This window comes from Vreelandella aquamarina (assembly GCF_020075495.1).
Taxonomy (GTDB): domain Bacteria; phylum Pseudomonadota; class Gammaproteobacteria; order Pseudomonadales; family Halomonadaceae; genus Vreelandella; species Vreelandella aquamarina_A.
The window spans coordinates 171,030-227,889 of record NZ_JABYQT010000004.1 but is presented as its reverse complement, the minus strand read 5'-3'; the positions used below and the strand labels follow the sequence as shown (position 1 = coordinate 227,889).

Sequence of the window (56,860 nt, the reverse complement as noted above, 5' to 3'; positions counted from 1 at the left end):
GCCGGTTTCGCACACCGGCCCGACCACATCGTATACCGCGCTTTCGCGCGCGGGGCGGGTATCCACCGGCACGATGGCCTGCCATGCCTGGTACAGCGCCGGGCGGATCAGGTCGTTCATGGCCGCATCGACGATCGCGAAGTTCTTGGTTTCACCGGGCTTGAGGAACTCGACCCGAGTGAGCATCACGCCCGCATTGGCGGCAATCGAGCGGCCGGGCTCGAACAGCAGCGTCAACTTCTCGCCCCCCTCCCAGCGCGACAGGCGCGTCAACAGCTTGCTGGCGTAATCGAAGGGCTGCGGGGGTGTTTCATCGCGATACGTAACCCCCAGGCCGCCGCCCAGATCCAGATGGTCGATCTCGATACCGCGTTCGCGCAAACGCTCCATCAGCACCAGCAAGCGCTCCAGGGCGTCGAGGAAGGGGGCGGTCTCGGTCAGCTGCGAACCGATATGGCAATCCAGCCCCTTGACCTCGAGATTGGGCAGGCTGGCGGCCAGCTCATACACCTCGAATGCTTCATCCACCGCGATGCCGAACTTGTTGTCCTTGAGCCCGGTGGAGATGTACGGGTGGGTGCCCGCGTCCACGTCGGGGTTCACGCGCAGCGACACCGGGGCCACCTTGCCAAGCTCGCCGGCTACCGCGTTCAGGCGTTCGAGCTCCGGGCGTGACTCCACGTTGAAGCACTTGATGCCCACCTCGAGCGCGCGGGCCATCTCATGGGCCTGTTTGGCGACCCCCGAGAACACGACCTTGGCGGGGTCGCCGCCGGCGGCCAGCACGCGCTCGAGCTCCCCTGCCGAAACGATATCGAACCCGGCGCCGAGCCGGGCCAGCAACCCCAGCACCGCCAGGTTCGAGTTGGCCTTGACCGCGTAGCAGATCAGGTGCGGGTGGCTGCCCAGGGCTTCGGTATAGGCGCGGAAATGGCGCTCGAAGGTTGCCTTCGAGTAGACGTAGCAGGGCGTGCCGTGCTCGGCGGCAATCTGCGAGAGCGGCACGTCTTCGGCGTAGAGCACGCCGTCGCGATAGTTGAAGTGATCCATGAACCTGTCTCCTGCAGCCGCTTAGCCAGCCTGTTCGGTCGTGCCGTGTTGAGGCGCGCTATCCTCGGGCATATACAGCGGACCCTTCTGGCCACAGCCTGTGATGAATAGCGCGATGATGGCGATAACTGCCAGCGTCTTCATGCACCCACCTCGAGGACGGCCAGCGCCTCACGCGCCCGCTGGGCGGCAGCGCGCACCTGATCCGGCGCGGTACCGCCGATATGATTGCGCGCGGCGACCGAGCCTTCGAGGGTCAGGACGTCGAACACATCCTGCTCGATGGTGGTGGAGAACTGCTGGAGCTCTTCCAGGCTCATTTCCGACAGGTCCTTTCTGGACGAGAGGCCGTAGGCTACCGACTGGCCGACAATCTCGTGGGCATCGCGGAAGGCCACGCCTTTACGGACCAGGTAGTCGGCCAGGTCGGTGGCGGTCGAGAACCCGCGTCGCGCCGCTTCATACATGCTGTCCTTCTTCGGCTCGATGGCGGGCACCATGTCGGCGAAGGCCTTCAGGCAGTCGCGCACCGTATCCACAGCATCGAACAGCGGCTCCTTGTCTTCCTGGTTATCCTTGTTGTAGGCCAGCGGCTGGGATTTCATCAGCGTCAGCAGGCCCATCAGATGACCATAGACCCGGCCGGTCTTGCCGCGAACGAGCTCGGGTACATCGGGGTTTTTCTTCTGCGGCATGATCGAGGAGCCGGTGCAGAAGCGATCGGGCAGATCAATGAAATCGAACTGGGCGCTGGTCCACAGCACGAGTTCTTCGCTCATGCGCGACAGGTGCATCATCAGGATGCTGGCGAAGCTGGTGAATTCGATCGCGAAGTCACGATCCGACACCGCATCCAGCGAGTTTTCCGCCGGACGATCAAAGCCCAGAAGCTCAGCGGTGACGTGGCGGTCGATCGGGTACGTGGTGCCGGCAAGGGCCGCGGCGCCCAGCGGCAGCACGTTGACACGCTTGCGGCAGTCAAGCAGACGCTCGTGGTCACGGGCGAGCATTTCCTGCCAGGCCAATAGGTGATGACCGAAGGTAACCGGCTGGGCGGTCTGCAGGTGGGTAAAGCCCGGCATGATGGTGTCGGCTTCGCGGTCGGCAAGCTCGATCATGCCTTTACGCAGACGCTTGAGTTCCGCTTCGATGACGTCGATCTCGTCGCGCATGAACAGGCGGATGTCGGTGGCTACCTGGTCGTTGCGTGAGCGCCCGGTATGGAGCTTCTTGCCGGTAATGCCGATCTTGTCGGTCAGGCGTGCCTCGATGTTCATGTGCACGTCTTCAAGGGGCACCGACCAGTTGAATTCACCGCGCTCGATCTCGCCCTGAATCTCGGTCAGGCCATTGATGATGGCGTCACGTTCGTCATCGGTAAGCACACCTACGCGGGCAAGCATGGTGGCGTGGGCAATCGAGCCCTGAATATCCTGACGCGCGAAGCGCTGGTCGAAGGTGACAGACGCGGTAAAACGCGCCACAAAGGCATCGGTGGGCTCGCTGAAGCGGCCGCCCCAGGACTGATTCGTAGCTTGGCTCATCGGAGGCATATCCTGCTGACAAAAACAAAAGAGTCGTTGGCGGAAAGTGTACCAGAGTCCTTGCCTGGATTGCTTGAGTTGAAAAGGCTCGCCGTTTTCTCCCGATGGCACATAAATCGCTTGGCGCTTATCTTAAATAAAGCCGCTGATTTTTACTGTGTGGCCGGGTGCTTTATGATGAGACCCATCACAGCTTGACGCGCCGCGTCAGCGGCAAAGGGAGAATAACGTGTCACCCATCACCAAACTGCGTATCGCCACGCGCAAAAGCCAGCTGGCCATGTGGCAGGCCGAACACGTTCGCGACCGCCTGATGGCAGCGCACGAAGGCCTTGAGGTCGAGCTGGTGGCGCTGTCCACCAAAGGCGACAAGATCCTCGATACCCCGCTTTCCAAGATTGGCGGCAAGGGCCTGTTCGTCAAGGAGCTGGAAGACGCCATGCTGGACGGCCGGGCGGACATCGCCGTGCACTCCATGAAGGATGTGCCGATGCTGTTTCCCGAGGGGCTGGGACTTTCGGTGATTCTGGAAGGCGCCGACCCCACCGATGCGTTCGTCTCCAACCACTACAAAAGCGTCGATGAGTTGCCTGAAGGCGCCAGGATCGGCACCGCCAGCCTGCGCCGCGGACTGCAGCTGCGTGAAATCCGTCCCGATCTCGAGATTCTCAACCTGCGCGGCAACGTGCAGACCCGCCTGGGCAAGCTGGACGACGGCGAATTCGACGCCATCATTCTGGCGACCTCTGGGCTCAAGCGCCTGGGACTCGATGCGCGTATCGCTCAGGCGCTGCCCCCGGAAGTGTGCCTGCCCGCCTGCGGCCAGGGGGCGCTCGGGATCGAGTGCCGCCTGCATGATCCGGAGTTGATCGGCCTGCTGGCCCCGCTGGATGATCCGGACACCGCCACCCGCGTGCGCGCCGAACGCGCCATGAACACGCGCCTGGAAGGCGGCTGCCAGGTGCCGATCGCCGGCTTTGCCGTGCTCGACAAGGCCAACGAGACAATCTGGCTGCGCGGGCTGGTAGGCAACCCCGAAGGCACGGAAGTGCTGCGCGCCGAAGGCCGCGGCTCGATCCACGAGCCCGAAGCGCTGGGCATTCGTATTGCCGAAGAGCTGCTTGACCAGGGCGCGGGCGATATCCTGGCTGAGGTTTACGGCAACAACGTATGACGCAGCCGGTTCTGATCTGCCGGCCCGGCGCACGCGGCCAGGCACTGGCCGAGCTTCTGCGCACCGGCGGCGCCGCGGTCGAGGCGCTTGACGTGCTGGCCCTGGAAGCCTTGCCGGAAGATTCGGCTGCACGCAGTGTGTGGTTGAATATCGATCAGTATGACAAGGTCGTGGTCATCAGCCCTTTCGCCGCCGAGTGCCTGAGCGAGGCGCTGGATCGCTATTGGCCGCAATTGCCGGTAGGCATCGATTATTACAGCGTGGGGAGCGCCACCGCGGGCATACTGTTTGACCAGCTGGGCGTGCGGGTGCGCATTCCGCCCTCCGCTTCTTCAAAGGCCGGCGTCCAAGGCGAGCACGGCGAGAATACCAGCGAGGCACTGCTGACGCTTGCTTCGCTCAAGGACGTTGCCCACCAGCGAATACTGCTGGTGGCCGGCGAAGGCGGCCGCACGCTGCTGGCCGACACGCTGGCCGAGCGCGGCGCCATGGTGACGCGCCTTGCCGTCTATCGGCGCGTTTTCAGCCCGCCCTCTGCCGCCATGCAGGCGCGGCTGAGAAGCGGCGATTACCGGGCGCTAATCGTCACCAGCGGCGAACTGCTTGAACATCTGGCAAAATGGTGTGATCAGGCAGCGTTGAACCAACCGCTAATCGTTTCCAGTCACCGTTTAGCTACACTGGCCGGTACACTGGGTTTTAGTGACCTCAAGGTGGCGTCGGGAGCAACGCCGGCTGCGCTGGCAGCCACGTTGGAAAGGTCCTGCAACCCCAAGGGTGCCGATGTCGATCAAGGAACTTCATTAAGGGCTAGCGACAGATGAGCAAACAACCAAACGACCAGGAAGGCGTACAAAAGTCGTCCGCCGATGCGCCTCAGACCAGCAGCAAGCCAAACGACGCTGCCGCGCCCGCCTCCTCTACGCCACCCGCCAGCACGGCAGACGGCCGCCAGACACAAAGCAGCACGTCAGGCGGCGCGGACACCCAGCCGGCAGGCGGTACGCCCCGAAATGGCCGCTCGCGACGGCGCGGCAAGGGCGGTGGCCCGCAGCAGAACCAGGCGGCGTCAGGCGCTTCCAGCACGGCCTCCTCGCCTGCCGCGCCGGCGCAGGGTTCGGCCACCGCGGCCACGCCCGGCACCGACAAGCCCTCCGCCGCGAGTACGGCGTCAAGCACCACAGCAAGGCCTGAAGCGACGCCCTCCGGCAGTGGTACTCCGCCTCCCCCGCCCTCGCGCCATCAAGGCAAGAACGGCGGCGGCAAAGGTGGCCTGCTGGCGCTGGTTCTGGTCGTGCTGCTGGCCGTTGCACTGGTCATCGTTGCCTGGCAGGGCTGGCAGCGCCTGGACAGCCAGCAGCAGCGTATCAATGAGCTGAGCCAACAGGCGGAAAACAGCGTCACCCAGCAAACCGTCAGCGACCTCGAGTCACGCATTGAAAGCAGCGAAAGCGAGCGCGACCAGACACTGGAAAGTACGCTGGATGAACTGCGTGGCGAACTGGACAGTTATCGCAGCGACATCGACAGCACCCTGGACGATGTGCTTGCCCAGCTCTCCCAGGCCCAGGACACCGACGACCGTGACTGGCTCCACGCCGAAGCGGCCTATCTGCTGCGTCTGGCCAACCAGCGCCTGCAGCTTGAAGGCGACGTGGAGGGTGCTGCGGCCCTGCTGCGTACCGCCGATGCCCGCCTGGCGGATGCCGACAATCCGGCTCTGACGCCCGTGCGCCGTGAAATCGCCAACGAGCTTGCCGCTCTTGACGATGTGCCGCGCGTCGACCGTACCGGTCTTTACCTGGCGCTCAATGCCCAGCAGGAACGCGTGGCGGGGCTGCGGCTTTCCCAGGAGATCGAGGAGCGCGCGGTGACGTCAGGCATCGAGCAGCCGCCTACCGGCACTTTCCAGCGCCAGCTGGCCCGCTTTGGCGAAGAGCTGAAAGACCTGGTGGTGATCCGGCATCACGATGAAGCCATGGAGACCCTGGTGACGCCGGAGCAGGAGTCCTACCTGCGCCAGAGCCTGCGCCTGATTCTCGAGCAGGCACAGCTTGCCCTGCTCAAGGAGGAACAGCCGCTGTATGAAGCCAGCATCGACAAGGCGCTTGAGCTGCTCAACGGCTACTACGATGTCGAACGCGACGCGACCCAGAGCGTGATCGAGCGTCTCCAGGAACTCAAGCAGGCCGAGATCGAGCCCGAGCTTCCGGATATCAGCGCGTCCCAGCAGGCCATGACCCGCTTTATCGAAAACCGCTTCCGGTCGCGTCAGCAAGATGGCGAAGAGGGAGGTGATGCATGAGAAAGCTCATTCTCCTGCTGGTAGCAGGCCTGGCGGTAGGCGCCCTGTTCGGCCACCTGATGATGTCGGTGCCCGGCTACTGGCTGATCCGGGTAGGTGATACCTCGATCCAGACCTCCTTCTGGTTCGGCCTGATTCTGCTGCTGGCGGCGTTTATCGTGGTGCATTTTGCCCTGCGCCTGCTCAGCGGCATCCTTCGCCCCGTGGGCCGTTTTCGTACCTGGAACGGCCGCGCCCGCAATCGGCGTGCCATGAAGCGTACCGTGCGCGGTCTGGTCGCCCTGACCGAAGGACGCTGGAAAAAGGCCGAGAAGACTCTGGTGCATGCCGCCGATGACTCCAGCACGCCGCTGGTCAACTATCTCTCGGCTGCGCTGGCCGCTCACTATCAGGGTAACCATGAGAAATCCCAGGAGCACCTGAACCAGGCCAAGCTCAGCACCGAAGGCGCCGATACCGCCATTGGCCTGATGCAGGCGCAGTTGATGATCGACCGCCAGCAGCCCGAAGAGGCGCTGGCGATCCTCAACCGCCTGGACAAGAAGCTCAGCGATCACCCGCAGGTACTGAAACTGCTCAAGCAGGTGCATCTGAGCGTCAACGACTGGGAAGGCCTGCGCTGGCTGTTGCCACGCCTGGCGGCCCAGAAGCTGATTGCCCCGCAGGAGCGCGAGCAGCTCGAGTTCAAGGCGTACCGCGAGCTGATCCTGTTCGAAGCCAGGAACCCGAGCAATATCGAGCGCGTGCGCGGTCTCTGGGCGGACATGCCGGAATACCTGCGTGGCAACACCGAGCTGATCGTGCTGTATACCGATGCGCTGCTGCAGGCCAACGAGGAAACCATTGCCGAGCGCCTGCTCAACCACTCGCTGGACCACCACTGGGATGCCCGTCTGGTGAAACGCTATGGCGTGTTGAACGTGAATGCTGGCCGCCAGTTGGCGAAGGCCGAGAAGTGGCTGCAGGAGCGTCCCAACGACCCCGAGCTACTGCTGGCCTGCGGGCGCCTTTCGCTACGCACCGGCAAGTGGGAAAAGGCCCTTGAGTACTTCGAGGCCAGCCAGCGCCAGCGTCCCAGCGGTGAAGTGTGTGCCGAGCTTGCGCGCCTTTATGCAAGCCTTGGCGAGCATAACAAGAGCCAGCTCTACTACCGCCAGAGTGTAGACATGCTGGCCAAGTCACTGCCTTCGCTGCCCCAGCCAAGCGATGCCAGCGACAGCCAGACGCCGGACCCGAAAGCGGCTAAAAAACGCGCTTGAGGCAAGCCAGACAAGAACGGGTGCCCCTTGGGGCACCCGTTTTCGTTTCTGCACTGCGCACGGTCAGCGCCACTGCCCCTATCGTCAGTCGATATAGGTGGGGGCGCTGGTAGGCCGGTCTTCCGGCAGCTCGTCGCGAACGTCGGCGACCTGGCCCGCGCTTATCTCGCTACCTTCATTGCCCCAGGCCGAGCGTACGAAGTTGGCCACCTCGGCCACCTCATCATTGGACAGCCGCCAGGCAAAGTCAGGCATGGCCAACGCTTCCGGGCGCTGCTCCGTGGAAGGCATACGGGCACCGGCCAGAATCACGCGAATGATCCCGGTGGGGTCCTCGGCATTGACTAGCGAACTGCCGACCAGCGACGGAAAGACCTGCGGTGCGCCCTTGCCATCGGCGAAATGGCAGGCGTTGCAGTTATCCAGGTAGAGCCGCGCACCGAGGTCGTCTTCCACATCACCGCGGGTCAGCATCGCCTGGGTCGCTTCACCTGCCTGCTCACGGGCGGGACCCTCACCCTCAGGGCCGGAAAGCGACTTGAGATAGCGCGCAATCGCCTGCAGGTCCTCCTCGTTCAGCCGCGAGGTGCTGTGTGCAACGACGGACGTCATCTCACCCACCACCGCGCTGTGGTCATTACGCCCGGTGGCCAGGTAGTCGACGATATCCTGCTCGCTCCAGCGCGCGACGGGGTGGTCGCCCCCGCCACCGCGCAGGCTGGGCGCATACCAGCCTTCCAGCGTTTCTCCGCCAAGGTAGTCGCTGTCCCCGCCGGTAAGCGACTTCTCCTGGAAGAACAGCCCGCGGTTGGTATGGCAACTGCCGCAGTGGCCCAGCCCCTGCACCAGGTAAGCCCCGCGGTTGAGTTCGTCGCTTTGCGTCTCGTCCGGCGTGAAGGGCTCAGCCGAGGCGAACAGCCAGTTCCAGGCGCCGATTCCCCAGCGCTGGTTGAAGGGGAAACTCAGGTCCGTGCGCTCGGGCTCGTTCTTGACCGGCTCGACCCCTTCCATGAAGTAGGCATACAGCGCGTCGATATCCTCGTCGGTGATGCGCGCATAGGCAGGATACGGCATGGCGGGATAAAGCTTCTTGCCATCCGCTCGCACGCCATCACGCAGCGCAGCAGCAAACTCGTCTCGCGTATAGTGGCCGATCCCGGTCTCCGGGTCCGGCGTGATATTGGTCGAGAAGATCGCCCCGAAGGGGCTGTCGACCGCCAGGCCGCCGGCGAACGGTACCCCGTCCGGCGCGGTGTGGCAGGCCACGCAATCGCCCGCCCGGGAAAGATACTCACCGCGCTCGATCTCGGCCTGATCGAATGCCGCGCTGTGCGTGGCCGCACTTAAAAGGCCAACGCCAACCAGCCCCAGACGCCACTGTTGATGGATCATCATGGTCGCTCTCCTCAGGCTTGAACCAGCGGTCCGGGGTTGGGTAGATACTGCTCGCGAATTGCTTTTGCAGACCAGTAGGCAAGCGCGCCGACGAGCCCCGTCGGGTTGTATTGCAGGTTCTGGGGAAAGGCACTTGCGCCCATCACGAACACGTTATGCACATCCCAGCTCTGCAGGTAGCGGTTCAGAGCACTGGTGGAGGGGTCCGTGCCCATGATCGCCCCGCCCACGTTATGGGTGGTCTGGTAGGGGCGAACATCGTAGCGCGAATCGAAATCCTTGAACGACAGCCGGTAATCATCCGGGCCCAGGGCCTTTGAAAGCGTATCGATCTTCTGCTTCATGAACTGGGTCATGCGCACGTCGTTGGGTTTCCAGTCGAACGTCATGCGCATCAGCGGCCGGCCATGGTCGTCGGTATAGTTGGGGTCAAGATCCAGGTAGCAGTCGCGGTAGGCCATGTTGCTGCCATGCGAACCGATGGTCATGGTATGGCCGTAGGACGCCTGAACGGCCTGCTTCCAGCCACGCCCCCAGGCCGGTGCGCCTGCCGGCAGGGGCATGTTGCGAATCGGCTGACCGTTGGTCATGGCAGCGTTGATATAGGAGCCGCCAATGAAACCCTCCTGGCCAAAATCGATCTGCTCGACGCCGAAGTCGTTGACGATCTCGCCGTTGGCCCCCGCGCCGATAAAGGGGTTGAACTCCTTGTCCTTGAAAAAGAGCGTCGAGCCGCCGTTCATCTGGTAGGCGTAATTCTTGCCCACCACCCCTTCGCCGCTTTCCGGGTCATAGGGCGTACCGATACCCGACAGCAGCATCAGGTGCACGTTGTGCAACGAGTAGGCGCCCAGAATCACCAGATCCGCCGGCTGGAAGACCTCGTTGCCATCGGCATCGATATAGGTCACGCCGGTGGCGCGCTTCCCGTCGCTATCCAGTTCCACCCGCAGCACTTCGCTATTGGCACGGTAGGCGAAATTATTGCGCCGCTTGAGCGCCCCCAGAATGCAGGTCTGCGGCGAGGACTTGGAGTAGTTCAGACAACCGTAGCGTTCGCAGAAGCCGCAGAAGTTACATGGCCCCAGCTGCATGCCGTAGGGGTTGGTGTAGGCTTCTGAAGCGTTGGCGGCCGGTAGCGGGAAAGGGTGCAGGCCCTGGTCGCGTGCCATATCGGCAAACAGCGCGTCGTTATAGGTGCGTGCCAAGGGAGGCATCGGATACTCGCTTGAGCGCCACCCTTCAAACGGATTGCCACCTTCCTGAATTTCACCGTTGAGGTTGCCCGCCTTGCCGGAAATGCCTGCTACCTTCTCGAAGTAGTCGAAAAACGGTTCGAGCTCATCGTAGCTGACCCCATAATCCTGAATGGTCATGTCATCCGGGATGATATCGGCGCCCCAGTTCTCCTCGATATAACTTCTGAGTCTCAGCTCCTGGGGCTGCGGCCGCCAGGTGTGGCCATTCCAGTGCACCCCGGCTCCGCCCACCCCGTCACCGGGCAGAAACGACCCCAGGCTGCGGTAGGGCACGGCCATGTCGCCCACCCCGTGGCGAATGGTCAGCGTGCTCTTGGCCGGGCGCTGCATCAGCTTGTAGCGTACGCCGTAGGTCAGCTCGTCGGCCATCTTCGGGTAGGCGAAGTCGGGCACGGTATCGCGGTCATCGCCGCGCTCAAGCGCCAGCACGTTCAAGCCTGCGTCGGTGAGTTCCATGCCCATGATCGAGTTGGTCCAGCCAAGACCGACCAGAACGACATCCACCGGTGGATTTGTTTTTGCCATACCTATCCCCTTTCACCTGTCAGACTGACCGGCCCTAGCGGATACTTGGTATTATGCTGATCGACCCACTCCAGATACGCGCCCCGGGCGCCCGGGAAGCCGATGAACTGCCACGCGGCCATGTGCTTGTTGCCGCCATGAATGGGGTCGGCAAAATAGCCTTCCTTGGTGTTCTGCAATAAAAAGGCGAAAAAATGCAGCGCGCTGACGTTCTCGAACGTGATCTCCTGCTGTTCGAGCTTCTCGAGTACTTCATCCTGCACGGTGCTCTCCAGCGCGGTAAACTCCTCGCCATACTCGCGTACGCAGTAATCCCGCGTTGCCGCAATGCCTGCCCGGTAAACCTCGCGGGGCAGCATGGGGGATTGATAGCCCATCAAGGGCGATACGTCGTCAGGGAAAGGGCCTTTCATGTACCAGTCGGCGGCATGGCCGAAGCTTCCTTCCATCTGGCGGTCGATAAAGATGGGCACGTTGGTTTCCAGCGCCCCTGGGCCATCGCCATCGCTTGGGATGAGCCGGTCACAGGCGGCCAGCAGGAAAGCCCACTCGTCTGCATCGAAAAAGGCAGGCTGATAATCGCTTAACTGCTCAGGGGGTTCATCGGCGGGGGCGGTCAGCGACACACCGCTGCCCAGGGTCACGGCAGGAATGCTGGTCAGCGCTCCCTTCATAAATCGTCGGCGCGATTCATTCTCAAGACTCAACGGTCTGCTCCTGTAAACGTGCGTTGTGCAGGCACTTTAATTTTTATGGACGAACGACTAGCCCCCCAAGCCTAGTACACAAAAAACTGTTTAGCCTGGTAACAAGATGCTCGATTCGAACTTTTTGCCGTCCAGGAGATTGACCTGCCGGGAGCCAACCATCGCCCCGTCGCCATGAAAAACGCCTGGTGCAAAGCACCAGGCGCGAGTCAGGCCGTACAGGTTTGTGTTTATACGCAAGCGGTCAGGACGTGGCAGTGCTTCCCGGCGACGTTTGCTCGTCAGCGGTCGCCAGCTCGGACGTACAGTGCCCGCAGCGGGTGGCCTTGATCGGCACGGTCATGAAGCAGTACGGGCAGGATTTCTCGACCGGGCTCTTGGGTGCCTCCACCTCTTCACGTTTCAAGCGGTTGATGGTTCTTACCAGCATGAAGACCACAAACGCCACGATGGTAAAGCTCACCACCGCGTTCAAGAACAGCCCAAGGTTCAGGGTAACCGCACCGGCCGCCTGGGCAGCGGCAAGCGTTGGGTAAGGACCAGCGGCAGCCCCTTCACGCAGCACGATAAACAGGTTGGAGAAATCGATACCGCCCACCAGCAGGCCGATTACCGGATTCATGACATCCTTGACAAGGCTTTGCACGATAAGTGTAAAAGCCCCGCCGATGATGATCCCCACCGCCATGTCGATGACATTACCTTTGACGGCAAACTCGCGAAACTCCTTGAAAAACTTGGCCATTGGCTTCTTCTCTCCTCTTTCTGGCTTATTAGCATATAACGTTTTTAAACATTAAGTGTTTTGGTTCAATGACTTAAACAAGTGCCACGGCGGAGTGAAACAAGTGTTTCAAACACTGCTGCTATTGGCCTTAACACGTTCTTAATGATACTCCAGACGACCTTTATTGTTCTGTTAGCGACATGGATTGCATTGCCTTTCAGATTACTTTGTCAGTATAAGTGTCATTCGTGCCAATATGCAGACAGGTAGGGGGCATTTGACGCAGGGCCCGAAATAGACGCCAGCGACATGAAACGACAATAAAAAGAAAACCAATGACGTTTAGGTGATAGAGGTAAAGACCATGACACCAGAGCACGTAACAAACACAACCCCAACAGGCCACTCCAACGTACCGCAGACCCTGGGTTTCTTGCTGTTGGATAACTTCACGCTCATTTCCCTGGCCTCTGCCATTGAACCACTGCGCATGGCCAATCAGCTGGCCGGTCGCGAGCTTTACCGCTGGTACACGCTGACCCAGGATGGTGCCCCGGTGCGTGCCAGCGACGGTCTGCACGTAACCCCCGACTCCTCGATGCACGCACCGCTATCACTGGACTGGGTCATCGTATGCGGTGGTGTGGCTCCCCAGCATAGCGTCAGCCGCGAACATATCCACTGGCTGCAGGCACAGTCGCGCCAGCTGCGCCGCCTGGGTGCCATCTGTACCGGCAGCTGGGCGCTTGGGCAGGCTGGCCTGCTGGATCATTATGAAACCAGCATTCACTGGGAGTGTCTGGCATCCATTCAGGAGGCGTTTCCCAAGATCGTGCTGACCACGCGGCTTTTTTCCATCGACCGCGACCGGTTTACCGCCTCCGGCGGCACCGCGCCCCTGGACATGATGCTCAACCTGATTGCCCACGATCACGGCAAGGAACTCTCGGCAGGTATTTCCGAGATGTTCATCTACGAGCGCATGCGCAACGAGCAGGACCAGCAGCGCGTACCGCTCAAGCACGTGCTGGGTACCACGCAGCCCAAGCTTCTGGAAATCGTGGCGCTGATGGAGTCCAACCTCGAGGAACCTCTGGAGCTCGACGAGCTGGCAAGTTATGTCGATGTCTCGCGGCGCCAGCTGGAGCGGCTGTTTCAGCGCTACCTGCACTGTTCGCCCTCACGCTACTACCTCAAGCTCAGATTGGTACGCGCGCGCCAGCTGCTGAAGCAGACCTCGCTCTCCATCATCGAGATCGCCTCGGTGTGCGGGTTCGTCTCCACACCGCACTTCTCCAAATGCTACCGCGAATGCTTTGGCATTCCCCCGCGAGACGAGCGCCTGGGTATCCATACGCGCCAGAAGCATGCCGAAAAAACGCCCACGCTGCTGAAACGCTGGGGCGCCGAGCCTGTCAGCAGCGAGCCGGCCTCCAGTGCGCTGCTGGCGCTGGCCTACGCCCAGGGCGAACCCACGTTTGCCAGTGTGCCGCTCGCCTGACGCTGTTCGAGCGTCACGCCACTTCGGTGCCGACACACGGGCTGCCCAAAAGGCAGCCCTGTTTCATTGAGCCATCTGCCTGCTGACACTCCCTGCATGCATACCTCACGCCGCTGCTTCTTGCCGTGACTTTTGATGCCCTTTTTCTTTTGTACCGCTTAACTCTTCGCGCCGCCACAGTGGCAGCGAGCGCTTTTCACACGATGACGCTTTTGGAATTTCCGTCGTCGTTTCCAAGCGCAGACCGACCTCACCTCAGCGCTATGCTCCCCACATAAACAATACCGGAGCCTCGTTATGACCCCTGCTGAATTACACCAAGACGCCATCGTCATCGACGGTCTGATCATCGCCAAATGGAACCGCGAGCTCCTGGAAGACATGCGCCGGGGCGGGCTGACCGCGGCCAACTGCACCGTCTCGGTATGGGAGGGTTTCAAGGCGACCGTCGACAACATCGTGGCCTCCAACAAGCTGATGGAGGAGTGCAGCGACCTGGTCCGCCCGGTGCGCACGACTCGCGACATCACCCGCGCCAAGGAAGAGGGCAAGACCGGCATCATTTACGGGTTCCAGAACGCCCACGCCTTCGAGGACCAGATCGGCTACGTGGAAGTGTTCAAGCAGCTCGGCGTGGGCATCGTGCAGATGTGCTACAACACCCAGAACCTGGTCGGCACCGGCTGCTACGAGCGCGACGGCGGTCTTTCCGGCTTCGGGCGCGAGATCGTCGCCGAGATGAACCGCGTGGGCATGCTGTGCGATCTCTCCCACGTCGGCGCCAAGACCTCCGAGGAAGTCATTCTCGAGTCCAAGAAGCCGGTGTGCTACTCCCACTGCCTGCCCTCGGGTCTCAAGGAGCACCCGCGCAACAAGTCCGATGAAGAGCTCAAGTTCATCGCCGACCACGGCGGCTTCGTCGGCGTGACCATGTTCACCCCGTTCCTCAAGAAGGGCGTCGACTCCACCATCGACGACTACTGCGAGGCGATCGAGTACATCATGAACATCGTCGGTGAAGACGCCATCGGTATCGGCACCGACTTCACCCAGGGCCATGACCAGAACTTCTTCGAGTGGCTGACCCACGACAAGGGCTACGCACGGCGCTTGACCAACTTCGGCAAGATCATCAACCCGGAAGGCATCCGTACCATCGGCGAGTTTCCCAACCTGACCGAGGCGCTCTTGAAGCGCGGCCTGAGCGAGTCCCAGGTGCGAAAGATCATGGGCGAGAACTGGGTGAGAACCCTCAAGGACGTATGGGGCGAATAAGCGCCTGACGCCACCTTTTTGAACATCTGTTTTTTTAACAAGTACAAGTGCAAGGAATACGACCGTGACCAAGACCGCCCCTGAACTCCCGATTGAAGTCGATAGCGAAACCGGTATCTGGACATCCGACGCGCTGCCGATGCTGTACGTCCCGCGCCACTTTTTCGTCAACAACCACATGGCCATCGAAGAGGCGCTGGGCGCGGAAAAATACGCCGAGATTCTCTATCACGCCGGCTACAAGAGTGCCTGGCACTGGTGCGAGAAAGAGGCTGAACTCCACGGGCTTGAAGGCGTGGACGTGTTCGAGCACTACATGAAGCGCCTCTCCCAGCGCGGCTGGGGGATTTTCACCACCGAAGAAATCGACCTCGACGCCGGTACCGCCAAGGTGCGCCTGGAGCACAGCGCCTTCGTTTATCAGATGGGCAAGGTGAACCGCAAGATCGAGTACATGTTCACCGGCTGGTTCGCCGGCGCCATGGACCAGATCCTGGCGGCGCGGGGAAGCGAGCTGCGCACGGTCGCCGAGCAGACCCAAAGCGGCGCCGAAGAGGGCTGTGATCACGGCCTGTTTGTTGTCACGCCCAAGCACTGAGGTCATCGCCATGGCATTCGAGGCACTGTTCAAGCCGATCCAGATCGGCAGTCAGACGATTCGTAACCGCGTGGTAAGTACCGCCCACGCCGAGGTGTACGCCACCGATGGCGGCATGACCACTGATCGTTACGTCAAGTATTACGAAGAGAAGGCCAAGGGCGGCTGCGGGCTTTGCATCTGCGGCGGCTCATCGATCGTCTCCATCGACAGCCCCCAGGGCTGGTGGAGCTCGGTGAATCTATCCACCGACCGGATCATTCCGCACTTCCAGAACCTGGCGGATGCCGTGCACAAGCATGGCGGCAAGATCATGATCCAGATCACCCACATGGGCCGCCGTTCGCGCTGGGATGGATATGACTGGTCGACGCTGTTATCGCCGTCCGGTATTCGTGAGCCGGTACACCGCTCGACCTGCAAGACCATCGAGGTCGAAGAGATTCACCGTATCATCCACGACTTCACCCAGGCTGCGCGCCGGGCGAAGGAGGGCGGGCTTGACGGCGTGGAGCTTTCCGCCGTGCACCAGCACCTGATCGACCAGTTCTGGAGCCCGCGGGTCAACAAGCGTACCGACGAATGGGGCGGCACGTTCGAGAACCGCATGCGCTTCGGCCTGGAAGTGCTCAAGGCCGTGCGCGCCGAGGTGGGCGACGATTTCGTGGTCGGCATGCGCATCACCGGCGACGAGTTCCACCCGGACGGCCTGACCCATGAGGACATGAAGCAGATCGCCGCCTACTACGACGCCACCGGCATGGTCGACTACTTCGGTGTGGTGGGCTCTGGCTGCGATACCCACAACACGCTTGCCAACGTCATTCCCAACATGTCGTTTCCGCCGGAACCCTTCCTGCACCTGGCGTCGGGTATCAAGGAAGTGGTCAACGTGCCGGTCATTCATGCCCAGAACATCAAGGACCCCAACCAGGCCCAGCGTATTCTGGAAGGTGGCTATGTGGACCTGGTCGGCATGACCCGCGCGCACATCGCCGACCCGCACATCATTGCCAAGATCAAGAATAACCAGATCGACCAGATCAAGCAGTGCGTGGGCGCCAACTACTGCATCGACCGCCAGTATCAGGGCCTCGACGTGCTGTGTATCCAGAACGCCGCGACCTCCCGCGAGTACATGGGTCTGCCGCACATCATCGAAAAAACCGAAGGCCCCAAGCGCAAGGTAGTCGTCGTGGGTGGCGGCCCGGCGGGGATGGAAGCTGCCCGGGTGTGCGCCGAGCGCGGTCACGACGTGACGCTGTTCGAAGCAGGCGAGCAGATCGGCGGCCAGATCACCATCGCCTCGAAAGCGCCCCAGCGCGACCAGATCGCCGGTATCACCCGCTGGTACCAGCTGGAACTCAACCGTCTCGAGGTGGACCAGCGCCTGGGGACCCGGGCGGACGAAGCGACCATCCAGGATCTGCGCCCGGACGTGGTGATCCTTGCCACCGGCGGGCGGCCGTTTCTCACCCAGGTGCCGGAGTGGGGCTATGACGCCGATACCGACAAGAGCCTCGTGGTCAGCACCTGGGATATTCTCGAAGGCCGCGTGGAACCCGGCAAGAACGTGCTGATCTTCGACACCATCTGCGAGTTCTCCGGCGTCTCGGCGGCGGACTACCTGGCCGACAAGGGCGCTAAAGTCGAGATCGTCACCGACGATATCAAGCCCGGGGCGGCGGTGGGCGGCACCACCTTCCCCACCTACTACCGAAGCCTGTACGAGAAAGAGGTGATCATGACCTCGGATCTCGCCCTGCACAAGGTGTACCGCGAAGGCGACTCCCTGGTGGCGGTGCTCGAGAACGAGTACACCGGCGCACTCGAGGAGCGGGTGGTGGATCAAGTGGTAGTCGAAAACGGCGTGCGCCCGGACGAGACGCTCTACTACGCCCTGAAAGAGCGTTCGCGCAACAAGGGCCAGACCGATATCGAAGCGCTCTATGCGATCAAGCCGCAGCCCTGTCTGCAAGAACCCGGCGAGGGCTTTGCCCTGTTCCGCCTGGGCGACTGCACCGCGCCACGCAACACGCACGCCGCCATCTATGACGCGCTGCGGCTTTGCAAGGACTTCTGACAATAACGCTGTAAGCTGAACGTCATGGGCCGCCCGGCTCATGACGTTTTGTACTTACGGTGTCTCTGAGAGGAGAGACGCCATGCTCGATACCCTTCTGCCGATACTGCTGTTTTCCGCGCTTCTGCTTGCCGCCATCGGGGCCGTGCGCCGGGTGCGCCTGTGGCGTCAGGGGCGCCCCTCTTCCGTCCCCGTGATCAAGGGCTTGATGCAGGTTCCCCGGCGCTACCTGGTGGATCTGCACCACGTCGTCGAACGCGACAAGTACATCTCCCACACCCACGTGGCCACCGCCGGCGGCTTCGTGCTCGCGGCACTCCTTGCCATCGTCGTGCACGGCTTTGGCCTGCAAAGCGCGATTCTTGGCTGGGTGCTGCTGGCGGCCACCACCAGCATGTTCATCGGCAGCCTGCTGGTTGCCAAGCGCAGAAGTCCGCCCCCTTCACGCCTCTCCAAGGGTCCGTGGATGCGCCTGCCGAAAAGCCTGATGGCGTTCTCGCTGGGCATGTTCGCGGTCACCTTGCCCACCGCCGGTATTCTGCCGGAAGGCGTGTTCCAGAGCGGGCTTGGCTGGATCGCCGCACTCGTGCTGGCCGCGGTCATCGTCTGGGGCCTGGGCGAAATGTTCTTCGGCATGACCTGGGGTGGGCCGATGAAGCACGCCTTCGCCGGTGCGCTGCATCTCGCCTTTCACCGCCGCCCGGAGCGTTTCTCCGATGGAACGGGCGGTGAGCACCGCTCGACCGGCCTCAAGGCGCTGAAACTCGATGACGACAACGCCAAGCTCGGCGTGGAGAAGCCCGCGGACTTCACCTGGAACCAGCTGCTGGGGTTCGATGCCTGCGTGCAGTGCGGGCGCTGCGAGGCGATGTGCCCGGCCTTTGCCGCCGGCCAGCCGCTCAACCCGAAAAAGCTGATTCAGGACATGGTCGTCGGCATGGCCGGCGGCAGCGATGCGAAGTACTACGGCTCGCCCTACCCCGGCAAGCCCGTGGGTGAGCACGAAGGCCACCCGCATGGGCCCATCGTCGCCCGTCAGGGCACCTCGCTGGTGGACCCGGAAACGCTCTGGTCCTGCACCACGTGCCGCGCCTGCGTCGAGGAGTGCCCGATGATGATCGAGCACGTCGATGCCATCGTCGACATGCGCCGCTTTCTGACCCTGGAGCACGGCAACACCCCCAACAAGGGCGCCGAGGTGCTCGACAACCTGATCGCCACGGACAACCCTGGCGGCTTCGACCCGGATTCGCGGCTGCACTGGGCGGCGGATCTGAACCTGCCGCTGATGGCAGACAAGCAAGAGGCCGACGTTCTTCTGTGGCTGGGTGACGGCGTGTTCGACATGCGCAACCAGCGCACCCTGCGCGCCTTCATCAGCGTGCTTCGGGCAGCAAACGTCGACTTCGCCGTGCTGGGTAATGAAGAGCGCGACAGCGGTGACGTGGCGCGGCGCCTGGGCGATGAAGCCACCTTCCAGACGCTGGCCCGTCGCAACATCCAGACCCTGAGCCGCTACCGCTTCGCGCGCATCGTCACCTGCGACCCGCACAGCTTCCACGTGCTCAAAAACGAGTACGGCGAGCTGGGCACAGCGCAGACGCCCGCTGATTATCACGTGCAGCACCACAGCACCTATATCAGCGAGCTGGTCAGCGCGAACAAGCTCACCTTCAAGGCCTGGAAAGGCGGCAGCGTGACCTACCACGACCCTTGCTATCTCGGCCGCTACAACGGCGAGTACGAGGCCCCGCGCGACGTATTGAAGGCGCTGGGCATCGAGATCAAGGAGATGGCCCGCTCCGGCTACCGCTCGCGCTGCTGCGGCGGTGGCGGCGGCGCGCCGATCACCGACATTCCCGGCAAGCAGCGTATCCCTGACATGCGCATGGAGGACGTGCGCGAAACCGGCGCGGATCTCGTCGCCGTGGGCTGCCCGCAGTGTACCGCCATGCTCGAAGGCGTGGTGGAGCCGCGCGCCGGCATCAAGGATATCGCCGAGCTGGTCGCCGATGCGCTGATCATCGAAACACCCGCCGACCAGTCCCCCCAACGTCAGCAGGCGCCTGCGGCACCGCGCCCTGCCCTGGAGGTAGCGTCATGAGTGATCTGATTCGCCGCGATCCGCGCAAGGAGTGGATCGCGCGTAACCGTCTGCACCCACAACATCAGGATGTACTCGCCGAACAGGGCGGCGGCACTAAAGCCTTCGAGTGGATGGGCCCCAACGGCGTGATGCGCAAGAATCCCCATGCGGTCGGCTTCATCGGCCCTAACGGAGTGCGCCGTATCGATCGAAGCGGCGCGCAGCAGGCAGCTCAGACGCCGGGGCGCAGTGCGGAGACCAAGGATACGCGCCAACGCATCACCATCGATCAACCCGCGTTCATGGTCGCGGTGGTGCCGGACATGGCCGGCGGGCGCCTGTCATCCCACGACCGTGACCTGCTTGGGCTGGCACGCCAGCTGGCCGATGCCGACCCAAGCCAGCCCGGCGCGGTACTCGCCGTGGTGTTTGGCGAACACAAGGAAACCGCGTTTGGCGAGGCGGGAGCCGACCGACTGCTGCATCTGGAAGGCGAGCGCTTCTCGGGCTACCTGCCGGAACTCAAGGTGGCCACCTTGCAGGGTATCGAGCGTGAGGTCGCGCCGCGCTTTTGGCTGCTGCCCGACTCCACCCTCGGCGGCGGCGAGCTGGGCCGGCGCCTGGCCGCACGGCTTGGCGAGCGCCCGGCGGCGCAGGTCTGGCAGGTGGAAAACGCAAGCGCAAGCCCCACCGGCTGGCGCTGTACCGCCCGCGGCGCCGCTGGCCGCGACGATATCATTCGCGCTCTGCCCCGCGTGGTGCTGGCGCTTGCCGAGTGCGCCGACCCGGTCAGCGAAACCCGCCATGCCGCCGAGCCCATCAGCCTCTCCCAGGGGCTGCCCGACGTTCTGGGCCGCATCGAAGACCTGGGCGAAGTGGCAGTGGACCCAGCCAGCGTCTCACTGGCAGAAGCCGAGTTCATTCTCTCCGCCGGTAACGGTGTGAAAGAGTGGGAGGGCTATCACCACGCCGCTGAAGTGCTCGGCGCCACCAAGGGTGCCTCGCGGGTGGCGGTGGACGACGGCTACATGCCGCGTGACCGCCAGGTGGGCGCCACCGGCACCTGGGTTTCCGCTCGTGTCTACGTGGCGGTGGGTATCTCCGGCGCCATCCAGCACCTTCAGGGCATTCAGAGCTGCGAGAAGGTCGTGGCCGTCAACCTCGACGAGGGCTGCGACATGGTCAAGCGCGCCGATCTGGCCGTGATCGGCGATGCCAGTGCGGTGCTCGCCGCCCTGGTCAAACGCGTCGAACAGTACCGTGCCGAGCAGCAGGAGAACCGCAATGCCGCATAATGCCACATCATCCACGCCGGGCGGGCTGAACGTCGCCGTGCTGGTCTCGATAGGCCGCCACCCGTTGACCGCCCGCACACGCCGCGCCGACCAGGATGCCCGGGCGGTGGAAATGGCGCTGACGCTGGACGGCGCCTCGGTCAGCCTGATCCACGCCGGCCAGCAAGAGCGCGAGCACGAAGAGGCCCTTCGCGGCTACCTGGGCATGGGGATCGATACCGTCAACCTGATCCAGCAGTGCCCTCAGGCCGATGTCGTGCCAGCCCTGGCCGATGCGTTGCGCCAAGGCGCCCCGCAGCTGGTGCTGAGTGGCGCCCGCGCCGAAACCAATGAAGCCTCCGGCGTTCTGCCCTATCTGCTGGCCGAAGCACTGGGCTGGCCGATCATCACAAACCTCGCCGCGGTCGAGAAGGTCGAGCAGGGCATGGCCACGGTGCTACAGGCCCTGCCCCGCGGCAAGCGTCGTCGTCTGCGCATTCGCCTGCCGGCGATTGCCACCGTGGACAGCAGCGCTCCCGCCGCGCGCCAGAGCGCCTTTGGCCCGGCCAGACGGGGGGCGCTGGAACACCTGGATGCGGCCAGCGACATCGACGAAGCGCTGGCCGCCTGGCAGGTACAGCCGGCGCGCAAACGGCCCAAGCGGCTCAAGATCGTCAAGTCCTCCTCGGCGCGCGACCGCTTCAAGGCCGCCGCCGCCAAGGCCGATGGCGGCGGTGGGCAAACGCTAACCGACGTCACCCCGGAGCAGGGCGCCGAGGCGATCTTCAAACTGCTCAAGGAGGAAGGGGTACTGCGTTAGGTAAGCATTGCCTCTGGTGATATTGCCTCTGGTGATATTGCTTCTCGGCCCGCCTGACCGGCGGGCCTTCTTTTACTATTTCCCTACAGCTACTATTTTCCCACAACCCCCGGATAGAGCCGCAGACGCTGCCTTTCCCGGTGCAGGCCGAGCCCGGCGTGCACCACCAGCACGGTGATGACCATCACTCCGCCCGCCAGAGTCGAGGCACTCGGCTCCTCGCCCAGCCACCACCACACCCAGAGCGTGCCCAGCGCGGTTTCCACCAGGTAGAAAAGCGCCACTTCCGTCGAAGGCAGATAGCGCGTGGCGCTGTTGATCAGCACGGTTGCCAGCGGCATCTGGACAAGCCCCATCACGGCCAGCACCCCGAAACGCGGGGCATCCAGCGCAAAGGGCGTGGCCAGCGGCCACGCAATCGCCGCCGACAGAAGCCCGCCGCCGGCGATGACGATGATGCGGTCGATCTCCGGGTAGCGGCGCAGCACCGTGAGATTGCCACCGATTGCCAGCGCCGCGGCCAGCGCATACAGGTTACCCACGAGCATACCCGCCGCGCCCTCGCCTAAAAAGACCAGCCACATGCCCAGCATGCAAAGCGCGATCGCTACCAGCGTGCGCAGCGCGACCCGCTCGCCGAGAAACACCCGCGAGAAGATCGCGGCGAACAAGGGGGCGGTACTCAGAATTACCACCACATTGGCCACATTGGCGTTCACCACTGCCAGCACGAACAGCGTCGAGATCATCCCCAGCAGCGTGGCCGACACCAGCGAGGCAAACGGGCGCAGGCGCAGCGTCGCCAGACGCCGCCCATTCAGGGCAAAAAGCCCCAGCACGCAGAACATCAAGAAACCGCGCCAGAACACGATGGTAAAACCATCGGTATCGGCCAGGCGAACCAACAGGCCGTCGAAGCTCAAGAGCACCACGCCCAATATCACGATCATCAGGCCGCGTTGGTAAATGCTGAGCTGCATGCTTGACTCCCTTTCAATAAAAAAGCAGCCGCCCGCTACAAGGCGGGCGGCTTGAAGGCCCCGAAAACGGCCGCTCTTGCAGCCTTACGAGGTGACGGGCCGTGCCAGATGCGCCTGCTGATGAGGGCGAACCAGCCAGAAGCCCACGGCACCGGCTATCAATAACATGGCGCCACAGCCAATGGCCAACCCGTAGGCCCCCTGCACGGCGTCGCCACTTACACCAAACGATGCGGCCAGCCCCTCAAGCGTGACCGCGTACTGGTGCCACAGGAACACTCCGATGGCGACCCCGGAGAGCATGGTGCAAAACGCGATCAACCGCGTTCCCGTCACCCAACCCGCCACTGCCTCGGCGTCGAAGGTATGCAGAAACGCCCGGTACTCGCGCTCGGCCTGGGTCACACGGGTGGCACAAGAGGCCAGCATGATCGCGACCAGCGCCATCAGTGTGCTCAGCAGCACCGGATGCAGATAGACCGGAAGGGCGAGCCACTCGACCTGAACCATCAGCGAAATGGCCACGTTGCCAGCAAAGCCCACCGCCAGACCCCAGGCAGCACCCGCGGCGGTGATGCGCTTGCTCCAGATGCTCAAAAGCGCCACCGGCCCCCAGGAGGAGGCAAAGAGCGTGGCGGCGAACCACACCACCGACATCACCGCCGGCGGCTGGAAGAGCGCCAGCATCAGCGCGGCAAGCCCCGCGGCAAGCACTGCCAGCCGGCTCTTGCGCATCGCCGAGGCCTCGTCCTTCGAGGCGCTCAGAATGTCGTTGGAGATGCTGAAGCCGATGATCGACAGAAACGTCGAGCACGACGAGAGCCCGGCGGCGAACACGCCGGTCAGAATCACGATCCCAAGCCAGGTCGGCAGCACGTTGAGCGCCACCCAGATCATCGAGCGCTCCGGGTCGAGCGTGGCGTCGTACAGATTGATCGCCGCGCCGGTCATCATCATCAGCGCGTAGAACACCGCCAGCGCCACGGCGGTCAGCATTGCCGAGCGCATCACCACGTGCTCGTTGCGCGCCATCAGGTAGCGGCTCGACTGCCAGGGGCTCGCCGCCAGCACCGCCGCCCAGACAAGCCCCAGGGTCACGCCCCAGGTCAGCGCCTCGCCGGGCGTCGAGAATGCAGCGTCCGGGCCTTCCAGCACGCCGTGCCACAGCGCGATATCCGGCCGGTCGGTCTGGGCCAGAAGCCCCTCGACCACGCCGCTGAAGCCGCCGAGATCCTGAATCACGTAGATCGAGCCGCCGATGGCGGCCAGCGAGAAGATCACGAACATGATGGTGTCGGTGAGCATGACGCCGGGCGAGCCCGAGTAGAGAATGAAGCCGGTGTAGGTCGCCCACACCAGTACCAGCCCCACCCAGTAGGGCATGCCGGTGAGCTCTGAAAACATGATGCCCGCACCCTGCATGACGCCCAGAAGATACGCGCCCAGGCCGATGATGGTGGTCACCCCGGCGATCATCTGCACCCGGCGCGAGGCGAAGCGCCTGCCGAAGAACTCCGGCACCGTGCGTGCCCCGCTGCGGCGCAGGTAGCGCCCAAAGACCAGCGCGCCCAGCAGACACCCCGAGGTGCTGAGTGCCGCAAAGATGAGCATCACGAACGGGTAGCCCTGATAGGCAAAGCCCGTTTCGCCGAGAAAGGCGCTGGTACTCAGGTAGCTTGCCACCAGCGTGCCCAGAATGAAGAAGGTGGGCGCATTGCGTCCGGCCACCAGATAGTCGTCCAGGCCCTTGACGCGCCGTCCGGCCAGATGCCCGATGATGAAATAGCCAATCAGGCTCAGCAGAATTGCGATGGTGTAAATCATTGAAATAGCCGTGAAGTTATTGATGTTATGTAGCCACGAACGGGTATCGTCAGCGTGTATGGACAGCGTGGAATGCAGCACACGACACGCTAGCGATACCCCCAAGGGGCGCCCTCGCGGGTGCCCCTTGAGCACAGCAGGCCTTGTTTATCCGGCCATCCGTGGCGTGGCGTCAAGCGTACGCCACTCCCGATGAAGCCCCTTGTAAAGGCTGAAGCACATCAACAGCAGCACCAGCGTGAAGGGAAGCCCGGTGGCCACGGCCCCGGCCTGCAGGGCGCTCAACGCGGTGCTGCCCCCACCGTAAAGCAAGACACCGGCAATCACCCCTTCGAGCGCGGCCCAGAACACCCGCTGACCCTTGGGCGCATCGGTCTTGCCGCCGGCGGTGATGCTGTCGATCACGAGCGACCCGGAATCCGACGAGGTAATGAAGAATACCAGCACCAGCACGATGGCAAGCGTCGAGGTGATACCGGTCAATGGCAGCTGCTCGAGCATGTGGAACATGGCCAAAGAGACATCGGAAATGCCGTTAGCCAGCTCGCCCACTCCGTTTTCCGCCTGAAACAGTGCCGTGCCGCCAAACGCGCTCATCCATACCAGCGTGACCAGCGTGGGTACCAGCAGCACCGCAATCAGGAACTCGCGCACCGTGCGCCCCCGGGATACTCGCGCGATGAACATGCCCACAAACGGTGACCAGGAGATCCACCAGGCCCAGTAGAAGATGGTCCAGCCGTGATACCAGGTGTCGTCATCGCGCCCGATCCAGTTCGACAGTGGCAGCAGGTGGCTGGCGTAATCCATTGCCGTGCTACCGATACCGGTGAGAATCAGAAGCGACGGCCCGGCGGCGATCACGAACAACAAAAGCGCGGCGGCGATCACCATGTTGATGTTGGAAAAGAGCTTCACCCCGCCGTCGAGACCGCGCCAGACCGAGATCAGCGCAATCACCGTGACCACGACGATAATCGCAAGTTGCGTGCCGATGGTATTGGGAATACCGAACAGATAGGCAAGGCCGCTTGAGGCCTGGGTGGCGCCGAAACCCAGCGAGGTGGCCAGGCCAAAAATGGTCGCCAGCACGGCCAGGATATCGATGATATGCCCCGCCCAGCCACGAGTGCGCTCGCCGAGAATCGGGTAGAACGCCGAGCGCAGCGTCAGCGGCAGCCCCCGGTTATAGGCAAAGAACGCAAGCGATAGCCCGACCACGGCATAGATCGCCCAGGGGTGGAGCCCCCAGTGGAACATGGTTGCGCCCATGGCGGAACTGGCCGCTTCCGGCGTGTTGGCTGCCACGTTCAAGGGCGTGCCGTACCAGTCGGTGTAGTAGGCCACCGGCTCCGCCACGCTCCAGAACATCAGCCCGATGCCCATGCCCGCGGCAAACAGCATGGCGAACCAGGAGATGCGCGAGTACTCCGGCCTGGCGTTCTGGCCGCCGAGGCGAATCCGCCCCATCGGCAGCACGATCAGCAGCAGACAGAAGATGACGAAGACGTTGCCCGCGATCATGAACAGCCAGTCGAAGTGCTCGATCGACCAGTTCTTGGCGAGATTCAACTGGGTATTGGCCGCGTCCGGGTAGACCAGCGCATAGAGTATGAACAGCAGAATGGCGAGTGCGGAGAGTGGAAAGACGGGGTTATGAAAATCCAACCCCATGACCTGCTTGTTATCCTGACCCGGGGTCAGGATAGGATCCTCATGGTCCATAGGTTGCCCTCATTGTTTTTTTATTGGCCGCGATGCGCCAGGTCGGCGGATACGACCTCTGGAATTCTTGGACGAGACGCCAGAACGCAGTTGTTCAAAACCGACCTGCACGTAGCTAAAGCCGCGTGAGCCGCTCTGTTTTCGACGTGGGACAGGTACACTGGCCCCTCGACCACTACCGGAGGAGAGTGCCGTCATGATGATCGTCGAACTGATTGATGGTGATGATTTTCGAGCGCGGCTGAGTGCCCTGGGCATCGACCTGCCAGACGATGCCGATCCCGACACGAGCGCGAGAATCGCCGCCGAGACTCATCAGGCGCAGGGCGTTGAAGGGTTACCGGAAACGGTGAGTGAGCTGATGAATCAAAAGGATATTCTGCTGCCGGCGGTACGCCAGGCCATCGAGCGCTTTCTGTCCGCCGGTTAACTGCTGACGTTTCCGGCCTCAGCGTTTACCCAAGCGTGGCTGGCCCTGCCGGGCCAGCCAGTCATTGCACCTAGCCTTTTGCCAGCTGCAGCGAGACGCTCTCGCCGCTCAGGTTCGTGAGCATGCGCTCGGCGTACCAGTCGATGAAATCGATGACCCCAAACTCGTAGGTTTCTGAGTACGGACCTGGCTGGTAGGCCTTGGAGTTGATGCCGCGCTGGTTCTCCTCGGCAAGCCGACGATCCTGATCGTTGGTGGCATCCCATACCCGGCGCATGTTTTCCGGATCGTAATCCACACCCTCGACCGCATCCTTGTGCACCAGCCACTTGGTGGTGACCATGGTCTGCTGCGGGCCCAGCGGCAGCACGCGGAACACGATGGAGTGATCACCCATGAAGTGGTTCCAGGAGTTGGGCAGGTGCAGGATGCGCAGCGACCCCATGTCCGGACTGGTCAACCGGCCCATGAGCTTGCTGCAGGCGGGCTTGCCGTCCATGGTCATGGAAACGACCCCGTCCAGAAGCGGCGTACGGGTCACGCGGTTGCGCTTGCCGAAGCGCTTGAGCTGCCAGGGCACCTGCTCGCCGTTCCAGTCGCTTTGCTTGCGCGCGACCAGATCCTTGTACTTGTCCGTGGCACGCGGGTCTTCGGTATCGTCGAACTCCATCAGCGAGTTGAGAAGCTCCGGGTGCGAACCGTTGCAGTGGTAACACTCGCGGTTGTTCTCGATCACGAGCTTCCAGTTGGCCTGCTCGACGATGCTCGACTCCACCGCCACCTTGACGTTGTCCATCTGGTAGGGCTCGAGGTAGTGCTCGAGTGTGACCAGGAAGTCGTCGATGGCCGGCGGGTTGTCGGAGAGGTTGATGAACATGAAGCCGCCGGCAGTGCGCACGGCGACGGGCTTCAGGCCGAACTGGTTGAGATCGAAATCGGCGCCCATTTCGCTGCCGGCGAACAAGAGCCGCCCATCGAGTTCGTAGGTCCACTGGTGGTAGGGGCAGACGAGCTTGGCGACCTTGCCCTTGTTCGTGGTGCAAAGCCTCGAACCACGGTGGCGGCAGACGTTATGAAACGCGTGGATCTGGCCCTCGCCACCGCGCACGATCACGATGGGGTTGTCACCGATCTCCAGGGTCATGAAGTTGCCCTTGGCGGGGATCTCGCAGCTCATGCCCGCGAACAGCCACTCCTTTTCGAAGATTTCCTGCATGTCCAGCGTGAAAAGTCGTGCATCGTTGTAAAACGGCTGAGGCAGAGAGTAGGTGCGCGCCCGGGACTCGAGCATCTCGACCGTCGCTTCACGCATGGCGGCCAGTGGGTCGTCGAGCGTGTAATCCATCGTCTTGTTCATACCAGATATCCTTTTAAAGCCGTCTCCCTTGCTCAGGGCGGCGACAGAGTCGTTGACCAAACGTAATTGTCTTGTTGTTGAATTGCGTCACCTGGCGATTGTCTAGGACGCTCAGCGCTTGCTACTGGTTGTTGGATTGTGGTGCAGGGCTCTTGAGGAGAATTATCTGCCCACGACACTATGTAGCGTGGCGGCGACGAGAAACGCGGTTTCCACCAACTCGGCGGTGAAGCGAGGCAAGTGCGTGTCGCTGACAGGCAAGCTGGCCCGCAAGCGCGTACCCAGAATGCAGATCAAGGTGCTGGACCGTGCAGCAGGACGGGCCGGTGAAGGCAACGCGAAAGCACGGCCATATCGAGATAATCATGACAACAAACTTCTTCAACCCCGTCACGACCCAGACCTGGACCAACGGCCGTCACCACGTGCGGTGTGTCAAGGTCATTCAGGAGACCTGGGACGTTCGCACCTTCTGCTTCATGGCTGAACAGCCGGTGATGTTCTTCTTCAAGCCGGGGCAGTTCGTGACCCTAGAGCTCGAGATCGACGGTCAGCCGGTGATGCGCTCCTACACGATCTCGAGTTCGCCCTCGATTCCCTACAGCTTCTCGATCACCGTCAAGCAGGTGCCGGGCGGCCAGGTTTCCAACTGGCTGCACGCCAATCTCAAGGTGGGCGACGAGCTGGTGGTTCACGGGCCGGTGGGCAACTTCAACTCCATCGATTTCCCCGCCGACAAGGTGCTGTTTCTCTCCGGTGGGGTGGGCATCACACCCTTGATGTCGATGACCCGCTGGTTCTTCGACACCAACGCAAGCGTCGATGTCGAGTTCATTCACAGCGCCCGCGCGCCGCGCGACGTCATCTATCACCGCGAACTGGTGCACATGTTCTCGCGCATCCCCGAGTTCAAGCTGCATATCGTGTGCGAGAAAAAGGACGATATCGGCGAGGCCTGGGCGGGCTATCGCGGCTTTCTGACCCAGCCGATGCTCGAGATGATGGCGCCGGACTACCTCGAGCGCGAGATCTTCTGCTGCGGCCCGGTGCCCTACATGAACGCCATCAAGGCGATTCTGCGCGCCAACAACTTCAACATGGAGCACTATCACGAGGAGCTGTTCGGCGCGACCCCGGCGGACGTCAAGGAGGATGTGCTGGAGCTTGCCGAGCAGGCAGAGGTGGAGGCGGAACTCGCCGAACCCGAGGAACTGCTCAACGTCGAGTTCGCCCAGTCGAACAAGAGCGTGCGCATCCAGCCCGGTGAAACCGTGCACGCCGCCGCGGCCAAGCTCGGCCTGCACATTCCCAAGGCCTGCGGCATGGGCATCTGCGGCACCTGCCGGGTGGAGCTCAAGTCCGGCGAGGTGGAGATGGAGCACAACGGCGGTATTACCGACGAGGATATCGAAGAGGGCTACATTCTCTCCTGCTGCAGCCGTCCGAAAGGCGACCTGGTGATCGATTTCTAGTACGGCTCTCCCGACCTCTTCTACAAGAACACCGGCCTTCGCCGGTGTTCTTTTTGGTAGCTTATTGGTCGATACGCCAGCTGAGATCAGGCGGCGCCGAGAAGCCCGTGCGGGTCGAGCACAAACTTGCTCGCAACGCCCTTATCGAACTGCTCGTAGCCCTGGGGTGCGTCCTCGAGCGAGATGACCTGGGCGTTGACGATCTCGGCGATGTTCAGGCGTCCGTGCAGGATCGCCTGCATCAGCTGGCGGTTGTACTGCACTACCGGGGTCTGGCCGGTGTGGAAGGAGAGCCCTTTCGCCCAGCCCTTGCCAAAGCGCAGGCTCAGACTTCCCGTTTGCGCCGCCTTTTCCGCCGCGCCCGGGTCTTCGGTCACGTAAAGCCCCGGAATACCGATAGAGCCGCCTTCGCGGGTCACGTCCATCATCTGGTTGAGCACCACCGCTGGCTGCTCCTTGCCGCTATGGCCCACCGCCTCGAAGCCTACCGCGTCGATGGCGCTGTCCACGCTCGGCTCGCCGACCACCGCGGCGATCATCTCGCCCAGGCGGTCGTGGCTGTTCAGATCGATCGGCACGAACCCCATCTTGCGCGCGTGCTCGAGGCGGTCCTTGTTGAAATCGCCGATCATGACCACGGCCGCACCGAGAAGGCGCGCCGAGGCCGCTGCGGCCAGGCCCACCGGGCCGGCGCCGGCGACGTAGACTGTGGAACCTGCGCCGACGCCGGCTTTCAGGGCACCGTGGAAGCCGGTCGGCAGGATGTCGCTCAGCATGGTGAGATCGCGAATCTGGCTCATCGCCTGGTCGCGGTCCGGGAACTTCAAAAGGTTGAAGTCGGCGTAGGGCACCATGACGTAGTGCGCCTGGCCACCGACCCAGCCGCCCATGTCGACGTAGCCGTAGGCGCCGCCGGCGCGGTCGTCGTTGACGTGCAGGCAAAGGCCGGTATGGCCTTCCTTACAAGTGCGGCAGCGCCCGCAGGCGACGTTGAACGGGACCGACACGATGTCGCCGATCTGGAGGAACTCGACGCCCTTGCCCTTCTCGATCACCTCGCCGGTGATCTCGTGACCCAGCACCATGCCCTTCGGGGCGGTGGTGCGTCCGCGCACCATGTGCTGGTCGGAGCCGCAGATGTTCGTGGAGACCACTTTCAGTATGACGCCGTGATCGATGGGCTTGCCGTTGGGCGTCTCCATCTTCGGGTAGGCGATATCCTGAACCTCGACCTTGCCTTCGCCGATATAAACAACACCACGATTGCTGGACATGCAGAATCCTCTCTGTCGGGCGCTGGCGCAGTCTCGAAGAGATTATCTCGACGACCTTGGCGATCACTGCGCCGGCATCATTATTGTTGACTCACGTGTGCCTCGAGCTGGCGTATTCAAGGCGCCTGCAAGAAGCGCTTCCTGTCAGCAGGCCAACGAAAAAACATCAACCTGTTGCCGCAGCATGACCCACCGGGGCGGGGCGTGATTACTCATAAACGACGCTGAACAATAGCTGGGCGACGCCTTGCAAAGCCCTGCAAAAATTTGGCGTCGATGTCGCAAATACGCCGAGCGGTGACGTCGGCAAGCATCTTGGGGGGGAGTCCCGGCGATACTATCGCGGCAGGATAGCGTCGGTCGGTGACGCAAGGACCGATGCTGACAGACTCTCAGATCGAACAAAGCGACTAGCCCGGAGCACCCGATGTCACATAACAATTTTTTTTCTGATGCCCGCTTGGCCAACTACGACACGGCCCTTGCCTCGGCCATTGCTGAAGAAACAGCGCGTCAGGAAGCGCATATCGAACTGATTGCTTCCGAAAACTACACAAGCAAGCTGGTGATGGAAGCCCAGGGCAGCCAGCTGACCAACAAGTACGCCGAAGGCTACCCGGGCAAGCGCTACTACGGCGGCTGCGAGTTCGTCGACAAGGTCGAGCAACTGGCCATCGAGCGCGCCTGCAGCCTGTTCGGTGCCAACTTCGCCAACGTGCAGCCGCACTCCGGCGCCCAGGCCAACGCGGCGGTATTCATGGCGCTGGTCAGCCCCGGCGACACCATTCTGGGCATGAGCCTGGCCCACGGCGGTCACCTGACCCACGGCGCCGCGCCGAACTTCTCCGGCAAGCACTACAACGCCGTTCAGTACGGCCTGGTCGAGAGCACCGGCGAGATCGACTACGACGAAGTCGAGCGTCTGGCCCGCGAGCACAAGCCGAAGATGATCATCGCCGGCTTCTCCGCCTACTCCCGTGTCATCGACTGGCGCCGGTTCCGCACCATCGCCGACGAAGTGGGCGCTTATCTCATGGTCGACATGGCCCACGTCGCGGGCCTGGTCGCCGCTGGTCTCTACCCGAGCCCGCTGCCCTACGCTCACGTGGTCACCACCACCACTCACAAGACGCTTCGCGGACCCAGGGGCGGTCTGATCCTCTCCGCCGAAGGCGACGAGGCGATCCACAAGAAGCTCAACGGCGCGGTGTTCCCGGGCCAGCAGGGTGGGCCGCTCATGCACGTCATCGCCGCCAAGGCCGTGGCCTTCAAGGAAGCGATGAACCAGGAGTTCGTCAACTACCAGCGCCAAGTGATCGCTAACGCCCGCGCCATGGCGAAGGTGTTCATCGAGCGCGGCTTTGATGTCGTCTCCGGCGGCACCGACGACCACCTGTTTTTGCTCTCGCTGATCAAGCAGGGCGTGACCGGCAAGGATGCGGATGCCGCCCTTGGCCGCGCTCACATCACGGTCAACAAGAACAGCGTGCCCAACGACCCGCAAAGCCCCTTCGTCACCTCGGGTCTGCGTATCGGCACCCCGGCGGTGACCACGCGCGGGCTGGGTGAAGCCGACTGCGAGCAGCTCGCCGGCTGGATCTGCGACATTCTCGACGTGCTGGCCGACCAAAAAGACACCACCGACATCGAGAACCAGGTACGCGACAACGTTGCCGACCTGTGCGCGCACTACCCGGTCTACGGTCAGGCCCAAACCCAGGCAACGCCGGTCGAAGACGACGCCACCGTCGCGTAACGATCCAGGCCCGCGGGCTCCACGGAGTCGATTCAGGAGAAATTTCATGCAACGTTATTCCGGCTTCGGACTGGTCAAACATGCGCTCGGTCATCACGAGAACTGGGAGCGCCAGTGGCGCAACCCCGAGCCCAAGAAGCGCTACGATGTGATCATCGTGGGCGGCGGCGGCCACGGTTTGGCCACCGCTTACTACCTGGCCAAGGAGTTCGGCGTCAAGAACGTCGCCGTGGTCGAAAAGGGGTGGCTCGGTGGCGGCAACACCGCGCGTAACACCACCATCGTGCGCTCGAACTATCTGTGGGACGAGGCGGCACGCCTTTACAACCACTCCCTCGATCTGTGGAAGGGCTTGTCTCAGGATCTCAACTACAACGTCATGTTCTCCCAGCGCGGCGTGTTGAACCTGGGCCACACCCTGCAGGACATGCGCGACATCCAGCGCCGCGTGCACGCCAACCGCCTGAACGGCGTGGACAGCGAAGTGGTGACCCCGCAGCAGATCAAGGAGATCGAGCCGGAGCTGGATATCTCCAGCCGCGCGCGCTACCCGATCATGGGCGCGTCCTGGCAGAAAAGCGCCGGGGTCGCCCGCCACGACGCGGTGGCCTGGGGCTATGCCCGCGGCGCCGACGCCCTGGGCGTCGATCTTCTCCAGAACACCGAAGTCACCGGCTTCAAGATTCGCGACGGCAAGGTGCTCGGCGTTCACACCAACCGCGGCGATATCGAAGCCCATACCGTGGGCTGCGTGGCGGCGGGTAACTCCGGGGTACTGGCCAACATGGCGGGCATCAAGCTGCCGCTGGAGTCGCACCCGCTGCAGGCGCTCGTGTCCGAGCCGCTCAAGCCGGTGCTCAACACCGTCACCATGTCGAACCACGTCCACGGCTACGTCAGCCAGTCCGACAAGGGCGATCTGGTCATTGGCGCGGGCATCGACGGCTACGTGGGTTACGGCCAGCGCGGCAGCTACCCGACCATCGAGCACACCTTGCAGGCGATCGTCGAGATGTTCCCGATGTTCTCGCGGGTGCGCATGAACCGCCAGTGGGGTGGCATCGTCGATACCTGCCCGGACGCCTGCCCGATCCTTTCGAAAACGAAGGTCAAGGGTCTTTACTTCAACTGCGGCTGGGGCACCGGCGGCTTCAAGGCCACTCCCGGCTCCGGCCACGTCTTCGCGGCGAGCCTTGCCAAGGGCGAAATGCACCCGATCGCCGCGCCGTTCTCCATCGACCGTTTCCACACCGGTGCGTTGATCGACGAACACGGCGCCGCCGGCGTTGCGCACTGAGGAGAGCTGACATGTTCTATATTCACTGCCCCTACTGCCAGGAGTACCGCGAGGAAGAGGAGTTTCATCCTCGCGGTCAGGGCCACCTGATGCGCCCCGCGGACCCGGACAACGCCACCGACGAAGAGTGGGGCGACTACCTGTTCTTCCGCGATAACCCGCGCGGCATCCACCACGAGCTGTGGGTGCACTCGGTGGGCTGTCGCAAGTTCTTCAACATCACCCGCAACACGGTGACCTACGAGATTCTCGAGACCTACCCGATGGGCGAGCAGCCGACCATCACCGCCGAGTCCGAGAAACTACGCAAGGAGCAGGGCGTACAGACCGCCGACGGCGGCTGGCAGACCATTGGCGCCCAGCCGGATTCCAGGGCCCTGAACGAGGAGATCTCGTCATGACGCAGACCAACCGTATCGATGCCGGCGGTCGCGTCGACCGCGCCCAGACGCTCGAGTTCACCTTCAACGGCCAGCGCTACCAGGGCCTGAAGGGCGACACCCTCGCCTCGGCCCTGCTCGCCAACGGCGTCGACATCGTCAACCGCAGCTTCAAGTACTCCCGGGCCCGCGGGATCGTCGCCGCCGGCGCCGAGGAGCCCAACGCCGTGGTCCAGCTCGGCGCCCGGGAAGAGACCCAGGTGCCCAACGTGCGCGCCACCCAACAGGCGCTCTACAAGGGCCTGGTCGCGCGCAGCACCAACGGCTGGCCGAACGTGCAGCGCGACGTGATGAGCTGGGTCGGCAAGCTCGGCGGTGGCTTCATGCCGCCGGGCTTCTACTACAAGACCTTCATGGCCCCGGCCTCGATGTGGATGACCTACGAAAAGTACATCCGCAAGGGCGCAGGCCTTGGCCGCGCGCCCCACGAGTCCGACCCGGACATCTACGACCACATGCACCACCACTGCGACGTGATGGTGATCGGCGCAGGCCCGGCGGGCCTGGCCGCAGCGCTCTCGGCGGCTCGTGCCGGCGCGCGCGTGATCCTCTGCGACGAGCAGGAAGAGATGGGCGGCTCGCTGCTGGATACCCGCGAGACCCTGGACGGCGTGGCCGCCGCGCGCTGGGTCGAGGCGACGGTCAAGGAGCTTTCAGGCCTTGAAAACGTGACGCTCTTGCCGCGCACCACCGCCAACGGCTATCACGATCACAACTTCGTCACGCTGCACGAACGCCGCACCGAGCATCTGGCCGACACCGCGAGTGAAGCGGGTTTTGCCGGCGAGAGCCGGGCACGGCTGCACCGCGTGCGCGCCGGGCAGGTGATTCTGGCCAGCGGCACCCACGAGCGCCCGCTGGTGTACGCCAACAATGACCTTCCGGGCAACATGCTTGCCGGGGCGGTGTCGACCTACATCCGCCGCTACGCGGTGGTGCCGGGCAAGAAGCTGGTGCTCTCCACCAGCAACGACCACGCCTACCGCGCCGCGCTCGATTGGAAAGAGGCCGGCCGCGAGATCGTCGCCATCGTCGACGCGCGCGCCAATCCGGACGGTGACCTGGTGCGCCAGGCCCGCGACAGCGGCATCCGCGTGATCACCGGAAGCTCCGTGGTCGAAGCTCGCGGCGGTCAGCGCGTCACCGGCGCCCGCGTCTGCGCCATCGACCTCGAGCGCTTCGTGGTCACCGGCAAGACCGAAGAACTCGAGTGCGACACCATCGCAAGCTCCGGCGGCTACAGCCCGGTGGTGCACCTCTCTTCACACACCGGCACCCGCCCGCAGTGGAACGAGGAACTTCTGGGCTTCGTCCCCGGCGAAGTGAAGGGCATGATCAGTGCCGGCGGCGTAGCCGGCCATTACGGGCTGGACAAGACCCTGGCCGACGGCGAGCGTGCCGGCCGCGAGGCCGCCCAAAAAAGCGGCTTCAGCGAGGCCCAGATCACCCTGCCCGCCACCCGCGCCCGCCGCGACGGCCCAGCCTGCGCGCTCTACCAGGTGCCCCACGAAAAGACCGCGCTGCGCGCGCCCAAGCAGTTCGTCGATCTGCAGAACGACGTGACCGCCGCCGGCATCGAGCTCGCCACCCGCGAAGGCTTCGAGTCCATCGAGCACGTCAAGCGCTACACCGCGCTCGGTTTCGGTACCGACCAGGGCAAGCTCGGCAACATCAACGGTATGGCGATCGCCGCGCGCTGCCTCGACCGCTCCATCCCGGAAGTCGGCACCACGGTATTTCGTCCCAACTACACGCCGGTCACCTTCGGCGCCATCGTCGGGCGCCACTGCGGCGAGCTGTTCGACCCGAAACGCTACACCGCGCTGCACCAGTGGCACGTGGAAAACGGCGCCGAGTTCGAGGACGTGGGCCAGTGGAAGCGCCCCTGGTACTTCCCGCGCACGGTCAACGGCAAGAAAGAGACCATGCACGAGGCCGTGGCCCGCGAGTGTCTGGCGGTACGTGAAAAAGTGGGCATTCTCGACGCCTCGACCCTTGGCAAGATCGACATCCAGGGCCCGGATGCGCGGGAATTCATGGGCCGCGTCTACACCAACAAGTGGGCGCAGCTCGCCCCCGGTCGCGTGCGCTACGGCTTGATGTGTAAAGACGACGGCATGCTGATGGACGACGGCACCACCAGCTGTCTGGCCGACAACCACTTTTTGATGACCACCACCACCGGCGGTGCGGCGGGCGTGCTCGAGTGGCTGGAGCTTTGGCACCAGACCGAGTGGCCGGAGCTTCAGGTCTACTTCAACTCGGTGACCGATCACTGGGCGACCATGACCGTGACCGGCCCGGACGCGCGCAAGCTCTTGTCCGAGCTGACCGACCTGGATCTGGATAAAGAGTCGTTCAAGTTCATGGACTGGCGCGACGCGGTGGTGGCCGACGTGCCGGCGCGCATCTTCCGTATCTCGTTCACCGGGGAGCTTGCCTTCGAGATCAACGTGCAGGCCAACTACGCGCTGCACGTCTGGAAGAAGCTGTTCGAGCACGGCGAGAAGCACGATCTCACGCCCTACGGCACCGAGACCATGCACGTGCTGCGCGCCGAGAAGGGCCTGATCATCGTCGGTCAGGACACCGACGGCTCGGTGACCCCGGAAGATCTCGGCATGCAGTGGGCGATCGGCTACGACAAGCCCTTCCCCTGGATCGGCAAGCGCGCGTTGAGCCGCCCGGACACCGTTCGCGGCGACCGCAAGCAGTTCGTCGGCCTGAAGCCGAAGGACCCGAGCGTGGTGCTCGAGGAAGGCGCGCAGATCGTCTTCGACAAGGAGCAGGCCATCCCGATGGCCATGAAGGGCCACGTGACATCGAGCTACTACAGCCCCTCGCTCGGCCACGGCTTCGCCCTGGCGGTAGTGGTCGAAGGCCGCGACCGCATGGGCCAGACCGTCTACCTGCCGATGCCCGACGGCACCGTGCACGAGGCCGAGATCACAAGCCCCGTGTTCATCGATCCCAAAGGAGAGCGCCAGAATGTCTAACGCGAGCGCAAGAGAGTTCAACACCGTGCCCGCGGGCAACCCGGGCGTCGAGTCGCCGCTGGCGTGGAGCTATCGGCAGCAGAAGGTATCAAGCCCGGCCAGCGCCGGGGTTGTGCTGCGCGAAAAGGCCCTGCTTGGCCATATGGTGCTGCGCGGCGGCGCCATCGTGCTGGACGAAGCGGTACGCCAGGTGCTCGGCATGAGCCTGCCGGCCAAACCCAACACCATCACTCGTGACGAGGCCGGCGAGCGCTCGATCCAGTGGATCTCACCGGACGAGTGGCTCGTGATCGTGCCCGGCGGCGAGGAGTTCGACCTCGAGCACCGCCTTCGTGAATCGCTTGGCGATGCCCACTTCAGCATCGTCAACGTCAGCGGCGGTCAGACCGTGCTGATGCTTGCCGGCGACCACGCCCGGGAAGTGCTGATGAAGACGGTGTCGTTTGACGTGCACCCGAGCGCCTTCCCGGTCGGCAAGGGCGTGACCACGATCTTTGCCAAGGCAACCGTGGTACTGCGCCGCGCAAGCGAGACCGAGTGGGAGCTGGTCATCCGGCGCAGCTTCGCCGACTACTGCTACCGCTGGCTGCTCGATGCAGCATCCGAGTACGGCGTCGACTCACAATAAAAAGTAAACCGGCCGGCCGCGTGCCGGCCGCCCTGACTGCGATGAAGAGAAACGCCATGAGCCGACTGACGGATACCTGGATCATCACCGCCCAGTGCCCCAGCATTCTGGGCACGGTGGATGTCGTGACCCGCTTCTTGAAAGAGCAGCACTGCTATATCACCGAACTCAGCTCCTTCGATGACCGGTTGGGGGAGCGCTTCTTCATTCGTGCAGAGTTTCGCCCGGAGCGTGACGCGTTCAGCGAACACGCCTTCGAGGAGGCCTTTAGCCCCCGCGCTCGCGAATTCGACATGAGCTTCGAGCTCACTCCGCCGGCCAAGCGTACCGGCGCGGTGATTCTGGTCTCGAAGGCGGACCACTGCCTGAACGATCTGCTCTACCGCTACCGCACCGGGCAGCTCGCGCTGGACATCAAGGCGATCGTCTCCAACCATCCGGATCTGGAACCGCTGGCTCGCTGGCACGATCTGCCCTACCATCATCTGCCGATCACCCCGGAAACGAAGGCCGAGCAGGAAGCGAAGGTGCTCGACATCATCGAGCAGACCGGCGCGGAACTCGTTATTCTGGCGCGCTACATGCAGGTGCTCTCGCCGCGCATGTGCGAGCTGCTCGACGGGCGGGCAATCAACATTCATCACTCCCTGCTGCCCGGCTTCAAGGGCGCCAAACCCTACCACCAGGCCTACGACAAGGGCGTCAAGCTCGTCGGCGCCACGGCCCACTACATCAACAACGACTTGGACGAAGGGCCGATCATCGCCCAGGGGGTGGAGCCGGTGGATCACGCCCACTACCCGGAGGACCTGGTGGCCAAGGGACGCGACATCGAGTGTCTGACCCTTGCCCGAGCGATCGGTTATCACCTGGAACGTCGCGTGTTCCTGCATGGCGGTCGTACGGTAGTCTTTGGCAATTAGCGCCTTGCGTTAACGTTTACACTACATCAGCAGAACAATAATCAAGTCTGCTCACTGTCTGGCATGACGGATGGCATCAATCGGTGTTTAGCCTGTCCAATGCCCGGTGAGCCGGCTTTTTATTTCCAGTTCAGAGGTCTTCCATGCCTATCAGTGTCTTCGACCTTTTCAAGATTGGCGTTGGTCCGTCCAGCTCACATACGGTCGGTCCCATGATGGCGGCCTACAAGTTCGCCGCCGCCGTGAATGATGCCGGCGTACTCGGTCGGGTCAACCGTCTGGAAGTGCATCTTTACGGCTCACTCTCGGCCACCGGCGTGGGCCACGGTACCGATCACGCCGTCATCATGGGCCTGCTCGGCGAGCGCCCCGACATGATCGATCCCTCGATCATCGGCGCGGCCATCAGCGATCTGAAAGAGACCCGGCACCTTTCACTTTGCCGACAGGCAGACATCGAGTTCGTCTGGGAACGGGACATGATCTTTCATGAGGAGAGCCTGCCCCATCACCCCAACGCCATGAAGCTCTGCGCCTTCGATCAAGATGGCCGGGCGCTGCTGGAGAACACCTACTACTCGGTGGGCGGCGGTTTCGTGGTGGATCAAAGCCAGGTGGATGCCAAGCTCGAGGACATGGACAGCGCCGAGATCCCCTTCGATTTCAACTCCGCCGAAGAGCTGCTGGCCCTGTGCAAGCGCGAGAACCTGAGCATCAGCCAATTGATGCTGGAAAACGAGAAGACCTGGCGCGGCGAGCAGGAGGTCAGAGATGAGCTCTGGCGCATCTGGCAGGTCATGTGCGAGTGTATCGACAATGGCCTGACCCACGAAGGCGTGCTGCCCGGCGGGCTCAACGTCAAGCGCCGCGCCAGGCAGTTGCACCAGCGCCTGCTGGCCGCCGAACAGAACACCTGCCTGATCGCCACGACTTTCTCCGCCATGGAATGGGTCAATATCTTTGCGCTGGCCGTGAACGAGGAGAACGCCGCCGGCGGGCGCATGGTCACCGCGCCCACCAACGGGGCGGCGGGCATCATCCCTGCCGTGCTGCACTACTACATGAAGTTCCAGGACGGTGCCTCGGAGCGCAACGTGGTGGACTTCCTGCTCGCCGCCGGCGCCATCGGCATCCTGTGCAAGAAGAACGCCTCCATCTCGGGTGCGGAAGTGGGCTGCCAGGGCGAGGTGGGTTCCGCCTGCGCCATGGCCGCGGCGGGGCTTGCCGAGGTCATGGGCGCCACGCCCGAGCAGGTGGAAAACGCCGCCGAGATCGGCCTTGAGCACAACCTGGGCCTGACCTGCGACCCGGTGGGTGGACTCGTTCAGGTGCCCTGCATCGAGCGCAACGCGATTGCCACCATCAAGGCGATCAACGCCGCCCAAATGGCTTTACGCGGCGACGGCACCCACTTCATCTCCCTGGACAAGGTCATCCGCACCATGCGCGACACCGGCCGCGACATGCTCGACAAGTACAAGGAGACGTCCAAGGGCGGGTTGGCGGTGAATGCGATCGAGTGTTGAGCCGGTAACAAAACCGGTCTTGAGACCGGCCTTGATCCAGACCCCGGGCCTGCCCGGGGTTTTCATATTCGGCGAACGATTGATAGAGTCCTTTCCATGCTCAACAAGCTGCAACGTTTTCGGTTTGGACGGCACTCCGGCTGGTATCTTATTCACCGGGTTCAAGCCACGCCCAGGCTTGAACTACAGGAGCGGGTATCCCTGCCCGAGCTTACCAGGGCGGGCTATTACCACCGCGACCCGCACCTGGACAATCTGCTGGTGGACGACCAGAAGCGTCTGGTCTGGATCGATACGCACGTCAAGGCGCTGCCGAATTCGGCCAAAAAACGCGGCGCCCTGCTGGACAACATGCTCACCAACAGCCGGATCGACGACGCCGCCTACCGCACTCAATTACGCGCCCGGCTCGCGCCCTATTTTTGAAACAAAGCGATCAACTCGCTTCACAAGGATTGCTCTAACTTACGTTATCAGCCCGGGATGAAAGCAATTCAAGCACGTTCTCGGCAAGGCGCGCCGGCGCCTCGACCGATGGCACGTGCCCGACGCCCTCGAACACCTCGAGCGGCGCGCCGTCAAGCTCCTCGGCAAGCGCCTCGAGCGTTGCCGGGGGCGTGGCCAGATCGTCGCTTCCGCCCAGCAGCTGCACCTTGACGCCCTTGCCGGCAAGCTGCCCGGTGAAGGTGTCGCGGCCCAGCATCTCGCAGAGTTGGGCGTAGGATTCGTCATCGCCGCGGCCCATCTGCACGCACCAGCCCGCTTTCAGGGCAGGGCTTGCCTCGAACGCCTTCTGAGAAAACCAGCGCGGCACGATCTCCTGGGCCATCGCCGCCAGGCCTTCGTCACGCACGCGGTTCGCGCGTGTGTTCCAGAGTTCCGGATTGCCGATCACCGCACCGGTGTTGGTCAGCGTGGCCGAAAGCAGGCGCTCGCCGTGCACCTTGATCAGTTGCTGGCCCACGACGCCGCCAATGGAAGTGCCGGCGAAGTGAAAGCGCGAAGCGCCGGCCAGATCCGCCAGCGCCAGCGCCTCGGCGGCCAGATCAGCGGGCGTAATGCGCTCACCGTTGGCCGCCTGGCTGGCACCGTGGCCCGGCAGATCCCAGGTCAGCACGCGATAGCGGGGCAAGAGCGCCGGGATGACGTCGTCCCACACCGCCTGGCTCATCCCCAATGGATGCGCCAGCACGACCAGCGGGTTGGTCTGGGCGCCGAGCAGCCGGTAGGCCACGCAGCGACCATTGATTTCCAGAAAAGCCATCGTTGCCTCCTTCAGGCGCGTTCGATCAGCGTGGCAATGCCCTGACCCACGCCCACGCACATGGTGCAGAGCGCATAGCGCTTGCCGCGCTCCTGAAGCTCATGCGCGGCGGTGAGTAGCAGCCGTGCACCGGACATGCCGAGCGGGTGGCCGAGGGCAATCGCGCCGCCGTTGGGATTGACCCGAGGGTCGTCGTCTTTCAGTCCCAGATCGCGCATGCAGGCGAGCGCCTGGGCAGCAAAGGCTTCGTTGAACTCGAACACGTCGATATCGTCGAGGGCAACGCCGGTACGCTCGAGAAGCTTTTTCACCGCCGGTACCGGGCCATAGCCCATGATGCGCGGTTCGACCCCGGCGGTGGCCATGCCGATGATCTTCGCCATCGGTTTGAGACCGTACTGTTTGACCGCCTCCTCGCTCGCCACCAGCATGGCGGCGGCGCCGTCGTTGACACCGGAGGCGTTACCGGCGGTGACGCTGCCACCTTCCCGAAACGGCGTCGGCAGGCTGGCGAGTTTCTCGAGCGAGGTTTCCCGCGGGTGCTCGTCGGTATCGAAGATCAGCGGGTCCTGCTTGCGCCGCGGAATCTCGATGGCAGTGATCTCACGGGCGAAGCGCCCGGCCTTCTGGGCGGCGGCGGCCTTCTGCTGGGAGCGCAGCGCGAAGGCGTCCTGATCTTCACGAGAGATATGGAACTGCTCGGCGACGTTTTCTGCGGTTTCCGGCATCGAGTCGATACCGAAGGACTTCTTCATGACCGGATTGACGAAGCGCCAGCCAATGGTGGTGTCCTCGATCTTCTGGCCGCGCGCAAAAGCGCTGTCGGCCTTGCCCATCACATAAGGCGCGCGGGACATCGACTCCACGCCGCCGGCAAGCGCCAACGCCATTTCACCGGCCTTGATGGCGCGAAATGCGGTGCCTACCGCATCCATGCCCGAGCCGCACAAACGGTTCATGGTGGTGCCGGGCACCGAGGTGGGAATGCCCGCCAGCAGTGATGACATGCGCGCCACGTTGCGATTGTCTTCGCCGGCCTGATTGGCGCAGCCCATGAAGACTTCCTCGATGGCCGCCGGGTCGAGCTCCGGCGCCTCAGCGAGGACCGCCTTGAAGATCGTCGCGGCCATATCGTCCGGGCGAACGGCGGCCAGCGTGCCGCCAAAACGGCCTACCGCCGTACGGCGGGGATGACACAAATAAACATCGCTCATCGTTCTCTCCTGCAACTCAAACGCCTATTGGCCGGCGTGGGCGCGCTCGGTGCGCTCTTTCAGTTCACGCAGAATGGTCAGCTCGTTTTCGCTGGGCTCCGGGGTGGCCTCCAACTGGTCGGCAAAGCGTACTTCCCAGCCGGTGGCGTCCATGACCTCTTCGCGGGTGACGCCCGGATGCAGCGATACCACGACCAGCTCTTTGGTCTCCGGGTCGGGTTTCATCACGCACAGATCGGTGATCACACGGGTGGGGCCTTTACCGATATTGGGTACGTTATCGCGCCCCTTACCGTCGCGGCCAAAACCGAGGGTGGTGACGAAGTCGACCCGGTCAACGAAGGCCCGCCGGGAGTGCTTGAGCGTGATGAACACTTCACCCGCGTTGGTGGCAATCTCGGGCGCCCCGCCGCCGCCGGGCAGACGCACCTTGGGTTCGCGGTAATCGCCGATCAGCGTGGTGTTCAAATTGCAGTACTTGTCGATCTGGGCGGTGCCCAGAAAGCCGACGTCGATCTTGCCGCCCTGCAACCAGTAGCGAAACATCTCCGGCACCGCAACGGTGGTCAGCGCGGTTTCGGCCAGCTCGCCGTCGCCGATGGACAGCGGCAGCACGTTGGGCTTGGTCTGCAGCGTACCGGATTCGTAGATCAGCACCACGTCCGGGGCGTGGGTCAGGCGCGCCAGATTGGCAGCTTCCGACGGCAGGCCAATGCCCACGAAGCAGGTCGAGCCGTTTTCAAGAGCCCGGGCCGCGGTGACGGTCATCATTTCAGAAGAGGTGTACTCGAGACTCATCAGGCGTTCTCCCCTGTTTGATGCACGTTTTCGTCGATCCACCGGGTGAAAGTGTCGCGGTCACGGGCGATGGCGTCCCACTCCTTGTAGAAGCGGTTGCTGCGCCCGTAGTAGCCGTGGGTGTAGGAAGGCAGTGCGCCCTTCTCGGCCACTGCAATGGCGCTGATCGCCCAGCCGGGAATCACGCAGGCGTTGGGGTGGGTGTCGAGGTCGTCGACGATCTCTTCGACCGTGACGATGCTGTGCCTGGCCGCCAGCACGGCTTCCTTCTGCACACCGACGATGCCTTCGACCAGCACGTTGCCCTGGCGATCCGCCCGCTGGGCGTGAACGATCGAGACGTCCGGGCGCACCGACGGTACTGCCGCCAGACGCTCGCCGGTAAACGGGCATTCGATGAACTTGATCTGGTCGTTGACGCTGGGCAGCTCGCTGCCCACGTAGCCGCGCAGCACCGCCAGCGGCAAGCCCGCCGCCCCCGCTTCGAAGGCGCAGGCCATGGCGGCGTGGCTGTGTTCGAGAATCTCGACCTTGTGCGGCCAGCCCTTCTCGACCGCGTCGCGCAGGCGATGAAGCGACCCGACCCCCGGATTGCCGCCCCAGGAGAAGATCACCTTTCTGGCGCAGCCGGCGCCGATCAGCTGGTCGTAGATGATGTCCGGGGTCATGCGGATCAAGGTGAGATCGCGCTTTTGCTGGCGAATCACTTCATGACCCGCCGCGAACGGGATGAGATGGGTAAAGCCTTCCATGGCCACGGTCGCGCCGTCTTCGACGTAGCGCGCCACCGCGTCATGCAAGCTGAGAAACTCGGCCATTGGGTTGCCTCTTGACTATGTATGCCGTTACAGCAAGCCTTGTTCGCAAAACGAACATTGATTTGCAATACGAACAAAATAAAGAGACCTTGGCGCTACGTCAAACCATGAAAAAGGAAGGCCGAGCCTTCCTTTTCATTCATTTTTTTAAATATTCATTTAAAAAACATGCACATATCTAAAACTGAAATATCAAAACTCGAATAGCAGAGAAAAATCACAAGACAAAAGTATTAGAAGGCGTGCTTTCAAAGAGAAATATCAAACGGTAGCCACCGGTGTTACCGGTGACCCGATAGCTCCCGGTAGACGAAGCGGAGGCGCAGTCAGCAAGAAGCGGAAGCGCTGATGCTCGTGCAGCCAATCGGCCAGAGGCGTGAGATACCAGAGCTCTGCAAGCGGCAGACCCAGCTTGAAAAGGCAGTGGTGATGCAATGGCAGTTTGCAGCAATCCTCCGGCGCAATAGCCTTGTCCGCATTCTCGACGGCATAGTTATCGGCGCAAATGGCAACGATGCCGCTGTCGCTTATCCACTGCAGCAGCGACGCATCCGTACCGTCCAGCACGGCGCCGGTTTGCTTGAGTTTTTCGACATCCGGCTGACCCGCCATCTCCAAAAGCGCGTCGGCAAAGCCCGTGCGCAGCACCAGCATGTCGCCGGGTTCAATGGTGACGCCCAGCTCATCCAGCGCGCACATAAGCTCTCTGTAGCCGACAAGCGTGCGCCCATGACCGTATACACGGACCAGATCCACCAACACCCCCCGCCCTTGCATACCGTGAACCGCCATGTTTTCCACCCCCAGCCGCTGGGCGCGAGAGTGGCCCAATGCCTCTTCACCGTCCAGGCGCTGGATATCGGTTTCGGCCCGATAGCCGTTGTAGTAGCACCGCTCGGGCTGGCCATCACCATCGGCGTCGAAAAGTGCCCCTACATGGGCCAGGGAATCCCACTGGGAGGAGTACTGGAGCGACAGTACGACCTGGTCATCGCTGATGACATCGACGAGGCCCGGGTGCAGGTTGGCAAGCGGAAAGTTGAGGTAGTCGTTCTGACCAAGGCTTGTCGGCGCAAGGCGCGGTGGAAAGCGCCGCGGATTGAGCGCATTTCCACCCGGTAAATCCAGCGGCAGCGACAGGCTGAAGACGTTTCCCGTGACGACCTCGCGCGCCCCCTTCAGCACCTGCTCGGGTCCCAGCAGATTGACTCTGCCCAGTTGATCATCAGGGCCAAAATCCCCCCAGTTAGCCCCTTCCGGGCGCTGTTGCCATCGTGGGTCCTGGCTAGTGTTCACCATCGTTACCACTCCTCTTTTCTTCCATTGCGACCGCTATAATGCGCTTCAGGCTATCGCGGCTCTGGTGCTTTTGGCGTTCGATACGCGCTTCATCCCATGGGTAGAACCCTTGCCCGGCCTTGGCGCCCAGCCGCCCTTGCGCCACGTACTCTTCAAGCAAACGGGAAGGCGTGTGAGTATCCTCTAGATCCTCGTACAGGTAGCGGGCAATATTGAGGTGCGTATCAAGCCCGTTGAGGTCGCGCTGCAGCAACGGCCCGCTCAGCGCCAGCCGGACTCCGATGGAGAACTGGACGATCTCGTCCAGCGCCTCGGCATCGACAACACCTTTTTCAAGCAAGGACAGGCATTCACGCATGAGGGCGTGCTGAAGGCGATTGGCGACGAAACCGGGAACGCTCTGCTTGAGAAGTGCAGGCCGCTTGCCAAGAAACGTTAGAAAGGCGCAGGTCCGATGAAGCGTCGCCTGGGCAGTGGCCGCACCGGGAATGACTTCCACGGCGGGAACCAGATCCGCCGGGTTGAAGAAGTGCGCACCGGCCAGGCGTTCGGGGCGGCGCATACCCTGACCAATGGCGTCGATGGAAAGCCCCGAAGTATTGGTCACGATGAGGGTCGTGGGTTCACAGTGCGCTTCGGCCTCGGCGATCACCGCACGCTTGATCGTCAGATTTTCCGTGACACTCTCGATCACGATGCTGCCTTCGCCCTCCGGCGACCAGTGAGTCTGCACATCAAGCTTCCCTGCCACGGCCGGGTCATCCGGGAACGTTCGTTCGATTTCATGACGGCACGCCTCGAGGGCGCTCGCCTGACGATCGATCATGCGTACCGGTAGCCGATGCGCCAGCATCAGCTTGGCAAGCGTGGCCCCCATGGTGCCAGCGCCCACGATCACGGCGCGCTCGATAGGTGGTGTCATGTGTTCTGTTTCTCCTCTGATGTCATCTCGAAGCATCGTCAAGCCGATTTCATCAAGCATTCGATGGGCAGGCGTGCCCTCGACCTTCAGCTCTGATGAGTATGGCCGAAACAGGCTGCGACTAACGTCGCATTGTTAGCCCGCTCAATAAGCTCAATTATTGCTACTATGCGAACACTAGTACGCTATACGTACAAACAAGGTACTTCAACTCCGGGAGAATCACCATGCAGGCCATGGCCAATTTCTTTACTCGTCTGGTCAGCCGCTATATGCCGGACCCATTGGTCATCGCCATTTTTTTGACGGTCGTGACCATGGTGCTCGCCATGCTCGTGGAAGGTACATCGATATTCACCGCTACGCGCTTCTGGGGCGACGGCTTCTGGGGGCTGCTTGCATTCAGCATGCAGATGACCGTCATTCTGCTGGCGGGCTATATTCTGGCCAAAACACCACTGGTCGACCGCCTTCTGGATCGCATCGCGGGCGGGGTCAAGACGCCTTTTGCCGCCATCGTCGTCGCCACGCTGGTCGGCGGGATCGGCAGCTGGCTCAACTGGGGATTTGGCCTGGTGATTGGCGGCATCGTGGCGCAGAAGCTGGCGGTGAAGGTCAAGGGACTGCATTACCCGCTGGTGATCTCGGCGGCATACTCGGGCTTTGCGCTTTACGGTATCGGCCTTTCCGGAAGCGTCCCGCTCTTGATCGCGACAGAGGGGCATTTTCTGGAAGGCGAAATGGGCCTGATCCCGCTTTCGGAAACGATCTTCTCACCCGTTCTGCTGATGACCAGCGCTCTCGTTATCGTCACGCTGCCGCTTTTCAACGCCTGGCTTCACCCCAAACGCCCCGAGGACATCATCGAGATCGACCCTGGCATCGTTGACACGCCAGTCGCTCCCGCCCTGGCTGAGCAACAAGGTGCCACGCTGGCCGAACGCCTTAACCATAGCCGCATCATCGGTATCGGCATCGGCCTGCTGGGCATGCTCTATGTAGGGCTTTACAGCCTCGAGGGTGGATCGCTGAACCTCAATACGGTCAACTTCACCTTCGTGTTTCTCGGTATTTTGTTGTTTGCCTCGCCCGCCCAGTACCTGGCAGCGCTGAACGACGGCGTTCGCATCGTATCGGGCATCATCATTCAGTACCCCTTCTACGCCGGCATCATGGGTATCCTCGTAGGCTCCGGGTTGATGGTCAGCTTTGCCAACCTGTTCGTGGATATCTCGAGTGCGGCGACTCTGCCCATCTGGTCGTTCATCAGCGGCGGCGTCATCAACATTCTAGCGCCTTCCGGGGGCGGCCAATGGGCCGTTCAGGGGCCGGTCATGATCGAGGCCGCCACCGAGCTTGGCGCCTCCCATGCAGCAACGGCGTTGGCGGTACAGATCGGCGATCAGTGGACCAACATGGTTCAGCCCTTCTGGATACTTCCCGTACTCGCCATTTCAGGCCTGAAACTGCGCGACGTGATGGGCTATATGGTGTTGATCCTGATGTACCTGGGCGTCATTTTCGCCGGCGCCGTGGGACTCTGGGGCTATCTGGGCGCGTAATTCCGACCATAGGATCCATGACAATGCCGTACATGATCGAAACCTTCGACAAGCCCGAACACCAAGCGCTGCGCCTCGCAGTCCGGGATGTTCACCTGGCCTACCTGGACGCCCACAAGGAGCGTCTGCTGGCCTGCGGTGCCAAACTCTCCGACGACGGAGCGACCGCCTCCGGGGGGCTTTACCTGCTTGATTGTGAAACGCGCGAAGCAGCAAAAGCCTTCATCGACGCTGACCCGTTCAGCCAGGCCGGCCTGTTCGAGCGGGTCGTCATCTGTCGCTGGCGCAAGGCTTATCTGGATGGTATCGGCTACTTGTAACGCCTTTTGAAACACGTAAAGAGGAGAAATTGCGATGCTATTTCACGTGGAGATGGTGGTCAGTCTGCCCCACGACATGCCCGAGGATGTGGCCAACGAGATCAAGACGCGAGAGCGGCAGTATGCTCAGGACCTTCAGACGCAAGGCAAGTGGCGCCACCTGTGGCGCATCGCCGGCAGCTACGCCAACGTCAGCATTTTTGATGTAGAAAGCAATAGCGAGCTGCATGAGCTCCTCTCGAACCTGCCACTCTTTCCCTACATGGACATCACGGTGAGGCCGCTGTGTCGCCACCCCTCGTCCATTCGCGACGACGATCGTTGAGCGGCCCGTCTCGGTCTCATTTCCCAACTACCAGGAGCACTCATGACGACTCCCTTCGCTGTCGTTACCGGCGGCGCCCGTAATATCGGCCAGGCAATCGCCCTGCGCCTTCAGCAGGATGGCTACCGCGTCATCGTACTGGACATCGTCGAACCTGAAGCACCTTCGCTGAAGGAGCACGCCTATCAGGTCGACCTCTCGGACGTCGCCGCCACCCAGCAGCTCCTTTTGGACGTCACCAAGGACCTGCCCGTCGCCTGCCTGGTCAACAACGTCGGCATCGTGGCGCCCGCGCTGCTCGACGATACCGACATTGATGATTTCGACAGGTTGATGCACCTGAACGTGCGCGCGGCATTGGTCTGCACCAAGGCACTGCTGCCCAAGCTTCGCGAAAGCGGCAACGGGCGGATCGTCTTCAACGCCAGCCGCGTTGTATTGGGCAAGGAGGCGAGAACGCTGTATAGCGCCACCAAGGGCGCCGTACAGTCCATGGCGCGTACCTGGGCGCTGGAACTCGCCCAGGATGGCATTACCGTCAATTGCGTCGCGCCGGGCCCGATTGCCACTACGGCGTTCTGGGAGAACAATCCGCCGGACTCCGAACGCGCGCGGCGCATCATCGATAACGTGCCGGTAGGGCGCATGGGCCAACCCGAAGAGGTCGCCCACGCAGTCAGCTTCTTCTGCGATCAGCGCAGCGGGTTCGTCACCGGCCAGACCCTGTTCGTCTGCGGGGGCGTCACCGTCGGCTGAGCCGCTAGACCACGCCCTTTTCCTGCAAGCGGCGAACCGCTTCGTCGCTTTTACCCAGCAGCCGGGTCAGCACGTCCCGGGTGTCTTCACCCAACGTCGGCGGTGCCTTGGAGTAGCTCAAGGCCGTTTTGGAGTACTTGATAGGGTTGGCAACGCCGGGCACGCTGCCCGTTTTGCCAGGCACGTCGATCTTCATTTCTCGCGCCTTTACCTGCTCATCCTCGAACACTTGAGCAATATCCTGAATGGGCCCACAAGGCACGCTGATGGATTGCAGCAGTGTGGTCAGGGCCGTGCTCTCGAAACCGCGAGTTACGTCACTGATCAATGCGACCAGCGCTTCGCGATGCTTGACGCGCTGAGGATTGGTGGCAAAGCGTGGGTCATCCGCCAGGGAGGCAATGCCCACCGCCTCACAGAAACGCCGGAACTGGCCGTCGTTGCCGATGGCGATGATCACCTTCTCGCCATTCGCAGTCGGAAACGGCTGGTAGGGTACGAGATTGGGGTGGTATTCGCCTGTGCGTTTGGGGGGCGTGTCGCTGCAGAAGTAGTTGAGCGCCTGATTGGCCAGCCAGCTTACCTGCACATCCAGCAGGGCCATATCGATATGCTGCCCTTCGCCGGTCTGGTGGCGATGATGCAGAGCACCCAGAATGGCGACCGCGGCGTTCATCCCCGTGGTCAGATCCGCCACCGCCATGCCCACCCGCTGCGGTCCGGCCCCGGGCATGCCGTCCGGCACGCCGGTGATGCTCATCAGCCCCGCCTGGGCCTGAATCAGGTAGTCATAGCCCGCCATCCTGGCCATGGGCCCGGTCTGGCCAAACCCGGTAACGGAGCAGTAGATGATCGCGGGGTTGATGGCCGAGAGGCTGGCATAGTCGAGCCGCTTGTCGGCGAGCCCCCCGGTCTTGAAGTTCTCCACGACGATATCGCACTGAGCCACCAGTTCATGCAGTAGCGCCTGGCCCTCGGGGCGTGCGATATCGACGGTCACCGAGTGCTTGCCACGGTTGGCGGAGAGATAGTAAGCCGATTGCGGCGGCTGCCCCTCTTCTCCCTGCCACCAGGGCGGCCCCCAGTGGCGGGTATCATCGCCAAGACCCGGACGCTCGATCTTGATTACCTCGGCGCCCATGTCGGCCAGTATTTGCGTGCACCAGGGCCCGGCCATTACCCGGCTCAGATCGAGTACACGTACTCCTTTCAACGGGCCTGGCATAAAACGCTCCTGTTTGTTCTTGATCCGTCCGGCAAGCAGAGTCCGTCTCGATCAATCATGATGGGGATTCATTGCCGAGTGGGTTCGCTTTTGCATGGCGGTCCCTGAAAAAGCGAAACACCGCAAAGGCAATGGAGCCAAACGTGATCGCAATGAAGAACCAGGTGATCGGGCCGCGGACAAACACTGACAGATCGCCATTGCTGATCAACAGTGAACGCCTGAGGTTGTCTTCGAACATCGGCCCCAGGATGAAACCGATCAGAAACGGCGCGGCGGGAATACCCGTGCGATTGAACAGATACCCCACTACGCCAAACGCCAGCATCAGCCAGATATCGAACGTGGCGTTATTGACCGCATAGGCACCGTAAACGCAGAACATCAGAACGATAGGGAAAAGAATCGACTTGGGAATATCGGCGATCAGCGAGAAATACTTGATCGCCGCGTTGCCGACCACCAGTAATATCAAGGAGCTGAACATGATGCCTAAAAACAGTGCATAGATCAGCGACAGATTTTCCTGGAACATGATGGGACCCGGGGTCAGGCCATGCACCATGAACGCTCCCAGAATGATGGCGGTGATGACATCCCCTGGAATACCCAGCGAAAGCAGCGGTATCAGCGTGGCACCCGCTACCCCGTTGTTGCCCGCCTCGGCCGCCGCGACACCTTCGACCTCCCCCTTGCCGAAATTGGCCTTGTTGGGGGAGCGACGGCGAGCATCGCTATAGGAGATAAAGGCTGCCGCCGTTGCGCCGGTACCGGGAATGGCGCCGATGATCACGCCGATCAGGCTGCCGCGAACGATACTTTTCAAAGAGCGCTTGAGCTCGGCCAACGTCATGCCAGCGCCACTAGCTTTTGCCTTGATATGAGGCACTACTTTCTTTCTATAGAACTCGATGATTTCGGGAATCGCAAACAGACCGATCAAAAGCGGAATAAAGGAAATCGAGTCCATCAGGTTGTAGTTACCAAAGGTAAGACGCTGCGACCCGAATACCGAATCGAGTCCGACTAATGACAACAGTATTCCCATCAGCGCCGCCAGAAGTCCCTTCACCATGGAACCACTGGCCAGAGAAATGATGATGGTAAGCGAGAAGCAGATCAGCCAGAAGAACTCGGGCGCGCCAAAGTTGAGCGCTATTTTGGCAAGATAAGCGGCAAAAAATATCAGAGCGATATTGGAAATGAAATCCGCGATGACCGAAGAGAACAGGGCTGTTTTCAACGCCTTTTTGGCATGGCCCTGCTGCGCCATGGGGTAGCCGTCGAGCAGCGTACAGGCCGAGGCGGGAGAGCCCGGCGTACGAATCAGAATGGCGGTAATCGAGCCGCCATACATGCCCCCTTTATAGATTCCCACCAGCAGAAGAATCGCGGCAACCGGCTGCATCGAGAAGGTAAAAGGCAGCGCCAGAGCGACGGCCATGGTCGCCGTCAAGCCCGGGATGGAGCCTACGGTAACGCCGATGACCACGCCAAGCGCAATGGCTATGAAGTTGTCGACACTCAAGAAAAGTTGCAGGACTTCGTTAAGATTTTCCATATATCACCCGGGCAGCGCCGCCAAGAAGTTGTTAATAAGGCATTAGCGGAAGTGGAACATTCATCACATTGACAAACAGCAACGTCACCGCCACAGGAAAAGCCACGGCAAACCCATAGACCCACCAGGTCCTGACAGGGTGTGCGAGAAAGAGAAGGACGGTAGCCAGAATGCCGGTCAGAATGGCGCCCAGAGTTTCGAAAAACAGTACGTAAACCAGAAGGGCCATCACCATGATAACGAAGCGACGCAGAGAGCCCTTGATGAACTTGCGTTCGTCGTTTTCACTTTTGTTGGTTACCAGCAGCCCTTGAAGAATCAGCAAGACTGAAAAGGCCAACATCAGCCAGCTGACGATATTGGGTAGCCAGCGCGGAGACATCATGGGGTTCTGCAATATGGGCGGCTCGCCGATATAGTTCGGCACGAGATAGAGCGCCAGCACTAACGAAACCACCAGCAATACGATGCCGGTAGTAAAATCCAGAGTGTCTTTGATTCTTTTCACGGCACGGTCATCAGAGAATGACATGACAGCCTCTCCACGGGGACAAGCCAAAAAAGCAGTAAAGGCGAAGATCATGACGACCCTCGCCTTCGTTTTTAGAGCGGTTTACTGACTGATACCAGCCTGCTCGGCTACTGCCTGCCAACGCGCCAGATCTTCAATCACGAACTGCTTGAATTCTTCACCTTCCACCTGACCCGGCTGGGCGCCCAATTGCTCGGCAAAATTCAGAAACTCTTCACGCTCCATCACTTCATCGAGCGCATTCTGCATGGCTTCGAATCCCTCTTCCGGGAAGGAGTTATGCGCGATGAGGCCAAACCAGGCCGTGGTCACGAACTGGTCGAGATTGTACTCACCGATTTCGGAGAGTGTGGGTACGTCAGGCAGATAAGGCGAACGCTCTGCAGACGTGACAGCCAGGGCACGCAGGTCGCCGGACTTGATATGCGAATAGACGGTCGGCATGTTCTCGAAGGAGACGTCTACATCGCCACCCAGCAACGCCGGCAGGGCCGCACCGCTTCCCGCAAAAGGCACGGCGGTCATGTCAGACCCTGTCAGCGTCTTGAACAATTCGCCGGACATGTGAATAGAACTGCCTACGCCGCTATGGCTGAACGCCATGTTCTGATCTTGGGCAGCTTCGATAAACTCGACGACCGAGTTGTAAGGACTGCTGGCGGGCACCACCATCACGTTGGGTATATCGATGACGTTCTGGATGAAAACGAAGTCTTCGACAGGGTCATAGGCAAGGTCAGGATAAATGGCGGCGCCGATCGTGTGGCCCGGCGATGCCATCAAGAGCGTATGGTCCGCATCGCGACCGCCACGTGCCAGACGGCCGGTACCCACGGTGGAGCCTGCCCCCGGGCGGTTCTCGACGATGACATTGGTATCCAGTGCATCCTTGAGCAGATCAGCCACACGGCGTGAAAGCACATCGGTGGTGCCACCTGGCGCATAAGGCACGACCAGACGAACGTCTTTTGTAGGCCAGTCGGCAGCGTTGGCGGTCGTGATGGAGGCAGAAACGAGCAGGGCGCTGCCGCAGGCAGCTATACAAGTGGCGCTGATGAGTTTTTTCATTGTATTAACTTCCTGGCGTAGCTGGCTATTTGTTCGCAATACGTACATATATTCGCATTACACACACGCAGACTACTGCGTTATAGCCTCTCTACAAAACACAACTTTAGTAGCATCTGCTCAGCGCTTTTTTATTCATCAGAAAAACAGGAAGGAGAAAATCTGAAAACCGCTGTGTTCGCATAACGAACTATTATCCGATAGAATCGCGTATTACGCTTATTTGATTGGCGAAATCGATACACCTAGGCAGGGAAAACATGCTTGAAGATATTCTCGACCCTGAAAGCCGGGACTTTGTGACAGCGCTTGCCAGCGGCCTGGAAGTCATACGCGCATTCGACTATGAGCATCCACGGATGACGCTCAGCGAAGTGGCCACACGTACAGGCATGAATAGAGCAAAGGCGAGGCGCTTTCTGCTGACACTGCACTCCTTGGGCTATGTGCGTAAACAGCAGCGCTATTTTGAGCTCGCTCCACGGGTTCTGCAGCTGGGCTATGCCTTTTTATCGGCCAACAACTACCGTGGCGTCATTCAGCAATATCTGGAAGACATCACACTGGAAATCGGTGAGTCCTCCTCTTTGGGCGTACTGGATGGCGAAGACGTCATTTACGTCGCACGCTCAGCCGCCAAGCATCGCTTGATGGCCATTACGCTATCCGTGGGCACTCGATTACCTGCTGCGCATACGTCCTTGGGGCGGGTGCTTCTCGCCCAGCTCGATGGCGCTGAACTGGATACTTACCTGGCCAACCTCAAGCTGGAAAAACATACGGAAAAAACCATTACCGATATAGATAAGTTGAGGCATCAAATCATTACCGCACGTCAGCAAGGGTATGCCATCGCTGATCAGGAACTTGACCCTGGATTACGCTCCTTGGCCGTGCCTGCCTTTGATGCCAAAGGCCACCTGATCGGCGCCATCAATGTCAGCACAAACGCAGCCAGGGTAGATCTGGATACGCTGCTGGGTCGCTACTTACCTATCATGCAGAAAAAGGCTGCCCAAATCAGGCTGAACATCAATTAACCCCAGAGAAGATACTTTTCAGGCCTTGAAGGCTAAACCGCCATCTATTTTTTATAAGCCTTGATGATTGACTCTAACGCTACCAAGTATCCCTGTATGCCTAGTCCGGCGATGACGCCGTCCGCACGCAGCGAGATATAGGAGTGGTGGCGAAAGCTTTCGCGTTTATGCACGTTGGAAATATGCACTTCGATCACTCGGCCATCGAAGGCGTTGAGCGCATCCAGAATGGCCACCGACGTGTGCGTATAGGCCGCCGGGTTGATGATGATCGCCTGGGTACCATCAAGCCTTGCGTCATGAATGGCATCGATCAGCACGCCTTCATGATTACTTTGCTGACACTCGATGTCCCACCCGGCTGCTACCGCCTTTTCACGTAGCAGGCTGTTCACGTCGTCCAGCGTTTCAGCGCCATAGATTTCCGGCTGCCGAGTACCCAGCAAGTTGAGATTGGGGCCGTGAAGTACCAGAACACGTGGCGTAGTCGGCATGCGTATTTCCTTGTCTGTCCATCGCGTCTGGCGGTCAGTTACTCACCAACGCTTTAATAGCTTCATGCTACATTAGTACGCTTTAGAAATGCAGCAGGTTAGTTGGCCTATGACCCTCCCCCTCTATCTGGGCCTGCCCATGTGGGCCAACCAAGATTGGCAGGGCAGCCTTTACGCCCGCCATGCCAGAACCGATCTGCTTGGCGACTATGCCAGCGTGTTCTCGAGTGTCGAGGGCAACACCACCTTCTACAGCGGCGCGCCCAAGGCGCAAACGGTTTTGGCTTGGGCGCGGCAGGCCCCGCCCCACTTTCGCTTCTGCTTCAAGCTGCCGTCAAGCGTCACCCATGACCAGCGCCTGACCAATCTTGATGCGGCCTGGGCGTTTCTGGATGCCCTTGCCCCGCTGCATGATCGCCTTGGCCCGACCATGGTTCAGCTGCCGCGCGATTTCGGCCCTGACGAACTGCCGCACCTGGAGGCGCTGCTGGCTCGCTGGCCTGCGCATTTGCCTTGCGCCGTGGAGGTCCGACACCCGGCCTTTTTCCACAAGGGCGACGCCGAAAAAGCCCTTAACCAATTGTTGATAACTTATTGCGCCAATCGCGTGATGCTGGATGTACGCCCACTGTTTTCAACGCCTGCCGATGGCCACCCAGGGCTTGCCCACGCCCAGCAGGAGAAGCCGAAACTCCCGCTGCACGTGCTTTCCACAGGGAATTTTCCGGTCATTCGCTTTATCGGGCATATTGACAAAACCATCAACAAGCACTACTTCACTCCTTGGAAAGCCCGCCTCGAGCTGTGGATAAGTCAGGGGAAAACCCCTTTCTTATTTGTGCATACTGCGGATAATCGCGAGTCCCCTGACATGGCCCGAACGCTCTACAACACCCTTGGCAAAACCACCTGCCTGCCACCGCTTGCCCCCTTCCCCGGCGAGACACAAAACCCGCTGTTTTAGCTTAACGTTGATCGAACCTAACTGGCACGGGCTCGCCTGATCGGATAAATTGCGCATACTTTCGATAAGCACAGGCTCTCTGCGCCTATCGAACATGCGTAAATGGGGCGCATAGCGACTTATTACAATCTAACTAACTTGTAGGTGATGTATGGCAAAGCTTGCACATGCACAATGGTCATCGAAGATGGGCTTTGTGCTGGCTGCTGCGGGATCGGCAGTAGGCTTGGGGAATATCTGGCGCTTTTCGTACATGACAGGCGAAAGCGGCGGTGCTGCCTTCGTGCTGGTCTATCTGGCGTGTGTAACTCTGGTGGGCCTGCCCATTCTGGTGGCGGAGTGGATGATTGGCCGCCGAGGCCAGAAAAACCCGATCAATACCATGGCAGAGCTCGCCAGCAGCCACGGTCGCGCGCGCGCGTGGGCATCGATTGGCATCAGCGGCGTCTTGGCTGCATTTCTGATTCTCTCTTTTTACAGTGTGATCG

The 56,860-nt window shown here is 61.9% G+C and carries 51 protein-coding genes (2 of these 51 only partly in view); 28 read left to right on the top strand and 23 right to left on the bottom strand.

Features of this window, described 5'->3' with window-relative positions:
* The 3 genes in view from lysA to argH are tightly spaced (at most 21 nt apart) and all read right to left on the bottom strand, a layout consistent with a single transcriptional unit that may run on beyond the window.
* On the bottom strand, positions 1–1,050 hold the 5' portion of the coding sequence (gene lysA / locus HW452_RS08570; RefSeq protein WP_224105691.1) for a diaminopimelate decarboxylase. Its footprint begins 222 nt before the window's first position; 1,050 of the gene's 1,272 nt are visible here — the first part of the coding sequence; its start codon is at positions 1,048–1,050; its stop codon lies beyond the left edge, outside the window.
* A 21-nt stretch (positions 1,051–1,071) separates the two neighbouring features.
* On the bottom strand, positions 1,072–1,194 hold the full coding sequence (gene lptM, locus HW452_RS08565) for an LPS translocon maturation chaperone LptM (protein WP_224105690.1): 123 nt from the start codon (positions 1,192–1,194) through the stop codon (positions 1,072–1,074).
* Positions 1,191–2,594, bottom strand: coding sequence for an argininosuccinate lyase (gene argH / locus HW452_RS08560; RefSeq protein ID WP_224105689.1), 1,404 nt, complete (start codon positions 2,592–2,594; stop codon positions 1,191–1,193). Before argH ends, lptM begins: the two co-directional genes overlap by 4 nt.
* Before the next feature lie 229 nt (positions 2,595–2,823).
* Between argH and hemC the strand changes: the two genes are divergently transcribed.
* From hemC to HW452_RS08540, 4 genes are read left to right on the top strand one after another with little or no spacing between them, the layout of a single operon-like run.
* Complete coding sequence (gene hemC / locus HW452_RS08555) at positions 2,824–3,768, top strand: hydroxymethylbilane synthase (protein ID WP_224105688.1); 945 nt, start codon at positions 2,824–2,826, stop codon at positions 3,766–3,768.
* The gene (locus tag HW452_RS08550) at positions 3,765–4,592 is read left to right on the top strand and encodes a uroporphyrinogen-III synthase (RefSeq protein ID WP_224105687.1); all 828 of its coding nucleotides are present in this window, start codon (positions 3,765–3,767) and stop codon (positions 4,590–4,592) included. Before hemC ends, HW452_RS08550 begins: the two co-directional genes overlap by 4 nt.
* On the top strand, positions 4,589–6,073 hold the full coding sequence (locus HW452_RS08545; protein ID WP_224105686.1) for a uroporphyrinogen-III C-methyltransferase: 1,485 nt from the start codon (positions 4,589–4,591) through the stop codon (positions 6,071–6,073). Before HW452_RS08550 ends, HW452_RS08545 begins: the two co-directional genes overlap by 4 nt.
* Positions 6,070–7,332 carry a heme biosynthesis HemY N-terminal domain-containing protein gene (locus tag HW452_RS08540; RefSeq protein WP_224105685.1) on the top strand — a complete coding sequence of 421 codons (1,263 nt, stop codon included), beginning with the start codon at positions 6,070–6,072 and terminating at the stop codon, positions 7,330–7,332. Before HW452_RS08545 ends, HW452_RS08540 begins: the two co-directional genes overlap by 4 nt.
* Positions 7,333–7,416: 84 nt before the next feature.
* On the opposite strand, the gene HW452_RS08535 is transcribed toward HW452_RS08540, so the two are convergent.
* The 4 genes from HW452_RS08535 to mscL form a co-directional block, all read right to left on the bottom strand.
* On the bottom strand, positions 7,417–8,727 hold the full coding sequence (locus tag HW452_RS08535) for a c-type cytochrome (protein WP_224105684.1): 1,311 nt from the start codon (positions 8,725–8,727) through the stop codon (positions 7,417–7,419).
* An 11-nt stretch (positions 8,728–8,738) separates the two neighbouring features.
* Positions 8,739–10,511 carry a GMC family oxidoreductase gene (locus HW452_RS08530; RefSeq protein ID WP_224105683.1) on the bottom strand — a complete coding sequence of 591 codons (1,773 nt, stop codon included), beginning with the start codon at positions 10,509–10,511 and terminating at the stop codon, positions 8,739–8,741.
* Positions 10,512–10,513: 2 nt separating this feature from the next.
* A complete protein-coding gene (locus HW452_RS08525) occupies positions 10,514–11,218 on the bottom strand; it encodes a gluconate 2-dehydrogenase subunit 3 family protein (RefSeq protein WP_224105682.1) in 705 nt (234 codons plus the stop codon).
* Between the two features lie 244 nt (positions 11,219–11,462).
* Positions 11,463–11,963, bottom strand: coding sequence for a large-conductance mechanosensitive channel protein MscL (mscL, locus tag HW452_RS08520; RefSeq protein WP_224105681.1), 501 nt, complete (start codon positions 11,961–11,963; stop codon positions 11,463–11,465).
* Positions 11,964–12,309: 346 nt separating this feature from the next.
* Between mscL and HW452_RS08515 the strand changes: the two genes are divergently transcribed.
* The 7 genes from HW452_RS08515 to HW452_RS08485 all read left to right on the top strand — a co-directional run bounded on the left by HW452_RS08515 (position 12,310) and on the right by HW452_RS08485 (position 21,582).
* Positions 12,310–13,446 (top strand): GlxA family transcriptional regulator, encoded by a 1,137-nt coding sequence (locus tag HW452_RS08515; protein WP_224105680.1) that lies wholly within the window; start codon positions 12,310–12,312, stop codon positions 13,444–13,446.
* A gap of 297 nt (positions 13,447–13,743) precedes the next feature.
* The gene (locus HW452_RS08510; RefSeq protein ID WP_224105679.1) at positions 13,744–14,721 is read left to right on the top strand and encodes a dipeptidase; all 978 of its coding nucleotides are present in this window, start codon (positions 13,744–13,746) and stop codon (positions 14,719–14,721) included.
* Between the two features lie 64 nt (positions 14,722–14,785).
* Positions 14,786–15,319, top strand: a complete 534-nt coding sequence (locus HW452_RS08505) for a DUF5943 domain-containing protein (RefSeq protein ID WP_224105678.1) — start codon at positions 14,786–14,788, stop codon at positions 15,317–15,319.
* Between the two features lie 10 nt (positions 15,320–15,329).
* Positions 15,330–17,402 carry a dimethylglycine demethylation protein DgcA gene (dgcA, locus tag HW452_RS08500; protein WP_224105677.1) on the top strand — a complete coding sequence of 691 codons (2,073 nt, stop codon included), beginning with the start codon at positions 15,330–15,332 and terminating at the stop codon, positions 17,400–17,402.
* An 82-nt stretch (positions 17,403–17,484) separates the two neighbouring features.
* The gene (locus HW452_RS08495; RefSeq protein WP_224105676.1) at positions 17,485–19,506 is read left to right on the top strand and encodes a (Fe-S)-binding protein; all 2,022 of its coding nucleotides are present in this window, start codon (positions 17,485–17,487) and stop codon (positions 19,504–19,506) included.
* Entirely contained in the window at positions 19,503–20,783 is a 1,281-nt protein-coding gene (locus tag HW452_RS08490; RefSeq protein WP_224105675.1) for an electron transfer flavoprotein subunit alpha/FixB family protein, read from the top strand. Before HW452_RS08495 ends, HW452_RS08490 begins: the two co-directional genes overlap by 4 nt.
* Entirely contained in the window at positions 20,773–21,582 is an 810-nt protein-coding gene (locus HW452_RS08485; RefSeq protein ID WP_224105674.1) for an electron transfer flavoprotein subunit beta, read from the top strand. The genes HW452_RS08490 and HW452_RS08485 overlap by 11 nt, the downstream gene beginning before the upstream one ends.
* 92 nt (positions 21,583–21,674) lie before the next feature.
* Here the strand turns inward: HW452_RS08485 and HW452_RS08480 are convergent, their stop codons facing one another.
* From HW452_RS08480 to HW452_RS08470, 3 genes are all read right to left on the bottom strand, one after another.
* Positions 21,675–22,562 (bottom strand): DMT family transporter, encoded by an 888-nt coding sequence (locus tag HW452_RS08480; protein ID WP_224105673.1) that lies wholly within the window; start codon positions 22,560–22,562, stop codon positions 21,675–21,677.
* Between the two features lie 84 nt (positions 22,563–22,646).
* On the bottom strand, positions 22,647–24,386 hold the full coding sequence (locus HW452_RS08475; protein WP_224105672.1) for a sodium:solute symporter family protein: 1,740 nt from the start codon (positions 24,384–24,386) through the stop codon (positions 22,647–22,649).
* Between the two features lie 147 nt (positions 24,387–24,533).
* Positions 24,534–26,111 (bottom strand): BCCT family transporter, encoded by a 1,578-nt coding sequence (locus HW452_RS08470; protein WP_224105671.1) that lies wholly within the window; start codon positions 26,109–26,111, stop codon positions 24,534–24,536.
* Between the two features lie 196 nt (positions 26,112–26,307).
* Between HW452_RS08470 and HW452_RS08465 the strand changes: the two genes are divergently transcribed.
* Complete coding sequence (locus tag HW452_RS08465; RefSeq protein WP_224105670.1) at positions 26,308–26,541, top strand: hypothetical protein; 234 nt, start codon at positions 26,308–26,310, stop codon at positions 26,539–26,541.
* Between the two features lie 70 nt (positions 26,542–26,611).
* Here the strand turns inward: HW452_RS08465 and HW452_RS08460 are convergent, their stop codons facing one another.
* Positions 26,612–27,898 (bottom strand): aromatic ring-hydroxylating oxygenase subunit alpha, encoded by a 1,287-nt coding sequence (locus tag HW452_RS08460; RefSeq protein ID WP_224105669.1) that lies wholly within the window; start codon positions 27,896–27,898, stop codon positions 26,612–26,614.
* A gap of 365 nt (positions 27,899–28,263) precedes the next feature.
* On the opposite strand from HW452_RS08460, the gene HW452_RS08455 reads away from it, so the two are divergent.
* The gene (locus HW452_RS08455) at positions 28,264–29,370 is read left to right on the top strand and encodes a hybrid-cluster NAD(P)-dependent oxidoreductase (RefSeq protein WP_224105668.1); all 1,107 of its coding nucleotides are present in this window, start codon (positions 28,264–28,266) and stop codon (positions 29,368–29,370) included.
* Between the two features lie 86 nt (positions 29,371–29,456).
* Here HW452_RS08455 and fdhA read toward each other — a convergent pair whose 3' ends face one another.
* Positions 29,457–30,644 carry a formaldehyde dehydrogenase, glutathione-independent gene (gene fdhA, locus HW452_RS08450; protein WP_224105667.1) on the bottom strand — a complete coding sequence of 396 codons (1,188 nt, stop codon included), beginning with the start codon at positions 30,642–30,644 and terminating at the stop codon, positions 29,457–29,459.
* A 427-nt stretch (positions 30,645–31,071) separates the two neighbouring features.
* On the opposite strand from fdhA, the gene glyA reads away from it, so the two are divergent.
* From glyA to HW452_RS08410, 8 genes are all read left to right on the top strand, one after another.
* Complete coding sequence (gene glyA / locus HW452_RS08445; protein WP_224105666.1) at positions 31,072–32,400, top strand: serine hydroxymethyltransferase; 1,329 nt, start codon at positions 31,072–31,074, stop codon at positions 32,398–32,400.
* A gap of 46 nt (positions 32,401–32,446) precedes the next feature.
* Positions 32,447–33,697 (top strand): sarcosine oxidase subunit beta family protein, encoded by a 1,251-nt coding sequence (locus HW452_RS08440; protein ID WP_224105665.1) that lies wholly within the window; start codon positions 32,447–32,449, stop codon positions 33,695–33,697.
* Positions 33,698–33,708: 11 nt separating this feature from the next.
* Entirely contained in the window at positions 33,709–34,098 is a 390-nt protein-coding gene (locus HW452_RS08435) for a sarcosine oxidase subunit delta (protein WP_224105664.1), read from the top strand.
* On the top strand, positions 34,095–37,133 hold the full coding sequence (locus tag HW452_RS08430; protein ID WP_224105663.1) for a sarcosine oxidase subunit alpha family protein: 3,039 nt from the start codon (positions 34,095–34,097) through the stop codon (positions 37,131–37,133). The genes HW452_RS08435 and HW452_RS08430 overlap by 4 nt, the downstream gene beginning before the upstream one ends.
* Positions 37,126–37,761 (top strand): sarcosine oxidase subunit gamma, encoded by a 636-nt coding sequence (locus tag HW452_RS08425; RefSeq protein ID WP_224105662.1) that lies wholly within the window; start codon positions 37,126–37,128, stop codon positions 37,759–37,761. The genes HW452_RS08430 and HW452_RS08425 overlap by 8 nt, the downstream gene beginning before the upstream one ends.
* Before the next feature lie 56 nt (positions 37,762–37,817).
* Positions 37,818–38,684, top strand: coding sequence for a formyltetrahydrofolate deformylase (gene purU, locus HW452_RS08420; RefSeq protein ID WP_224105661.1), 867 nt, complete (start codon positions 37,818–37,820; stop codon positions 38,682–38,684).
* Positions 38,685–38,827: 143 nt separating this feature from the next.
* A complete protein-coding gene (locus tag HW452_RS08415) occupies positions 38,828–40,210 on the top strand; it encodes an L-serine ammonia-lyase (protein ID WP_224105660.1) in 1,383 nt (460 codons plus the stop codon).
* A gap of 96 nt (positions 40,211–40,306) precedes the next feature.
* Positions 40,307–40,636, top strand: coding sequence for a hypothetical protein (locus tag HW452_RS08410; protein WP_224105659.1), 330 nt, complete (start codon positions 40,307–40,309; stop codon positions 40,634–40,636).
* Positions 40,637–40,670: 34 nt separating this feature from the next.
* Here the strand turns inward: HW452_RS08410 and HW452_RS08405 are convergent, their stop codons facing one another.
* The 6 genes from HW452_RS08405 to HW452_RS08380 all read right to left on the bottom strand — a co-directional run bounded on the left by HW452_RS08405 (position 40,671) and on the right by HW452_RS08380 (position 46,525).
* Entirely contained in the window at positions 40,671–41,474 is an 804-nt protein-coding gene (locus HW452_RS08405) for an alpha/beta fold hydrolase (protein ID WP_224105658.1), read from the bottom strand.
* An 11-nt stretch (positions 41,475–41,485) separates the two neighbouring features.
* Positions 41,486–42,688, bottom strand: a complete 1,203-nt coding sequence (gene pcaF, locus HW452_RS08400; RefSeq protein WP_224105657.1) for a 3-oxoadipyl-CoA thiolase — start codon at positions 42,686–42,688, stop codon at positions 41,486–41,488.
* 24 nt (positions 42,689–42,712) lie between these two features.
* Positions 42,713–43,486, bottom strand: coding sequence for a CoA-transferase subunit beta (locus HW452_RS08395; protein WP_224105656.1), 774 nt, complete (start codon positions 43,484–43,486; stop codon positions 42,713–42,715).
* Positions 43,486–44,304: a CoA transferase subunit A gene (locus HW452_RS08390; protein WP_224105655.1), complete on the bottom strand. Its 819-nt coding sequence runs from the start codon at positions 44,302–44,304 to the stop codon at positions 43,486–43,488. Before HW452_RS08390 ends, HW452_RS08395 begins: the two co-directional genes overlap by 1 nt.
* 261 nt (positions 44,305–44,565) lie before the next feature.
* A complete protein-coding gene (locus HW452_RS08385) occupies positions 44,566–45,603 on the bottom strand; it encodes a cyclase family protein (RefSeq protein ID WP_224105654.1) in 1,038 nt (345 codons plus the stop codon).
* Positions 45,590–46,525 carry a 3-hydroxyacyl-CoA dehydrogenase NAD-binding domain-containing protein gene (locus HW452_RS08380; RefSeq protein WP_224105653.1) on the bottom strand — a complete coding sequence of 312 codons (936 nt, stop codon included), beginning with the start codon at positions 46,523–46,525 and terminating at the stop codon, positions 45,590–45,592. Before HW452_RS08380 ends, HW452_RS08385 begins: the two co-directional genes overlap by 14 nt.
* A gap of 227 nt (positions 46,526–46,752) precedes the next feature.
* Here HW452_RS08380 and HW452_RS08375 point away from each other — a divergent pair, with 227 nt between their 5' ends.
* The 4 genes from HW452_RS08375 to HW452_RS08360 are packed head-to-tail and all read left to right on the top strand — an operon-like array spanning position 46,753 to position 49,488.
* On the top strand, positions 46,753–48,087 hold the full coding sequence (locus HW452_RS08375; RefSeq protein WP_224105652.1) for a short-chain fatty acid transporter: 1,335 nt from the start codon (positions 46,753–46,755) through the stop codon (positions 48,085–48,087).
* A gap of 23 nt (positions 48,088–48,110) precedes the next feature.
* The gene (locus HW452_RS08370; RefSeq protein ID WP_224105651.1) at positions 48,111–48,407 is read left to right on the top strand and encodes a YciI family protein; all 297 of its coding nucleotides are present in this window, start codon (positions 48,111–48,113) and stop codon (positions 48,405–48,407) included.
* A gap of 34 nt (positions 48,408–48,441) precedes the next feature.
* A complete protein-coding gene (gene catC / locus HW452_RS08365; protein WP_224105650.1) occupies positions 48,442–48,732 on the top strand; it encodes a muconolactone Delta-isomerase in 291 nt (96 codons plus the stop codon).
* 42 nt (positions 48,733–48,774) lie between these two features.
* A complete protein-coding gene (locus tag HW452_RS08360; protein WP_224105649.1) occupies positions 48,775–49,488 on the top strand; it encodes an SDR family NAD(P)-dependent oxidoreductase in 714 nt (237 codons plus the stop codon).
* Between the two features lie 4 nt (positions 49,489–49,492).
* Here the strand turns inward: HW452_RS08360 and HW452_RS08355 are convergent, their stop codons facing one another.
* Genes HW452_RS08355 through HW452_RS08340 form a run of 4 tightly spaced genes read right to left on the bottom strand, consistent with a single transcriptional unit; the run spans position 49,493 to position 53,874 of the window.
* Positions 49,493–50,713: a CaiB/BaiF CoA transferase family protein gene (locus tag HW452_RS08355; RefSeq protein WP_224105648.1), complete on the bottom strand. Its 1,221-nt coding sequence runs from the start codon at positions 50,711–50,713 to the stop codon at positions 49,493–49,495.
* A gap of 55 nt (positions 50,714–50,768) precedes the next feature.
* Complete coding sequence (locus tag HW452_RS08350; RefSeq protein WP_224105647.1) at positions 50,769–52,274, bottom strand: tripartite tricarboxylate transporter permease; 1,506 nt, start codon at positions 52,272–52,274, stop codon at positions 50,769–50,771.
* A 31-nt stretch (positions 52,275–52,305) separates the two neighbouring features.
* Positions 52,306–52,857, bottom strand: coding sequence for a tripartite tricarboxylate transporter TctB family protein (locus HW452_RS08345; RefSeq protein ID WP_224105646.1), 552 nt, complete (start codon positions 52,855–52,857; stop codon positions 52,306–52,308).
* Positions 52,858–52,887: 30 nt separating this feature from the next.
* Positions 52,888–53,874, bottom strand: a complete 987-nt coding sequence (locus HW452_RS08340; protein WP_224105645.1) for a Bug family tripartite tricarboxylate transporter substrate binding protein — start codon at positions 53,872–53,874, stop codon at positions 52,888–52,890.
* A gap of 260 nt (positions 53,875–54,134) precedes the next feature.
* Between HW452_RS08340 and HW452_RS08335 the strand changes: the two genes are divergently transcribed.
* Positions 54,135–54,914, top strand: coding sequence for an IclR family transcriptional regulator domain-containing protein (locus HW452_RS08335; RefSeq protein ID WP_224105644.1), 780 nt, complete (start codon positions 54,135–54,137; stop codon positions 54,912–54,914).
* Positions 54,915–54,958: 44 nt separating this feature from the next.
* On the opposite strand, the gene aroQ is transcribed toward HW452_RS08335, so the two are convergent.
* Positions 54,959–55,408: a type II 3-dehydroquinate dehydratase gene (aroQ, locus tag HW452_RS08330; RefSeq protein WP_224105643.1), complete on the bottom strand. Its 450-nt coding sequence runs from the start codon at positions 55,406–55,408 to the stop codon at positions 54,959–54,961.
* Between the two features lie 109 nt (positions 55,409–55,517).
* Here aroQ and HW452_RS08325 point away from each other — a divergent pair, with 109 nt between their 5' ends.
* Together HW452_RS08325 and HW452_RS08320 are read left to right on the top strand one after the other, a co-directional pair.
* Entirely contained in the window at positions 55,518–56,372 is an 855-nt protein-coding gene (locus tag HW452_RS08325; protein WP_224105642.1) for a DUF72 domain-containing protein, read from the top strand.
* A 151-nt stretch (positions 56,373–56,523) separates the two neighbouring features.
* Positions 56,524–56,860: the start of a sodium-dependent transporter gene (locus tag HW452_RS08320; RefSeq protein ID WP_224105641.1), read on the top strand. It continues 1,007 nt past the right edge of the window; only the first 337 of its 1,344 coding nucleotides appear in the window; it begins with the start codon at positions 56,524–56,526; its stop codon lies off the right edge, out of view.

Bases quoted from the DNA above. Each gene is read 5' to 3' on its own strand.
- lptM (WP_224105690.1), bottom strand. From the start codon at position 1,194: ATGAAGACGCTGGCAGTTATCGCCATCATCGCGCTATTCATCACAGGC.
- argH (WP_224105689.1), bottom strand. From the start codon at position 2,594: ATGAGCCAAGCTACGAATCAGTCCTGGGGCGGCCGCTTCAGCGAGCCC.
- HW452_RS08550 (WP_224105687.1), top strand. From the start codon at position 3,765: ATGACGCAGCCGGTTCTGATCTGCCGGCCCGGCGCACGCGGCCAGGCA.
- HW452_RS08545 (WP_224105686.1), top strand. From the start codon at position 4,589: ATGAGCAAACAACCAAACGACCAGGAAGGCGTACAAAAGTCGTCCGCC.
- HW452_RS08540 (WP_224105685.1), top strand. From the start codon at position 6,070: ATGAGAAAGCTCATTCTCCTGCTGGTAGCAGGCCTGGCGGTAGGCGCC.
- HW452_RS08535 (WP_224105684.1), bottom strand. From the start codon at position 8,727: ATGATGATCCATCAACAGTGGCGTCTGGGGCTGGTTGGCGTTGGCCTT.
- HW452_RS08530 (WP_224105683.1), bottom strand. From the start codon at position 10,511: ATGGCAAAAACAAATCCACCGGTGGATGTCGTTCTGGTCGGTCTTGGC.
- mscL (WP_224105681.1), bottom strand. From the start codon at position 11,963: ATGGCCAAGTTTTTCAAGGAGTTTCGCGAGTTTGCCGTCAAAGGTAAT.
- HW452_RS08515 (WP_224105680.1), top strand. From the start codon at position 12,310: ATGACACCAGAGCACGTAACAAACACAACCCCAACAGGCCACTCCAAC.
- HW452_RS08510 (WP_224105679.1), top strand. From the start codon at position 13,744: ATGACCCCTGCTGAATTACACCAAGACGCCATCGTCATCGACGGTCTG.
- dgcA (WP_224105677.1), top strand. From the start codon at position 15,330: ATGGCATTCGAGGCACTGTTCAAGCCGATCCAGATCGGCAGTCAGACG.
- HW452_RS08495 (WP_224105676.1), top strand. From the start codon at position 17,485: ATGCTCGATACCCTTCTGCCGATACTGCTGTTTTCCGCGCTTCTGCTT.
- HW452_RS08490 (WP_224105675.1), top strand. From the start codon at position 19,503: ATGAGTGATCTGATTCGCCGCGATCCGCGCAAGGAGTGGATCGCGCGT.
- HW452_RS08485 (WP_224105674.1), top strand. From the start codon at position 20,773: ATGCCGCATAATGCCACATCATCCACGCCGGGCGGGCTGAACGTCGCC.
- HW452_RS08480 (WP_224105673.1), bottom strand. From the start codon at position 22,562: ATGCAGCTCAGCATTTACCAACGCGGCCTGATGATCGTGATATTGGGC.
- HW452_RS08475 (WP_224105672.1), bottom strand. From the start codon at position 24,386: ATGATTTACACCATCGCAATTCTGCTGAGCCTGATTGGCTATTTCATC.
- HW452_RS08470 (WP_224105671.1), bottom strand. From the start codon at position 26,111: ATGGACCATGAGGATCCTATCCTGACCCCGGGTCAGGATAACAAGCAG.
- HW452_RS08465 (WP_224105670.1), top strand. From the start codon at position 26,308: ATGATGATCGTCGAACTGATTGATGGTGATGATTTTCGAGCGCGGCTG.
- HW452_RS08460 (WP_224105669.1), bottom strand. From the start codon at position 27,898: ATGAACAAGACGATGGATTACACGCTCGACGACCCACTGGCCGCCATG.
- HW452_RS08455 (WP_224105668.1), top strand. From the start codon at position 28,264: ATGACAACAAACTTCTTCAACCCCGTCACGACCCAGACCTGGACCAAC.
- fdhA (WP_224105667.1), bottom strand. From the start codon at position 30,644: ATGTCCAGCAATCGTGGTGTTGTTTATATCGGCGAAGGCAAGGTCGAG.
- glyA (WP_224105666.1), top strand. From the start codon at position 31,072: ATGTCACATAACAATTTTTTTTCTGATGCCCGCTTGGCCAACTACGAC.
- HW452_RS08440 (WP_224105665.1), top strand. From the start codon at position 32,447: ATGCAACGTTATTCCGGCTTCGGACTGGTCAAACATGCGCTCGGTCAT.
- HW452_RS08435 (WP_224105664.1), top strand. From the start codon at position 33,709: ATGTTCTATATTCACTGCCCCTACTGCCAGGAGTACCGCGAGGAAGAG.
- HW452_RS08430 (WP_224105663.1), top strand. From the start codon at position 34,095: ATGACGCAGACCAACCGTATCGATGCCGGCGGTCGCGTCGACCGCGCC.
- HW452_RS08425 (WP_224105662.1), top strand. From the start codon at position 37,126: ATGTCTAACGCGAGCGCAAGAGAGTTCAACACCGTGCCCGCGGGCAAC.
- purU (WP_224105661.1), top strand. From the start codon at position 37,818: ATGAGCCGACTGACGGATACCTGGATCATCACCGCCCAGTGCCCCAGC.
- HW452_RS08415 (WP_224105660.1), top strand. From the start codon at position 38,828: ATGCCTATCAGTGTCTTCGACCTTTTCAAGATTGGCGTTGGTCCGTCC.
- HW452_RS08410 (WP_224105659.1), top strand. From the start codon at position 40,307: ATGCTCAACAAGCTGCAACGTTTTCGGTTTGGACGGCACTCCGGCTGG.
- HW452_RS08405 (WP_224105658.1), bottom strand. From the start codon at position 41,474: ATGGCTTTTCTGGAAATCAATGGTCGCTGCGTGGCCTACCGGCTGCTC.
- pcaF (WP_224105657.1), bottom strand. From the start codon at position 42,688: ATGAGCGATGTTTATTTGTGTCATCCCCGCCGTACGGCGGTAGGCCGT.
- HW452_RS08395 (WP_224105656.1), bottom strand. From the start codon at position 43,486: ATGAGTCTCGAGTACACCTCTTCTGAAATGATGACCGTCACCGCGGCC.
- HW452_RS08390 (WP_224105655.1), bottom strand. From the start codon at position 44,304: ATGGCCGAGTTTCTCAGCTTGCATGACGCGGTGGCGCGCTACGTCGAA.
- HW452_RS08385 (WP_224105654.1), bottom strand. From the start codon at position 45,603: ATGGTGAACACTAGCCAGGACCCACGATGGCAACAGCGCCCGGAAGGG.
- HW452_RS08380 (WP_224105653.1), bottom strand. From the start codon at position 46,525: ATGACACCACCTATCGAGCGCGCCGTGATCGTGGGCGCTGGCACCATG.
- HW452_RS08375 (WP_224105652.1), top strand. From the start codon at position 46,753: ATGCAGGCCATGGCCAATTTCTTTACTCGTCTGGTCAGCCGCTATATG.
- HW452_RS08370 (WP_224105651.1), top strand. From the start codon at position 48,111: ATGCCGTACATGATCGAAACCTTCGACAAGCCCGAACACCAAGCGCTG.
- catC (WP_224105650.1), top strand. From the start codon at position 48,442: ATGCTATTTCACGTGGAGATGGTGGTCAGTCTGCCCCACGACATGCCC.
- HW452_RS08360 (WP_224105649.1), top strand. From the start codon at position 48,775: ATGACGACTCCCTTCGCTGTCGTTACCGGCGGCGCCCGTAATATCGGC.
- HW452_RS08355 (WP_224105648.1), bottom strand. From the start codon at position 50,713: ATGCCAGGCCCGTTGAAAGGAGTACGTGTACTCGATCTGAGCCGGGTA.
- HW452_RS08350 (WP_224105647.1), bottom strand. From the start codon at position 52,274: ATGGAAAATCTTAACGAAGTCCTGCAACTTTTCTTGAGTGTCGACAAC.
- HW452_RS08345 (WP_224105646.1), bottom strand. From the start codon at position 52,857: ATGATCTTCGCCTTTACTGCTTTTTTGGCTTGTCCCCGTGGAGAGGCT.
- HW452_RS08340 (WP_224105645.1), bottom strand. From the start codon at position 53,874: ATGAAAAAACTCATCAGCGCCACTTGTATAGCTGCCTGCGGCAGCGCC.
- HW452_RS08335 (WP_224105644.1), top strand. From the start codon at position 54,135: ATGCTTGAAGATATTCTCGACCCTGAAAGCCGGGACTTTGTGACAGCG.
- aroQ (WP_224105643.1), bottom strand. From the start codon at position 55,408: ATGCCGACTACGCCACGTGTTCTGGTACTTCACGGCCCCAATCTCAAC.
- HW452_RS08325 (WP_224105642.1), top strand. From the start codon at position 55,518: ATGACCCTCCCCCTCTATCTGGGCCTGCCCATGTGGGCCAACCAAGAT.